This window comes from Bradyrhizobium sp., assembly GCF_035570375.1.
Lineage (GTDB): Bacteria > Pseudomonadota > Alphaproteobacteria > Rhizobiales > Xanthobacteraceae > Bradyrhizobium.
Map to the genome: position 1 here is coordinate 1 of NZ_DATMLW010000240.1, position 46,768 is coordinate 46,768.

Below are 46,768 nucleotides of genomic sequence, written 5' to 3' on the forward strand. Positions count from 1 at the left end.
GATGCACCGCGCAATCCCGCCTGAACACAAAGACCGACTGATCCAACTAGGATACATACTGGAATTGCCGGGCGAACTTCGACTAACGAACGCTGGCAGGCAAAGGATTGCGGAAGGCGAATGACAGAGGAGCACCCCAAATGCCCTAGGGAGTCCTGTCGCCGCGCGAACCGCAAAACAAGGCCTGACGAGCGGCGCAAAAACAAACCCCAGACGTGAGGGAACGCTGGGGTTTGTAGTTAGGTGGCTGTTCCGCACGGGAACGAATTCACGCTACCGCCTACCCGCGCTGCCCGTCTTGCAAGAATTTGCCATGTCTTGTCCTGTTCTGCCATCGCGAGTGTCCTACGAGCCCGAGGCGATGGACGCTACGGCCCGACAGACCTATGCCCCCCTTGCGGTGCTCGCACCGCATCACTAGAGAACTCCAGAACTAGCCCCGCCCTCGCCCACGGGGCTTTTTGTAATAGGGCCCGGTGTCCTAGTTTAAGGGTTAGCGGTGTCCTAAATTCATTTAGGGACCGGAGTGCATCCGCATGAAACGGGCCGAAGAATACCGGAAGAAGGCCGAAGAAGCCGAAGCTAGGGCGGAAGCTACACGCGATCCTAATGCGAAGCAGGCTTATCTTGAGATCGCCCAGCAGTGGCGACAGTTAGCTGAACATGCAGAGCATATGGAACGCTAAGGCCACCTCAGTTGGCGGCCTCTTTCCATTGAGCAGCGTCAGAACGGCACGGCGCTTGTCCTCGTTGGTAGTGCGAGGCACGCCGTGCGCCCCGTTGGCCAAAAGCTCCCCGGCTACGGTTCCGCGCGGCCTGGGAATGAGCGGTGTAAGCTATGGCGATGAGGGATCCTAGCCATCGTTTTTGCGGTCGCCGGTGCTGTCTGCTGGCTCTGGCCCGGCGCGATCGTCGGTTTGCTATTCCCTGCCCTGCCCGTCAGTGCCCGTGAAAGTGTGATTATCGGAGCACTGTTCTTCGTTGGAGCGGCCATCCTACTATTCGTCCGACCGTCAGACGACGAAAAGCCTTGAGACAACATGCACCAGCGCTGCCGGGAGATGACGCAGGCTAGACGCTAGGGCGCGACAGCCATCCCCTTGCGGTGCTCGCACCGCATCACGAGAGACTCCAAGAACTAGCCCCGCCTCTAGCGGGGCTTTTTGTTTGCGCAGTCATCGAGGCGATTACGGAATGTTGCTGGACATATTGGCGGCGATTGCCAGGAAGTACCACGAGGACCGCCGTCGCGTGTGCCTTTGCTCCCCTGCCGAGAGGTGGGGAGCATTTTTGTTCGTCTGCCGATTTGACCAAACAGAAACGGCGCCGTTGCCGACGCCGTTCTGTGGGTACTGCGCTTGGACCGGCCCACTTTGACTGGCGCTCTGACGCCTCTGGGCGTGGGACGCCTCATCACGATCCAGGCAGTTAATTTGTCCGAAAATCGCCCAAGGCGCTTTGATCTGCCGCAACCCAGCTTCATTTCCGTCCACCTGCTAGGCGCAACGGCCCTGCCAAGCTAAGAACATGACAGGGCCGCCGACCCGACGGAGGGGGGTATTTCGGGGGGACGAAAATCCGTCGAGCGAAATTAGCCGTACACCTCTCCCCGAAATTGCGCTTGCTTTAGCTTAGGACATCGTTAACGCGCCAGGGCTTCTAGGCCGGTAGGTGCGGGGTCGTATTCGGCTCCAGAGCCTCCTCTGCTTCGGCCCGTTCTGGCAGAACCTCGCCGTGGACCAGAAGGGGCTCGCCGATCCAGAGAGGGTCGGCGAGATGGTCCTGGCGCGGATTGGTCGTGTTGGGGTGAATCAATATGCTGAGGCCGCTATGATTGAGCATCAGCCAGGGTACCAGCGACGAGAACACCTCCTTGGCAAAGGAGACCTGAAACATCGCGCGATCGTGAGGACCGACCTTCGCGTCGTGCCAGCTGCCTAGCCGGACCACGAAGCGCTCGCCGATCCATTTGCGCAGCTTTTCCGCAACCTCTCGTGTGGCAACGGGGTCGTAGTAGATGTGGGCGTGATAGCTGGCGATCTCCGTGACGGATCGCGGTGCAGATACAGATTTGAACTCAGCCATTTCTCTTCATCCGGGGCGCAGGCAAATTACTATACGCCAGAAGTGCACCCCTCGGCATCGCCATCCTTGGCTCTATCACCCGGTTCATCGCTGGATGCTGCCGGTTCTTCACCTTCACCCAGTGCTTCGACCGTCCTAGGCTAATACGGGCGATCCCGACGTTTCGACACCAGCCCCTCTAATCCCATCACGGCACGCAGCGCGAAACAGGTCAGGTCCGATCTCGCCACACTCGAACGCATTCACGATTGTGCTTTTCGGCCTGTTTGGTCCCGTTCTTGCGCTTGTTCATGCAGCTTGTGCAGAGGCGCTGCTCCAGCTGGAACCTTACGGACTCGGACTGGACCTGAGCCTCGCCGCCGACCACTACTTGCACCGAGCATTCGATGCAGAAGAAGCGGTCCTTTGCTTCTGTAGGCATTGGTCATCTCGCGCCAACGTTTGGTGCAGGAGCGCACAGCCCTGTCATTTCAGGTAGGCTTATGATCTGGAGACGCCAGACGGCTTGCAGGTGAATTCGTCAGACCTGTTATGAAGTCCGGTAGGGTGTCTCGAATGACTCCATCACCGCGCCATCGCCGGATGCTTGTGGTTCTTCACCTTGACCCAGTGCTTGGCGGGGCCTCGTCGTCTTGTCCCAGAACTTTTCCGGTCTTTCGGTTGATCAAGTGCAACCGCGCGCAGGCCTTACACGTGACGGCTTCGTACTCGTTGTCAGGCGCGTCCTCGTCGTCTTCGTCCCGCGAATGCTGAACGTTTAAGTTTGTCGAGGGACAGGTGAAAAGAAAATTGCCCATCCCCCCACCTTAAAGGGGGATTGAAGATCATTGCTTGCGACTTCATGCCAAAGATTTGCTTCTTGCTGCCAAAACGTTTTTTGCAGCAGTTTTCGCCAAGTGCAGCAAGTTTGCGTTGCTGTTTTCCAAAAATGGATATCGGTTTTGGTCACAAGCACGCCGGATCGCTTAAGACCCATACGACATGCGGTAAAAAAAAATGGCTCCGGCCTGCGTCGCACCGGAGCCATTAGTCTGTCCCCCCACATGGGCAATGAAAAACTGAGGAGTGAGGGCAGCAAGGTTTAGTCAGGCAATGTTGTCCCTATTGCGGTTTGCTGAAGGGCAATGGTGTGGTCTAACTGCGCCGAAAGGCGGTCCTTCGAGAAGAACAGATTTTCCAAAAATGGATATCCTTTTTTTTCGCGGGTGCGTCCCCTGCGCATTAGTGCAGGAATGTGGGGTCCGGCATGGGCGGACGCTTGCGACGAGGTCCGGTACAGGCGCGAGACCCCGAGACCTGTAAGCCGGACCTCGTGACCTACATTGCGGCGGCATCAAAAATTGCTGGCTTAATTGCGCCCGCAGGAGCATGCTCAGGGCTGGGAGAAGTCCCATGGGCGAGCGGCAATCGCTTTTCGTCGGCATCAGCGGCAGTGTATTGCTCGCTGTCGCGCTCATGTCCGCCTCCCTCGCACAGAATGCGGGCGTAAGCGGCATTCCGCCGGGGCCGGCGAATGGGTGGAACTCCAGAAACCCTTCCTTCAACTTGCCGCAGATGCCGCCGCCGATCCCGCCGCCCACAATCAGGCCCGTAACACCGCCTACCGTCGCGCCGCTCACTTCGACGACGGTGGGTCAGGGATCAAACCGTGTCCCCACGGTGCGAGCGCAACCCTCGTCGTCGCGCGACACTGCCGTCGGGGAGAATGACCAGCTGCTCGATCACGGCGTCACAAGCATCTGCCGAGGATGCTGAGCGCGTCACGTCTTGTGATTTAGCGCCAATGTCTTGGGAATACGCGCCAACGAGGTAGCGGAGCTGGGCGTGGTAATCGTCCGACGAGAATTGATTGACTCGGGCGCGGCCCTGCCCTAACCCGGCGCGCATCCCAAATCCCAAACCCGAAGGAACTCGCCCCATGATCGGGGGACTGAATGTCGCGGCCATCGCATTCGCGCTGGCGGCGTGTGCCCTGACTATCGCGGTCGTCAAACTGGTTGACCGCGCGCTGCACTGGATCGAGGATCGGTGGGATGCGCGCGCCGCGCGCCCGCAGCCCGACGAGATGCAGCAGCTGCTCACGTTGCTTTGCGAGCATCTGCACGATCAGCTGCAGCAGGACGAAACGCCACCGCGCGCCGTCATCAACCTGACGGCGGGACAGTCTCACGAGGTTAGCAAACCATGACTGACGATATCGGACCGGGGTGGCTGGACGATCTACGCGAGCGAAGCTGGACGAACTATTGCGGGCGAATGGCGAAGCGCGAAATCACCTCACCCGCCTCAACGAAAAAAGAGCCTGAGCAAGTCGAGGCATTCCACAGCAAAGCCCATTGAACCTTTGTTGATGTGGCCTATCTTTGTGGATGGACCGCGCGAACTGGTTTTCCCACGCCAGCAGTGCCAGAGTGGGTCGCTCCCGCCAGTCGCCAGTCGAAGTGGGCCGGTCCACGCGTTAGTGCACTAGAGCGGCGCTGGTAACAGCGCCGTTTCTAATTGGACGCCTCGCCACTCAATCTCCTCCAATGGGCAATTTTCTTTCCTTCCAAGGATTTTTTGGCAGCTTGCCTTTCTTGGCCTTCTTTTCATTTGCTCTTGCGAGGCCGGGACTTCCATCGAGCCATTGCAGGACGTGCTTCATCAGATCTTTGCGCTCTGACTTTTTCTTTAGCGAGTAACGCTTGATGGTGATTTCCAAGCGATCCTTCTTCGCATGGTATTCATTTCGAACGGATGGCTTTTTCAACATTGATTACCGCCGCTGAGTGGCTTCCAAGAACTCAAGAACCGCCTCCGGCACTTCGTCGTATTCGACGTAACGTCTGCGCAGTTCGTCCGCGATAGCGACCGTCACGTCACGAGACCAGCGTTCGGCGGTGTTGAAGGCCACGATGCGGACCGGGTTTTTGTACTCCCCAGATAGCAGGTTGAGAATCAGCGTCTCGCGATCAGTGGCGTCCTCGTCAGTCTCGCGCCACGCCCTACCGAGACGGCCGAAATCCTCCAGCACGAGATAGATGTCTTTCTCAACTCCGTTGGGCGCGATTGATGGAGAGGTACGCACGACGACCTCCTCAAACCAAAATGCATCCACCGTTAATTAGTCTGACTGGTTGGCAAGAAGTTCGTTCCAGCGGAACGCGCGTTTCCTAACAACGTTAATTTGGATCGCGGGCAGGCTTCCCCACCAGCAAAGCCAGGGCGGGTTGCTCCCGTGGGTCGCTCACACCAGTCGAAGCGGTTGCTCCCGCTATGGCGGGTCGAAGTGGGCCGGTCTCCTCGCGTATAGTGCGCACTAGGAACGGCGCTGGTAACAGCGCCGTTTTAATTGGGTCCCAAAGCATCCAATCCTCTAGACCTAGAGGCTTGCATTCTGTTCATGTTCTGTTCTGATAGCAGGCCCTCCTCCGAGGGTCGTTCGGAAGTGTCTTCAGGACCCAATCCAGAGCAATCGGACACCGACCAGCTAGAGGCCGCAGCCGATCAGGCCATCGTAGCTTGCAACGGCGATGCGCGAGAGGCGGTCAAGGCGCTGATCGTCGCCAATCACTTTCTCGAAACCGACCTGAAAAAACTGCGGGCCTCGGTCTCGACGGGTTTTCGCGAGGCAAGCTGCTGCCGCGTGATCGGAAGGATTGGTACGATTAGGCGCGCAAGATTTCCTTGCTATCCCCGACGCGCATGTTGCGCAGACCTCAACCTGTGAGAAAATAGGCTGATCGGCGAGCAATAGCGATGGGGTGGGGAGATTTAAAATGGCGGCCAGACAGATAGTACCTGCACTCGGGCTGGATTCATTCTCATGCCCACACCTCGAGTGCGGAGCCATCGCTCATCAGACGTGGTACAAGCTTCATGTTCTCCGACACGAAAAGGAGAGCCGTCCATGGCTGCCAGGTGAAGAGGCCTTGAGGCAGCTCAAGGCCGACAAGAACACGCCGCCAAGTGTCATTACGCATTTAGAAAAAGTGATGCAGCGAAACGTGTTTTTTGAAACTCACAGCTATACGCAACTCAACACCCATCTGGTGAATATCCACGCAAGCAGATGCTATAGCTGTGACCGAATTGCGTTGTGGCGCGCCGACGAACTGATCTATCCGGTGAACCACATCTCGATTGCTCCCCCCACCGAGGACATGCCCGACGATGTGAAGGCCGATTTCCTCGAAGCAAATGAAATCTTGGACAAGTCGCCGCGGGGAGCGGCAGCGTTGCTCCGCCTGAGCATTCAAAAGCTGATGGTCCACCTCGGAGAGAAGGGAAAGAACATCAACGGCGACATAGCCAGTCTGGTACAGAAGGGTCTCGATAAGAGAATACAAAAGGCGCTCGACGTCGTCAGAGTGGTAGGCAACAACGCGGTCCATCCCGGTCAGATCGATCTCAACGACGATAAGACGATTGCAACAAGCCTGTTCAGGCTAGTGAACGTCATCGTGGAATCGCAGATCACGCAGGCGAAGCACATTGATGAGATGTTTAACAAGGTTGTGCCGGAACACCTTAAGGCGGAAATCGAGAAACGGGATGTGCCTAAGCAGATCGAGAACAAGCCGAGCGAGGGATGAGGCCGGGCGCTCGCGAGTTCTTCCTGAACAAGCCGCACAGCCAGGCTGGCGGCGCGAGACGGTGACGTGATGCTCTATCCTTTGGAGCTCGTCACTTCGATTGAAGCCCTCGGCCCATAAAACGCCTTGTATGGCTCCGCCTCCTCATAGAGAAAACGATCTTGGATCGCCTGTCCGTTCGTACTGACTAGTTCAGCTGCGATAGTAGGCAACTCGCTTTTCGCACGATCATAGTCATCAAGTGCGATCGGATTGTCGGGCATGGATGGAGCGTTCAGTCGCAGCAACTGGTCGTGCCCAATAAGCAGTCCGGCTTGTCCCATTGCATTTTGGCTTTGAAGATGCATCGCTGACGAAATGATCTCATACCAGTCAACCAATCCACCGTGAACGATCTGATTTTCAGTAAAGCGGATCTCGGTATCACCACACCCAAGCGACAAGATATGTACCTGACGGCGCTCAAGCCCATAGCAGACAAGGGCATCCACAAGACCTATCATGATAGGGTTGTTGGCCCAAACTCCGCCATCCGCGAAGAAGCGCCCGCCATCTTTGTAGATTGGAAAATATGCGGGCGCGGCTGCGGTTGCCATCGCGACCGTTAACATCCGCTCCTTCCAATCCATCTTGTAGTCAGCGTGATGTGGCGTTTTGAATACGTTTACTTCCGTGAATCCATCGAAGGACGGCACGCATAGACGTCGCTGTGCTTCGCCAAGAGTCTTCTCCGAGAAGGCCGATTTAAGGAGAGCTTCAAGCTTGTCCGCTTTGTATCGATGATGCTGCAAGGCTCGGAAACACCGCCAGCGTCTCCGGATGTTCCAAAGATCCCAGTGGATCGGCGGGAAGATTTCTTTTCCGTGGTTAATGTACAAATCCAAAATCGATTGGGCAGTCTTTCCGACGGAAAGTCCGAGCGCAATTATGCCACCCGTCGATGTCCCGGTGATCAGATCAAAATAGTCACCGGCGGATTTGCTGCCGAGATATCGACCTTCTAACTCTGCAAGTATGGCAGCAGGCAGGATGCCCCTTATGCCACCTCCATCAATCGAGAGGATGCGAAACGGTTTACCCTCAGGCCAAGGCAGTTGTTCTCTTAGGCCTTGAAGAGTCCCACTAGACCGTCGCAAGCTGCTTGGCTCCATCGACCGTGGGACTGGGATGGCGGCCCCCGCCGCGCCACTTCTTAGTGACCAGCCAACCCTCATAAAAATAGAGCCATTCGTTCGCCCAAAAAATCGTCGTGTTGGCAAGCAGGTCGTTGACGTCCCACTCCCACAGAGATGGGCTGAAAAGGCATAGGTACGGCAGGGAAGGATCGCGTTTGTTCTTGTAAACGTGCGGAATCGGTCCTTGGTCATAGTCAGGATGGCGCTCAAGCTTCGGGTGCATCACCTGAACCCTTGGCTGTGCATCTGCGACCGTGAAATTCTCCAAAACCATCGGGACACGGTAACGAACCCGGACAAGATGTTCGCGTTTGTCCGGGGCCAAAGTACCTTCCCACGTGGCGCTTTGATCAATCTGCTCGATAAGCCTGAAATCCGGCCATTGAAAAGCCATGGCCTCTATCTGTTGCTCGACAGACTTGCTCATTCCTTGAGAAAACCGCCCCCTTCACGCGTGGCAGCACGGACAGGCGTAGTTCTCGTGCCCGCGACCGCAGATACTGCCAGCGAGGCTCCGATTTTGCCCCGGCTTCCGGCCTTGAGGTGACCGGCCTCCATTTCATGCCGTCGAGCGTCGAGATTGCTGTCGATGGCGTAAGAGGCTGCTGTCTCGCCGAACAAGCGTTTCAGGATATCGCGCTTTTCGGACATGCCCAGGCCTTCATTCCGCAACCGATCTAATTCGACGACGAGCCGTCGAAGATCGATGTCGAAAAGATCCTGTGCTTGTTCATTTTCCGGCCAGCGATCTGTAAAAACGTCGGGTGGATAGGCGGGATTTCGAACCAGAATCGTTCGGCGGGGTCCTGTCTTTTCGCGAAGCTTCGCCCGAATTGCGTTGGCAACGTTGATCACCTCGTCAATCAGGTTCGACGCAACCGGTCCGGCTTCCATCGCAATCGCCGCCAGAACGACAGACGGCGGCTTGCGCATGTTACGCCGGGCGGTATCGCGGGAGGCGATATCGCGATTCCGCTTGATAAGCTGGAGGGCGACGATCCGGGGAGATTTTTCCTCGGCCGGGACGTGATCCGGCATCGGTTGAGTTTCGGCCTTTTCAAGCGCCCCATCAACGAGCAGTCGGCGGCCCATGAACGACTTGTAGAAGTCCAGATCGACTTCGACCCGTTCGTTGAATTCCTTGACGAACCCCCATGGATTCACGGGTTTATGGTAGGTCTCGCCACTCTCTTTCTTATGGTGAAACAGATTGCCTGCTCGCTCTGGCTGCCCTGGCAGTCTCGCGACGGGCATGAGGTCGACGGTCGTGCCATCCGTGTATTTTGCCGTGACGCAGCGGCTTTTCTGCGTGACCATGCCATGATAGCGGCTATCCGGATCGCCGTTGATGGCTTCGAATAGAAATTCCAGCATAACGTTCGGTGGCGAGTCCGGCGGCACGTTCAACTCGATCACCACGTCGACATCGTGTTGATCCTTCGCTACGCGCGACGCGATGGCCGTGCCCGTCGCGAAGCTTCCACTCGGGTAGCACTCGACAACCTTGCCCTGCAGCGGGCTGCCTTCTCTGTCAACGTGCTGACAAAGCGCCCGGAAGTTGGTCTCTGCAATTTCATGTTTGGTCTTGCTCAATTGGATGCGGCGGGCCACGTCCATCAGCAAGGCATCGGCTTCAGAGATTTGGCCCCACGGGCCAGGATAGGCGACGTTCATTCGGTGTCCCTCTTGGGTAACCCTGGTTCGGGGTTTGTTCCCAAGTAGGCGGCCGCGTTGCATCAAACAAGAATGACACTCTTTTCGAGGAGCTGTCTTGACTCTCGGCTACCTCAGAGTCCTCGCAGATTACCGATTCGCGGGGTCCACATTCGCAAAAAATCCGCAACCATTTTCGGTTATTTCGGCACTCAGCCAAATAACCACCATGCGGGATACGATTCCGATAAATGAATCGGTGCAATTACTTAAATGGCGCGCCCGGAGCGATTCGAACGTCCGCCCCCCAGATTCGTAGTTGATGCTATTGGCTGCGCGGCAGGGATTCGAAAGAGATGTTTTTAGCTGTGTACCCTCCGGCGGATTGTCTTGCCTCAAAGCAGGCATGTTCTTAGGCTCTGCGCTCCCTCCTGAGGGGGAGAGGCCCCTAAGCTGAGGTCAGCTTGCGGATGACCTCGTCGAGTTTCCTGACGACGCCGCAGAGATCGTGAGAGCCGCCCGCGTCCCGCTCGACCCGGATCAGATCGTCCCTCGCCTGTCTGATCTTGGAGAGGATCGCTTCCACCTCCGCCCTGCTCACCGCGTCCTCTGGGATCATGACACAACCTCCGCGAGTGTAAACTCTGATCTAAGGCCGGGGTTGCGAAAAGAAAAGAAAAAAACTCGCGGTGGTCGGAGGGACGAGGGGTGTGAACGGTACAAGAGGTCAGCTAACAGAACCCCGAATTAGGACACCGCTAACCTTAAAACTAGAAAACTAGGAAAGGGAGGGCCGACAACCCCTCCGGGTTCTCACTCCGGAGTCCAACCAGAGCGCTTGCAGCCTCCAGGCTCCCTTCCTAGGCCAAGATGCCAGAAGCCCGCTGGCGGCTCCAGAAGCGGATGGCGCCGGCGCCAAGACGGGATGGGGGTTGAGGACCTCGAAAGCGATGGGCCTCGTCGTGTACCCTAGGGTGTACCCTAGCCTGAAAATCCAGATCTCTGTAAGTTGAAATATCCAGCTAAGTCTTTGATTTCGTTGGTAGCGGAGGAGGGACTCGAACCCCCGACCCCAGGATTATGATTCCCGTGCTCTAACCAGCTGAGCTACCCCGCCACGGCGCCGGCAAACGCGGCTCTCGTCTCATGCCGCACGCGCGAACGCGCGGCATATAAGAAGCAGGCTCCAGCCCTGTCAAGCAAGGCCGTTTCGTCCGCCAAGCGCCTGCAATCTTTGGCTATTTCGGCCGCACGCCGGAATTGCCGCCGGGGCTGCCGGGGGGCGGGATCACCGAGGTGTCGCCGGTCGGAGGCGTCGGCGCATGAATTTCCGGATCGACGCCGGCCGGCGGACACAACACGCCATTGGATTTTGCGAGCTTGTCGCCGAGCGGTTCGCTCCCCTGCCCGGTCGTCGAACCCTCGGGCAAAATCGTGCCGCGCGGCGGCACCGGTTGGATCGGCGCGCAATTATCGGCTACAGGCGCCGGCGCGGTCGGGGGCGGCGGCGTGGCGGGCGCCGGCGGGCTTGCGCGTTTGCGGTTCCAACCGAGGCCATCAAAAACGAGAGAATGAGCGCGTGTTTCCTCATCGAAGGAAAACCCGCCGCGCGAAGCGGGGTTCCGGCGCGCCGCCATCACGGTTGGCAATTCTTCCGGTAACGGATCAGCGAAAAATGCCCCATCGGCGGCATCGGCCGGCGCTCGGTCAGGGTCACGCCGCCGTGTCTCGTGGCCCAGTCGGCCAGACGCGTCCACGGAAATTCGGGCCGCCAGCCGAGCCGGCGCGCGAGCGGCGCGAACGCCAGTTCAAAGGCGCGACGTGGTCCGCTCTCGGCGCCGATGTGGTTGACCAGGATGAGTTCGCCGCCCGGCTTCAACACGCGAATGAAGTCATCCAGCGTTGCTTCGGGATCCGGCACCGCCGTGATGACGTACTGCGCCACCACCGCGTCGAAGGAGCCATCGGCAAACGCCAGGTTCTTGGCGTCCATCACCGCGAGCGTCTCGACATTCTTCAGGCCCAGCGAGCGCACGCGGTTCTGCGCCTTGCGCAACATCGGCTCTGAAATATCGACGCCGCACAGTCTCGTGGTGGGTGCGTATTCCGACAGCGACAGTCCCGTGCCAACGCCGACATCGAGAACGCGCCCGCCGATCCCGTCGGCGATCGCGATCGTCGATTGGCGGCCATGGTCGAAGACCTTGCCAAACACCAGATCGTAGACCGGGGCCCAGCGCCCATAGGCCTTTGCGACCCCCTCGCGGTCGATATCCGTCGCCATGCCCCCGCCTTGAAATCTAGATCATGATGCGATCAAGTGGAATCGCATCATGATCTCATCTCTTTGTTTGAGCATGATCTTTTCGGAAAACCGGATTCCACTTTTCCGGACCATGCTCAGCCGCGCATCGCTTCCACGACGAGCGGAGCGCCGCCTGCCCGTGATGCGCCCGTTTCACTTGCGCCCTTGGCACTTTGGCTCTTGGCACTTGCGCTTTTGGCGCTCGCGCTCCGGATAAATCCGCCGCCGAGCACACGCGCGCGGCCCGAAGGTGCATCGTAGAACACGCAAGCCTGACCGGGAGACACGCCCTCTTCGCCGGCGACCAGTTCGATCTCGTAACCGGAATTCGCCGCGCGCAGCCAGCCGGGCTGCGGCGCGCGGGTCGACCGCACGCGCACGAAAATCTCTCGGCCCTCGCCGGCCGCGCGATCGAACGAACCATCGCCGATCCAGTTGATATCGCGCAGCGCGATGCGATCCATCCGCAGCGCCTGGCGCGGACCGACAACGACCCGCCGGCTCGCCGCATCCAGCCGCACCACGTAAAGCGGGGCGGTCGAAGCAATCCCCAGGCCTCGCCGCTGGCCGACGGTGAAATGAACGATACCCGGATGGGCTCCGATGACACGGCCATCGAGGTCGACGATGTCGCCCGGTTCCATTGCGTTCGGCCTCAGCCGGCCGATGACGTCGGTGTAGCGGCCGGTGGGCACGAAGCAGATATCCTGGCTGTCGTGCTTGTCGGCGACCTGAAGTCCGAAGCGCCGCGCAAGTTCGCGCGCCTGGGGCTTGGTCAAGTCGCCAAGCGGAAAACGAACGTACTCGAGTTGCTCGCGGGTAGTCGCGAACAGGAAATAGCTCTGGTCGCGATCGGCATCGGCGGCGCAAATCAGCGCACGCGACCCGTCGGCCATCCGGCGCGAGGCCACGTAGTGCCCGGTCGCGAGCGCCGCAGCCCCAAGCTCGCGCGCGGTTGTGAGCAGATCGCGAAACTTGATCGAGCGATTGCACTCGATGCAGGGCACCGGGGTCTCGCCCAACGCATAGCTTGCGGCGAAATTGTCGATCACCGATTCGCGAAAGCGGCTCTCGTAGTCGAGCACATAATGCGGAATGCCGATCCGCTCGGCGACGTTGCGCGCGTCGTGAATATCCTGCCCGGCGCAGCAGGCGCCCTTGCGGTGCGTGGCCGCACCATGATCGTAAAGCTGCAACGTGATGCCGACGACGTCATAACCTTCCGACTTCAACAGCGCGGCCGTCACCGAAGAATCGACCCCGCCGGACATGGCGACGACGACACGGGTGTCCTTCGGACGGCCTTCGAGATCCAGACTGTTGAGCATGCTACCAGTGCCCGCTTTTCGAAGTTCGTCTTCCATCGCAGCGTCCACCTTTCACGAACTTCGAAAAGTCATGGGCACTACTAAATTACAGATTCCAGTGCCGCTTTTCCATTTGAAGTTCCTGGAGCTGAATTTGCCGCTTGGGGTGCAGGAACTTCAAATGGGCGGCACTAGTCAATAATGCGATCGCGAGCGCCAGGCACGTCGCGACTTGCGGCTAAAAGCTTTCAGGGCGTTTCCTCATCGAAGCGGTTTTGCTCTTTGGGGCGGCCGAAAAGCCACCCTCTAATATAGGCGGTATTCCCCGCAGGCAATCACACGCGGCTGCGTTTACCCGCGTGAAAACGGCAAATCTTGCCGAGGGGCAGAAAAGCGCCGGTCCCGGCCGGGCCATCGCGGCACCGGCATCATCGTAACATTTTGAAATACATCGATTTTTTTGAACGTCACGAATGGCCCGGTCCTTGCTGATTACCCGCAAAGTTCCATTGCCGGAGGCCGTCCGTTGTTGAGCGTCAGTTCAGAAGCCACATCCAATCTCGCGTTCCAAAACGGACCGCAGCGAGCGGAACGGTCGCATCAATCCCCGGCAAACGATGTTTTCGACGTCCTGGTGGGCCAAAACACGGCGCCTAACCCGGCACCGGCACCGCCGCCAGCCCCCTCGCCCCGCCGCTCCGACGAGCCGCCGCCGGCCGAAGCCGCACCCGCCGCGAACAGCCCTCCCCCTCCGCCGCCCGGCAACGATGCCACGCGCGGGACAGACGCCGGCACGCCGCCGGCAAACAAAAACGCCAACGGTCCGGCCGATGGCGGCGCCGATCAGTCACAGGCGGCCAAGACCGCCGGCACGAAAGACGATTCCGCCAAGACGACCGACCAGCAGACGAGTGGAAATACGCCGGCCGTCGATCCGACGATTCTGGCCCAGCAGGCCACCGTGACGACACCGGTCCCGGCCGCACTTTCCGTCAACACCGCGCCGACCAACGTGGCGGCGGCGCCGACTTCCGGCGGCTCCACGCCGCCGCTGGCAATCGCGGCAGCCGCTATCGCCGCAACTTCGCAAACGCTCTCCGGACAAGTCACGACACCGCCCCCGGGAACGACCGATTCCGGTTCAGGCCCGACCGCGCCGACTTCGGGTCCGACAGCAGCGACCACCCCGGCGTTGTCCGCGCCGGGCATCAAGGTCGCCGCTTCGGTCGCCTCAAGCGCTGCGGATGCTTCACCTGTCATTTCGCAGGCTCGCCAGTTCGGCACAGCGCCGGCGAATACCGCCACATTGACCGGCGCGGTGGCCGCGTCCGCGCCGGTTGCGCCGAAATCGACGTCCGGCAAGACCTCCGCATCGCCAGTCGTAACCGACAGCCCGGACGATGCCGATCCGACCGCCACCAACGCGCCGGCAATCGTTCCTCAAAACAGTCAGCAGCAGCCGCCGGCGGCCACCGGCAAAGCGGACGCCGCGGCTACGCTGGCTACATCGGATGCAGCCGCTTCCCCGCCCTCGCCTTTGTCGGCCCACGAGCATGTGCCCTCGGCAAATGTGGGACATCCGCTCACCGAGACCGCCGACCCGGCTGCTCAGGCGCTCGGCGCGCTGCAGCCGCAAGCGAATTCCGCAACCGCGCCCGCAACCGGGGGAGCTTTGAACGTGACGACCGCAGCGAGCGGCCCGGTGCCGCTCAGCGGGCTTGCGCTCGAAATCGCGGCGTCAATAAAGAGCGGCAAGAGCCGTTTCGAGATCCGCCTCGATCCGGCGGATCTCGGCCGCATCGACGTTCGCATCGATATCGATCGCAACGGACAGGTGACTTCGCATCTGACGGTCGAAAAGCCGGAAACGCTTTCCATACTGCGCCAGGATGCGCCCCAGCTTCAGCGCGCGCTGGACGACGCGGGAGTAAAGACCGGCAGCGGCGGCCTGCAATTCAGCCTGCGCGACCAGTCCTCATCGGGCCAGAACAACGGCGGCGACTCCAGGCCCAACGCGCAGCGGCTGATCATCGCCGACGAAGACATCCTTCCCGCCTCCGTCGCCGGTCGAAGCTATGGACGTTCGCTCGCAGCAAGCGGCGGCGTGGACATCAGGGTTTGAGGAGGCCGGCATGACAACGACAGCGGCAACACCAAGCAGCCCCGTGGTTTCCGGGACGACGCCCCAGCCGACCGCGACCGCCTCCTCGGCCAAGGCCGCCAACACGTTGGCCTCAACGCAGATTGCCGGCAATTTCCAGAGCTTTCTCCTGCTCCTGACGACTCAATTGCAGAACCAGAATCCGCTCAGCCCGCTCGACACCAACCAGTTTACCCAGCAGCTTGTCGAGTTCGCCGGCGTCCAGCAGCAACTCAACACCAACGACTCGCTGGCAACATTGGTCTCGCTGCAACAGACCGCGCAATCGACCCAGGCTCTCGAGTTCGTCGGCAAGACGGCCGCGGTCAACGGCAGCACGGCGACGCTGACCAACGGGAGTGCGACCTGGCAGCTCGACGTTCCCTCCAGTTCGAACGTCGATATCACGATCACCTCAAGCACCGGTCAGACCGTGTTCACCGGCACCTTTCCTGCCCAAGCCGGCAACAACCAGCCATTCGTCTGGAACGGCAAGGACAATAACGGCGTGCAACAGGTCGACGGCAGCTACAAGCTCACGGCGACCGCCAAGGATTCCGCGGGCAACTCGGTCGCGGTCCCGACCAAGATCGAGGGCGTGGTCAGTTCGGTCGATCTCACCCAATCGCCGCCGCTGCTGTCGATCGGCGGCCAAACCTTCACGGTCAACCAGATCCAGAGCATCGTGAACTGACCACTTCCGCCGGCAGCCGCCGGTCAGGCCGCCGCCGATCCGGACCGTGAAAAGCGGCCGGCGGGCCGGCCATCAGGGCGTTTTCAAGGAGATTCGCATTGAAGCGATGGGCTTAGGCAAATTTTAAGCCGACCGGCGTAGTTTAACTCCTAATCAGTTCTGTGGTTGAGAGTTTGTGAGTACGCCATGACAGAGCCCCATCGCCCGAGGGTAAAATATGTCATCGGGCCTGACGGTAGTCCGCTGACGATTGCGGACCTGCCCGTACCCGGGACCAAGCGGTGGGTTATCCGTCGCAAGGCCGAAGTCGTTGCCGCAGTTCGCGGCGGCTTGCTGTCCCTCGAGGAAGCTTGCAGCCGCTACACGCTGACCGTCGACGAATTCCTGTCCTGGCAGTTTTCCATCGATCAGCACGGTCTTGCCGGCCTGCGCACCACACGAATCCAGCAATATCGCCAATAGGCGCTGTCGGCGAACAAAGACGCATTTGAACAAAATCGACTTCGTCCCGCGAAGTCGGTTTTTTCCGTTTTGGCGCTTTGCCGGTGGCCCTTAACCTTCGTTAACCATATCGAAACCATCCCATAGGCAATAATTGCCCAGTGGTCCGATTCCAGCATTCGCGTCGCGTTGCGGTGGGCCGTGAATGTCGGAATCGAGGGACCACCAGGAGTTCCCTGGAGCCGAATCTGAGGGGCGGTTGGTTTGCAGAGTCTCGTAAGCTTCCTGAGGGGGTTGGGTGCTTCGCGATTGACGGCGATGGTCGCGGTGACAGCCGCGCTGATCGGCTTCTTCGCGTTCGTGATCATGCGCGTCACCACCCCGCAGATGACCACCCTGTTTTCCGACCTCAGCCTCGAAGACTCTTCCGCCGTCATCAAGGACCTCGAACGCCAGGCGATCCCCTTCGAAATCCGCAACGACGGCGCCGTCATCATGGTGCCAAAGGACAAGGTCACGCGGCTGCGCATGAAGCTTGCCGAAGGCGGCCTGCCCAAGGGCGGCGGCGTCGGTTACGAGATCTTCGACAAATCCGACGCGCTCGGCACCACGAGCTTCGTCCAGAACATCAATCACCTGCGCGCGCTCGAGGGCGAACTGGCCCGCACCATCCGCGCCATCGACCGCGTCCAGGCGGCAAGGGTGCACCTGGTGCTGCCGGAACGCCCGCTGTTTTCGCGCGAGACGCCCGAACCGTCGGCCTCGATCGTGGTGCGGGTGCGCGGCGCGCTCGAGCCGCAGCAGATCAGGGCCATTCGCCATCTGGTCGCTTCCGCCGTCAATGGCCTGAAGCCGCAGCGGGTTTCCATCATCGACGAAGCCGGCCAGTTGCTCGCCGACGGGGCCGCGACCAACACCGACGCCGCCATCGGCGACGAGCGCCGCGCCGCCTTCGAGAAACGGATGCGCAACGAGATCGAGGCGATCGTCTCGTCGGTGGTGGGCGCCGGCCGCGCCCGCGTCCAGCTCACGGCCGATTTCGACTACAACAAGATCACCCAGACCTCGGATCACTTCGATCCGGAGGGTCGCGTGCTGCGCTCGAGCCAGACGCGTGAAGAATCCAGCGCCACCGCCGAGAACAACGGCCAGGTCACGGTCGGCAACGAACTGCCCGGCAATCAGCAGAACAACGGCGCGCCGGCCGCGCGCGACCAGAGCCGCAAGACCGAGGAAACCAACAATTACGAGATCTCGCGCACGACCAAGACCGAGGTGACCGAGGCCGGACGGGTCAACCGCATTTCGGTCGCCGTGCTGGTCGACGGCAGCTACAGCAAGAACGAAAAAGGCGAGATGGTCTATCAGGACCGCGGCAAGGAGCAGCTGGATCGCATCGCAGCGCTGGTGCGCTCGGCGATCGGCTTTGACCAGAAGCGCGGCGACCAGGTCGAGGTCGTGAACTTGCGTTTTGCCGAAGCGCCCGCCGTCGCCCCGCTCATCGAGCCGGCAGGACTGTTCGGCATGCTGCAATTCACCAAGGACGACGTGATGTACGTGATCGAGCTCGGCGTGATGATGCTGCTCGGCCTCGTCGTGCTGTTCATGGTGATCCGGCCGCTGGTCAAACGCATTCTCGCCGCCGAAGTAGTCGCCCCGCCGGCCAGCGACGTGCCAGCGCTGACCGACGCCAATCCGCAGGCGGCGAATCTCGTGCCCGGCCCCAACAATACGGCGCAGTTGATCGACGTCGCGCAGGTCCAGGGCCAGGTCCACGCCCAATCGGTCCATCGCGTTGGCGAACTGGCCGACCGCAATCCCAATGAAACCGCAGCCATCGTACGCCAGTGGCTCACCGAACAACCCGCGTGATGTGAAATGGCCCTGCCTCAGACCTCCAACCAAAACGACATCACCAGCGTCATTTCCTCGCTGGCGGCCCGTCAGAATAACCGGCCGCAAAGAGAGCAGATCAGCGGCCCGAAGCGCGCCGCAATGCTGATGCTTGCGCTCGGCGAACAATATGGCGGCAAGATCTGGTCGCTGCTCGACGACGACGAAGTGCGCGAGCTGTCGATCCACATGTCGACGCTCGGCACCGTCGAGGCCGAAGTCGTGGAAGACATGCTGCTCGAATTCGTGTCACGGATGTCGGCATCGGGCGCGCTGATGGGCAATTTCGACGCCACCGAGCGGCTCCTGCAGCAATACCTGCCGCCCGAGCGCGTCGTCGGGATCATGGACGAAATCCGCGGGCCTGCGGGGCGCAACATGTGGGAGAAGCTCTCCAACGTCCAGGAAGAGGTGCTCGCCAACTATCTCAAGAACGAATACCCGCAGACCATCGCCGTGGTGCTCTCGAAACTCAAGCCGGAGCACTCCGCGCGGGTGCTCGCGATCCTGCCCGAGGAAATGGCGCTCGACGTGGTCAACCGCATGCTGAGGATGGAAGCGGTGCAGAAGGAAGTGATCGAGCGCGTCGAGCAGACGCTGCGCGTCGAATTCATGTCGAACCTGTCGCAGACCCGCCGCCGCGACGCCCACGAGGTGATGGCCGAGATCTTCAACAACTTCGATCGTCAGACCGAAACCCGTTTCATCACCGCGCTCGAGGAGGAAAACCGCGAATCCGCCGAACGGATCAAGGCGCTGATGTTCACCTTCGACGACCTCATCAAGCTCGACTCCGCCTCGGCGCAGACGTTGATGCGCAATGTCGACAAGGACAAACTCGGCGTCGCACTCAAGAGCGCCAACGAGGAGGTGCGGGGCTTCTTCCTGGGCAATATGTCTTCGCGCGCCGGCAAGATGCTGCTCGACGACATGGCGGCAATGGGGCCGGTGCGATTGCGCGACGTCGACGAGGCGCAGGCGCTTCTCGTCAACCTCGCGAAGGACCTCGCGGCCAAGGGGGAAATCACCTTGACCAAGAACCGGGCCGATGAGGAGCTGGTGTACTGATGGCCACGCCAGCAAAATTCCTGTTCGACATGGACTTCTCGGCGCCCGACAAGCGCGAGCGCGCCGCGACGCCGTCGGAAATCGCCCAGAAGATCGCCGCGGCGGAGGCGCGCGCCTATCGCGACGGTTATGATGCCGCGCTCCGCGAAGCCAGGGTGCAGAGCGACCGCCGCTCCGCGCTCGCCCTGGAAGAGATCGGGATCGCGATGAAGGGCATCGCGGCCCGTTACACCACGATCGAGACGCGGATGGAAACGGAAGCGGTCGACGTCGCCATTGCCGTGGCGCGCAAGCTGTGCAGCGAATTGATCGCCCGCGAGCCGCTCGGCGAAATTACGGCGCTGGTGAGCGATTGTTTCGCGCAACTGGTCTCGACGCCGCATCTGGTGGTCCGCATCAACGATTCACTCTACGAGGCGGCGCACGAGCGGATCGACGGGCTGGCAAAGCAGAGCGGCTTCGCCGGCCGGCTCGTCATTCTGGCCGAACCGGAGATCGACACCGGGGATTGCAGGATCGAGTGGGCGGACGGCGGCGTCGTGCTGGAGCGCGCGGCGATCGAAGCAAAGATCAACGAACTTGTCGGGCGCTATGTGGCGTCGCGCAATCAGGCCTGAGCCAATGAGGAAGCAAGCGAGGAATGAACCATGAGTGACACCGACGCACAGGTTCCGCTCCCCGACCTCAACGCCGCCGACACGCCGGCGGCAAACGACGTCGCCTATCACGACGAGGAGCATGCCGCGCGCATCGCCGCCGACCTCGAGGCGGTTTTCGACGTGCCGGTCCAGGTCTCCGCGGTGCTCGGCCGTTCCAAGATGGATGTCGGCGAACTCCTGAAACTCGGACCCGGCACCGTCCTCGAGCTCGACCGCCGCGTCGGCGAAGCGATCGACATCTACGTCAACAACCGCCTGGTCGCACGCGGCGAGGTGGTTCTGGTGGAAGACAAGCTGGGCGTGACCATGACGGAAATCGTCAAGGCGGAACGCAACTGACGCATGAACGAAGAAGTGGACGCCGGTTTTTTGAAAGCACCATGCGGGAACGATCGAGAGTTTCTCTAACAATACGCGCCTGAACGGCGCGGGCAGACGAACAGGAGATTACCATGCGGCTTCTCATCGTTGGCACACTGAAAGGCCAGCTCACGACAGCCACCAAGATCGCCATGGAGAACGGCGCTTCCGTTACCCACGCCGAGGACCATGAGCAGGCGATGCGCGTGTTGCGCGGCGGCAAGGGCGCCGACTTGCTGCTGGTCGATGTCTCGCTCGACATCCGCGATCTGGTGATGCGGCTTGAGGCCGAACATATCCATGTCCCGATCGTCGCCTGCGGCATCTCCAACGACGCCCGCGCAGCGGTGGCCGCCATCCATGCCGGCGCCAAGGAATACATCCCGCTGCCGCCCGAACCTGAGCTGATCGCAGCCGTGCTGGCGGCGGTCGCCAATGATTCCCGCGATCTGATCTACCGCGACGACGCCATGGCCAAGGTGATCAAGCTTGCGCAGCAAATCGCCGGTTCCGACGCCTCCGTCATGATCACTGGCGAGTCTGGCACCGGCAAGGAGGTGCTGGCGCGCTACGTTCACACCCGTTCCAGCCGCGCCCGCAAGCCGTTCATCTCGATCAATTGCGCGGCCATCCCCGAGCATCTGCTCGAGTCCGAACTGTTCGGCCACGAGAAGGGCGCGTTCACCGGCGCGGTGGCGCGGCGTATCGGAAAGTTCGAAGAGGCGAACGGCGGCACCCTCCTGCTCGATGAAATCTCCGAGATGGATGTCCGTCTGCAATCCAAATTGCTCCGCGCGATCCAGGAGCGGGTCATCGATCGCGTCGGCGGCACGAGGCCGGTTCCGGTCGACATTCGCATCATCGCGACCTCGAACCGCAATCTGGCCGACGCGGTGCGCGAGGGAACCTTCCGCGAGGATCTTCTGTTCCGCCTCAATGTCGTGAACCTGAAGATCCCGGCCCTGCGCGAACGCCCCGCCGATATTCTCGAACTGGCGCAGCACTTCGCCAAGAAATATGCCGATGCCAACGGCGTGCCGGTGCGGCCGATCTCGGCTGACGCGCGGCGCGTGCTGACCACCAACCGCTGGCAGGGCAACGTGCGCGAGCTGGAGAACACCATCCATCGCGCGGTGCTGATGGCGCAGGGCGACGAAATCGGCGTCGACGCCATCCTGACGCCGGACGGCGACCGCCTCGACGGGCCGAAAACCGTACCGGCGGTGGCCCACGCTACCTTCGCCGCCGAACAGGTGACGCGTGCGCTGGTCGGACGGACGGTCGCCGACGTCGAACGCGATCTCATCCTTGAAACCCTGAAGCACTGCCTCGGCAACCGTACGCACGCGGCCAACATCCTCGGGATCTCGATCCGTACGCTGCGCAACAAGCTGAACGAATATGCCGATGGCGGCTTGCCGATCACGCCGGCGGGCGCCGGCGAGTTTCACCGCGCGACTGCGGGTGCGTGATCGCCGCCTCGCTCCGGCGTGGCGAGTGTCACGTCCACTCCATCGGGTTGGCGGAAGATGTGGATCGGATCACCCGGCAGGACCCCACGCCCGGTGACGGCCGCATAGGCGTAAAGCGCGAGATAGATAATCGCGAGCGCGCCGATGCCGTAGAAGCTCCAGGTGGCAATACGCTTCATTTCGGGCCTGCGACCTCCCCGGCAACGCGGAACAGAGGGGAGCTTTTAAGCCGCAAACGCGAAAAATTCCACCTCTTGAAGGCCTCACAAGGCGCGGGCGTGGACGCGCATCAGGGGCTGATCGGCACGAAATGATTGACCGCGATCAGAACGACAAGCAGCGCAACACCCAGACCGAGGCTCCAGCCGATCAGCTTTTTTTCGATCGGCAGCAGCGGCTCCACTTCTTCTGCGTCGATTTCGTCCCTGAGATCGTATTGCCGCGACATGTCGCTTTCCCTTCGAATTAGCTGGCGAGCGGCGGCTTGAAACCGCTGAAGAAGAGCCACGAGATCAAGAGCCCGACCCAGATCACAAATCCGAACAGGCTGATGAAATAGACCGCGGCCAACTTGCCGAAACCCTGCTGCCAGAGCTTGCGGAAATCCGACAGCACGCCGATCGAGAAAAAGGTCAGGACGAAAAAGATCACCCGGAACACATTCGCCTCGCCGGCCGCAGCCGGAAGCGCCTTGGCGACCTGCGCCGTCGAGCCGAGGGCGAGCCAGAGCGACACGGCGAACACCAGGATGAAACCCAGGATGAATTTCGGAAAGCGCTGCCAGATTTCCGACGGTTTCGCCCGGTCCGGCCCCTTGTCGATATGGTTGGTCCAGATGTAGCCGAGGATGAACGCCCAGATGCCGATGAAGATATCGATGAAGATCTTCACGGTGGTCGTGGTGGCGAGAATCCAGCCCGGCTGGTATTTGACGCCTTCGGCCGCGGCTTTTGCCATGATCAACGATTCTGTGATGCCGCCGCCGGCCACGGCCGCGCCGTCGGTCTTGATGGCAAGCCCGATCCAGGCGCCGGCCACCAGCGGCTCGTGCCAGAGGAAGGTCTGCGCCAGAAACGGCAGGATCAGGACTTCGACCACCGCGAATACCACGACCAGCGACGACACCAGGATCGGCACCGCCGGTCGCGCGCGGATAGCCCCGCCCGTTGCTATCGACGCCGCCACGCCGCAAATCGAAATGCCGGAGGCCAGCGGAACCGACCACTCGCGGCTGAAGCCGAACCATTTACGGGCAACGAAATAGACCACGGCCCAGTAGATCAGATAGGCCTCGATGATCGCAGCCGCGCCACGCAGCAACAGCGAGGAGGCGAGATTGAGACGCCCCGCGGCCGTCACCGCGACGGTGGCGCCGAGGATGACGATCGCGATCTTGATGTAGAGTTCCGGCCGTATCGCTTCCTTCAGCCAGGTAGCCAGGCGCGGAAAGAAATTGGCGATGACGATGCCCGCGAGCAGAGCGACGATAAATCCGCCCTCATTGGTAAGCTTGAGCGACCAGGCGATACCGAATTTCTGCTGCTCGGCCGGCGTAACCGCGGCGACATAGGCGTAAGAGCCGACAATCCAGCTTGCATAGGCGATGGCAAACACGACCGTGAAAGCAGCTGCGAATTTCCGGACATCGGCGCCAAGCGTGGCAACACCGGCGCTCAAAACCGCAAGCATTGCGACGTAAGTCGCGATCAGCGCCCCGCCTCCGCCAAGCCAGGCATAGGCCTTGGCGAACGGATTGAGCGCCTGGGTGATATCGGCGTAAACGGAGGTGGTGACCGCCCATCCGAGAAGATCGATGCCGCTGATGCTGACGAGCGCCGATCCGAACACCAAAAGACCGATGACGACCGCAAGCCAGTCCTCATTCAATCGCGCCTGCAGCGTTACGGGCCGCGAGACCTTGATCGCGATATCCGACATTCCAAATCCCCAAATGATCCTCGAACGAAGCGCTTCGCGTTCCGTTGCTTTAGCCCCAAGGATGATGGTGATGGCAGCGGGTGTCGAGGACCTGGGGAAAATAGCGATATTCGGCCTAAGCCGTCAGCGGCGGACGGTGCGTTTTTTCCAATGATCCGATCAATGGCAGTTCAATTCTTTTCCGCCAGACAGAAGCTCTGCCGGAAACGAAGCCTTGAGGGCCGCACTGTGCGCAAGGCGGTTTTTTGGCCGGCCGCGAGCTCGTGGAAGCCGCAACACCCTGTCCCTACACGGCGAGGCCTCTTGCAAGGTTGCTGTCGCGCGACCCGCGGTATTCGAGCTTCAACTCGGAAAAAAGGGCTAAACGAGCCAGTTTGGCCCGGCTATGCAGCACAATCTCGCGGTGACGCAGACCTTCGAAACTGAGGATTCGCTCGCGCTCGAGGATCGAAAAGACCCGTGAGACCGTTTCAATGGTCAAACCGAGATAATCGGCAATATCGCGGCGGCCCATCGGAAGGATCATGACGGCCGGTGAGTGCAGGCGTTGGTCCATTTCCGTCAAAAACGCCGCAACCTTCTCCAGGGACGTTTGCCGACCCAGAAGCAGAAGGTGGTTTTCCGCGTGCTGGAGACTTCTGGCGATCAGTTTCAGCACGTCCTTCGAGGCCGGGACATTCTCGTCCGCACATTCGCCGAATATTCGCCGGAGTTTGGCGATCCAGACCGTGGTGTCCTCGATTGCTTCGGCCGTAAACCGATAGACCTCGCCGCTTTCGACGCCGAAAATATCTCCCGGTAAATGGAAGGCTCCGATCTGACGACGGCCATCGGGAAGAAGTTTGAAGGTACGAACCGAACCCGACCTGATCTTGTAGACGTACTCGGCGGGTTCTGCCTCGCCGAAAATTTCCGCACCTCTCAGATATCTAAAATCACTCCAGAAGGCTCTTTCGCCAATCAAAAGGTCTAGCTCGCCGGTCTTGTTCGTTTGGAAATTGACTCTGTCGAGCATGGCACTCCCCAAAAAATACTGAACATATGTTTGAAAACAAAGGCAGCCTCTCTCACTCCTCTTCGTCGGATGAGCCTTTCATGTGGTCTGTGGAGCGCCGGTAAAGGTTCAATGCATGCGGAAAATCCGTCGAACCTGCAGCGTTGCAAATCGGGACAGAGCCGTGCCCTGCGAAGGCAAGGCCGACGATAGCGCTGTCGTCGTTTTGTCATCATTCGGCCGTTTGGCCCGTTTGCCCGTTCATCGGCGAGCTGGCGCAAAAACCCCGATCCCTCGCGGCAGCCCCTGCGATGGATGATGTGAACGTTCGGTCTGTCCGGCTATAACAGTCGTAACGAAGCGATGTGCCACGGCAGGTAGAGTTTCGAACCACAGCCAACCACGCAAGCGGTTCTCGAGCTTCGCGCTGCAACAACCTGCCTGCGCGACCTACTCGTTTTCGGGATTCATATCCGTCAACCGCGGACCGCGTGTTGCGGGCCTGTCGGTGCCTCGCCGCCGCTCGACCGGTATTATGGGATGCTGCGCTGTGGCGCGCGGCGTGGTAGGCGCTCGCCCGAGCTTTGCTTGGAGATCGGCAAGATCGATGAATTCGTCAGCCTGGCGACGAAGCTCGTCGGCGAGAATCGGCGGTTCGCTGGCGATCGTCGAAACGATGGTGACGCGGACGCCGCGACGCTGCAGCGCCGCGACCAGCGGGCGGAAATTGCCATCGCCCGAGAACAGGACGATCTCGTCCACGTGATCCGCAATGTCCATGGCACCGACCGCGAGATCGATGTCCATGTTGGCTTTGACCCGGCGCCGTCCGGCATCGTCGAGGAATTCCTTGATCGGCTTGGTCATTACCGTGAAACCGTTGTAGTCGAGCCAATCGACCAGGGGACGAACGGTGCAGTACTCCAGTTCGTCCATAACGGTAGTGTAGTAGAACGCCCGAAGCAGCGTTCCGCGCTCGCTGAACTCGTCAAGAAGTCTCTTGTAGTCGATTTCAAAACCGAGCGTCTTTGCGGTGGCATGGAATCTCACGCCGTCGATGAACAGCGCAAGCCTGCCCCTGTGATTTTGCATGATTTCTCCAAAAACATCGGCAGAGGCTGGAGCGTCCGCCCAAATGATTTTTTTACAAACTTCCCGTCGGAGCGACGGGCTTCGGCGCCGCGGCGGGTGGACTGTGATCGCTCGGCCTATACGAGCCTTTCAATCAACACACGGTCGCGTTAGCATTGAGCCGCGAAGGCTCGGCCAGCGCCAGCGAACCGCTCAGATCAAATATTTCCGCGCGGGAGGCGCGCCTTGTACCGAACGCCGAGGCGATATTCTTGTGATTGAGCGCCAATATTTTGTGTTTTGAAGCCGCAATTCAAGCGCGGTATGACATGGGCATTTTTCAGGGCTATTTCAGTATAATGAGTTCCGACCAGCCCCAAGGACTTCGTTCAATACCAAGTGCCACAGGCGGAATCGCGCGGCTGGCCTGCGCCAGGCTGCGCGAGCACGGCATGGACATCGCCCCGCTCTTGACCAAGGCGGGGTTGACGCTCGAGGAGGCCAACGATCCGGCGATCCGGCTGGAGGTACGTGCCCAGGTCAGGTTTCTGGAATTGGCTGCCGAAGCGCTCGAGGACGATCTGCTCGGCTTTCACCTTGCGCGCAACTTCGACCTGCGCGAGATCGGCCTGCTTTATTACGTGATCGCTTCCTCCGAGCAACTGGAAGAGGCGCTTCAGAACGCGGTCCGCTTCGGCCGGATCACCAATGAGGGCGTTCGTTTGCAGGTCGCGATGGAGCCAACCGTAATGATTGCGCTCGAATATATCAACGTCGACCGACTCGCGGACAAACACCAGGCTGAATTCCTGCTGATCGCGCTGGTCAGACTCTGTCGCCAGGTCACGGACAGTCGCCTGGCGCCGGTCGGCCTGAAAGCGCGGCATTTCCGCAACCACACACCAGCCGAGATCAGAAAGTTTCTGGGCTGTGATATCGAGTTCTCGTCCGATGCCGACGAGATCATATTTCCAAAGCAGTTTGCAGCGCTTCCGTTGACCGGCCACGATCCCTTTCTGAATACGCTGCTGCGTCGCTATGCGGAGGAAGCACTCCAGACCCAGACGTCTTCGCGGGAGAGCATCCGCGCGGATGTCGAGAAAGTTTTGACAGGCCTTCTTCCGCACGGCCGGGCCGGCGCTTCCGAAGTGGCGCGCAAGCTCGGAATGAGTCCGCGGACGCTCTCGCGAAAACTGCGCGATCAGGACGCGACCTATATCGAAATACTGGACCGCTTCAGGGCCGCTCTCGCCAGGCGTTACCTGACGGAGAGGGAATTGCCGGTTTCCGAAGTCGCCTGGCTGCTCGGCTACAACGAACTCAGCTCTTTCACCCACGCCTTCAAACGCTGGACCGGACTGACACCGCGGCAATTTCGAACGTCCAACGTGGCCTGAACGATCACGGCGTTGCGCCGGATGGCGCCTCGCCTCTGGAGACAGGCGCAAGCGTAATCCCCAGCTTGCCATAGCGATCGGTGAAGGCGCTGGTATCGATCTCCTCGAGCTCGATCGCGCCGCTCATCACGCCCGCCTTCCAGGCATCGTGTTCGGGGTCTTCACGGAATTCCGGCATCACCTCCGCAGCGAATAGTTCAAGCGACTCGCAGATGTGCTCGTGGCTGGTCTTGCCGGCCTGGTTGAGCAGGATGACCTGGTCGATGTGGGAGGTGCGGAAGCGCCGCAATTTCCTGCGCAGCGTCTGCGGCGAGCCGATCAGGCCGCCGCGCAGCGCGGCTTCCTGCGCCATCGGATTGTCGCGTTTCCATTTGTTATACTCGTCCCACATGTTGACCGTGCCAGGCGCCGGACGCTGGCGGCTTTGGGAAGCGCCGTAATATCGTAGCGCGAACTGGAAAAAGGTCGCGCCATCGGCGCGCGCGCGGGCCTCCTCGTCGGTTTTCGCACACATGAAGAATGACACCAGCGCCAAGTTCGGATTGATCTGGTAGTCCGCGAGCTTGTTCAGCCGCCTGGTGATGGCGTTGTAATAGGCGTGCACCCAGGCATGCGCGGCATCAGCGCTGACGAACTGGAATCCGAGCGCGCCGAATCCGTTCCTTCCCGCGCGCTCGATGGTCGGAAGCTGCGAGCACGCCATCCACAGCGGCGGATGCGGCTTCTGCACCGGCTTCGGTACGACGTTGCGGAGCGGAATGTCGAAATATTTGCCGTGGTGCTCGCAGCCGCCATCCCGAAACATCGGAAAGATCGCGCGCACCGCTTCCTCGAACACTTCTTTCTTGGTTTCCATGTCGCGACCGAAGGGCTCCAATTCGGTGATCGAGGCGCTCTCACCCATCCCGAATTCGCAACGGCCGCGGCTCAACAGATCAAGCACCGCGAATCGCTCGGCGACGCGTGCCGGATGATTGGTGGTGAGCTGGAAGATGCCGTGGCCGAGCCGGATTTTCCGGGTGCGTTGGCTGGCGGCGGCAAGGAAGGATTCCGGGGAGGGCGAGTGCGAATATTCTTCCAGGAAATGATGTTCCACGACCCAGGCGTAATCGTAGCCGAGCCGGTCGGCGGTCTCCAATTGCGTCAGCGCGCCCTGATAGAGCGCGAGCTCGTCACCGGCCTGCCACGGACGCGGCAATTGCAGCTCGTAGAAAATGCCAAATTTCACGACGTCCTCCCCGGGCCCCGCCGGTTTTTTTCGCAGTTTATTCTGAGGGAAGGCCCTGTCCAGCGCGGGCAAACCTGTTTTTGATCCATATCAAGGTCGCAAACGACTCGTTGCTTATTGTTTCATCAGGCAACGGCCCTGAAGCCGTCCAAATCCAGAAATCCGAAAAAAAGAGGCAATCACATGTCCGTCGCTGGAGACGACGACACGCAAGGACGGCTGCACCGCAGGCGCATGGAAATCTTTGCGTTCCTTTTCCTGACCGCGGTGTTGATGCCGGTGTTGGCCGTTGCGACCGTCGGCGGCTATGGGCTCGCAGTATGGATCTATCAGATGGCGGCCGGCCCGCCCGGCCCTCCCGCGCGCTGAGCGAAATTGGTGAAGGACAATCGCGATGACCACACCTCGCAAATCAGTCGATCGCCGGGCCTTCCTGCAAGGCCGCCTCGGCGCCGATCGCGTCATGGCGCCCGAAGGCGAAATCGCCAGCATTCTGGTGCAGGCGCGGCCGGAAAGGCTCGATGAAGTCGAAGCTGCCATCACCGCTTTGAGCGGATGCGAGATTTACGGCCGCGACACAAGAGGCAAGCTGGTCGTCGTGATCGATGCGGCAGATGCCGGTGCCTTGGGCAGCACACTCAACACCATCGCGCTTATTCCCGATGTCTATTCCGCCTCCCTTGTCTTTCACGCCATCGAGGCCGGCCTTGCAACAAGAACTTCCGCCGCGGAGAAACTCCGATGACCGCACCCAGGCTCGATCGCCGCCAGGTTCTCAAACTCGAAGCGGCCGCGATGGCGGCTCTGGCAGGCGGCATGCCTGCCGTGTCTGACGCCGCCAATCTCGTCACCGAGCGCGACGCCAGCGAATTGAAGTGGGACAAGGCGGCGTGCCGTTTCTGCGGCACCGGGTGCAGCGTCATGGTCGCGACCCGGGAAAACCGCGTCGTGGCCACCCATGGCGACATCAAGTCCGAAGTCAATCGCGGGCTCAACTGCGTGAAGGGCTATTTCCTTTCCAAGATCATGTACGGCCACGACCGCCTCACCCAGCCGCTGCTGCGCAAGGCGAACGGCAAATACGACAAGAACGGCGAGTTCACGCCCGTCAGCTGGGACGAAGCCTTCGACGTCATGGCGGAGAAGTTCAAGGCCGCGCTGAAGAAGCGCGGGCCAAGCGGCGTCGGCATGTTCGGTTCCGGCCAGTGGACGATATGGGAAGGGTACGCTGCGTCAAAACTTTTCAAGGCGGGTTTCCGCTCCAACAACATCGATCCGAATGCACGTCACTGCATGGCCTCGGCCGTGGCAGGCATGATGCGCACCTTCGGCATCGACGAGCCCGCGGGCTGCTATGACGACATCGAGGCGACAGACGCCTTCGTGCTGTGGGGCTCCAACATGGCGGAGATGCACCCGATCCTGTGGACGCGCGTGGCCGATCGCCGACTTTCTGCGCCGCATGTTCGGGTGGCCGTGCTCTCGACCTTCGAGCACCGCTCGTTCGACCTCGCCGATATCGGCATCGTCTTCAATCCTCACGCCGATCTCTTCATCCTCAACGCCATCGCCAACCACATCATCAAGACGAACCGGGTCAACAAGGACTTCGTGACGGCCCACGCGGTGTTCAAGCGCGGACAGACCGACATCGGCTATGGGCTCAGGCCCGACCACCCCCTGCAGAAGAAGGCGGCGGGCGCGGCCAAGGCCAACGACGCCACCGACATGAGTTTTGACGAATACGCCAAATTCGTCTCCGACTACACGTTGGAAAAGGCGGCGGAAATGTCGGGCGTGCCGCTGAACCGGCTTGAGGCGCTGGCCGAACTTTATGCCGACCCGAAGACCAAGGTCGTCAGCTTCTGGACCATGGGTTTCAACCAGCACGTCCGCGGCGTGTGGTGCAACAATCTTGTCTACAACATTCATCTCCTGACAGGAAAAATCGCCGAGCCCGGCAACAGTCCTTTCTCGCTTACGGGTCAGCCGTCAGCCTGCGGTACGGCGCGAGAGGTCGGCACCTTCTCGCATCGTTTGCCTGCCGACATGGTGGTGACCAACAAGGAGCATCGGGACAAGACGGAAGCGATCTGGAAGCTCCCGCAAGGCACCATCCCCGACAAGCCGGGCTACCACGCCGTGCTGCAGAGCAGGATGCTGAAGGACGGCCTGCTGAACGCCTACTGGGTTCAGGTCAACAACAATCTGCAGGCCGGCCCCAACATCAACGAGGAAACATATCCGGGCTTCCGCAATCCCGACAATTTCATCGTGGTCAGCGACGCCTACCCCACTGTCACCGCGCTTGCAGCCGATCTCGTGCTGCCAACTGCGATGTGGGTGGAGAAGGAAGGTGGATACGGCAACGCCGAGCGACGCACGCAATTCTGGCACCAGCTTGTCACCGCGCCCGGCGAATCGCGCTCCGATCTCTGGCAGCTGATGGAGTTCTCCAGGCGCTTCAGGATCGAGGAAGTCTGGCCGGAAGAGCTGATCGCCAGGAAGCCGGAGTACCGCGGCAAGACGCTGTTTGACGTGCTCTACAAGAACGGCGTGATCGACAAGTTCCCGCTATCCGACATCGAAGAGGGATACGCCAACGACGAGTCGAAGGCCTTCGGCTTTTATGTGCAGAAAGGCTTGTTCGAGGAATATGCCACCTTCGGCCGCGGGCACGGCCACGACCTCGCACCCTTCGATACTTACCACCGCGAGCGGGGCTTGCGTTGGCCCGTCGTCAACGGCCAGGAGACGAAATGGCGTTTCCGCGAAGGCAGCGACCCGTTTGTCAAGGCAGGCAGCGGTGTGCAGTTCTACGGTTACCCCGACGGCAAGGCGCGCATCTTCGCCTTGCCGTATGAGCCGCCGGCGGAATCGCCCGACAAGGAATATCCGTTCTGGCTTTCGACGGGACGCGTTCTCGAGCACTGGCATTCCGGAACCATGACGCGCCGCGTCCCGGAGCTCTACCGGGCTTTCCCCGAAGCGGTGTGCTTCATGCACCCTGACGATGCGCTAGCCGCGAACCTGCGGCGTGGCGACGAGGTCAAGGTGATTTCGCGACGCGGATTCATCCGGACGCGCCTGGAGACCCGCGGGCGCGACAAACCGCCGCGCGGCCTGGTGTTCGTGCCCTGGTTCGACGAGTCGCAACTCATCAACAAGGTCACGCTGGATGCCACTGATCCGATCTCGCTGCAGACCGATTTCAAGAAATGCGCCGTGCGCGTCGAGAAGGCATAGCCGCCATGATCAGGAAAGCAGGATTTTTACTTCTCGTCGGCGCGATCGCGGTCGGCACCGGTACGCTCGCCGCGCAAACACTCAGTTCCGGGCTCCGCGGTCCGACCCCGCTCAACGACGAGGGCCCGGCTGCGCCGATGACGCCGACACGCAACACCTCGGAGCGGGAGGTTCGCAACTACCCGGAACAGCCGCCGGTGATTCCGCACTCCATCGACGGCTACCAGATCGATCTGCGCAGCAACAAATGCCTGTCCTGCCACGCTCGCGCCCGCACGGCCGAATCGCAGGCGCCGATGATCTCGATCACCCATTTCATGGACCGTGATGGCCAGTTCCTCGCCTCGGTTTCGCCGCGCCGATATTTCTGCACGGAATGCCATGTACCCCAGAATGCATCGAAGCCGCCGATCAGCAACGATTTTGTCGATATCGATACCATGCTCAGCCGCGCGGCGCCGGGGTCTGGTCGATGAGCATGCCCGACAAACCGGCAGCGCCGCCGGGACTCTTCACGAAAGTCCGGCAATTCGCCGTCGAATTGTGGGACGTGCTTCGCCAGCCGAGTTCGGTGTTCGGGCTTGGCGCGCTGGTGCTTGCGGGTTTTGTTGCCGGCGTAATCTTCTGGGGCGCGTTCAACACCGCGCTGGAACTGACCAATACCGAAAAATTCTGCACCTCGTGTCACGAGATGCGCGACAACGTGTTCGCCGAACTGAAATCGACGATCCATTTCACCAACCGCTCCGGCGTCCGCGCCACCTGCCCGGATTGCCACGTTCCGCACAACTGGACCAACAAGATCGCGCGCAAGATGCAGGCCTCCAACGAGGTCTGGGGTCATCTGTTCGGCTTCATCGGCACCCGAGAAGAATTCATGGACAAGCGGCTCGAACTGGCGCTGCATGAATGGGCGCGATTCAAGGCCAACGATTCGCTGGAATGCCGCAATTGTCACAGCGCGCAGTCGATGGACATCACCAAGCAGTCGCCGCGCGCCACAGAGGCGCACCAGCGCTTCCTCTTTACCGGCGAGAAAACCTGCATCGACTGCCACAAGGGCATTGCCCATCAGCTGCCGGACATGCGCGGCATCCCCGGCTGGCAATAAAAAAGGAACCAAATCGGCAGCTTGCGCCGGGCATCTGAATGGTTAGTTTCGGCTCTCGACATCGAGTCGTCGCCCCTCCTCCCAGCCGAGACCTCATGACCTCCTTTACGCCGCACCAGGATTCCGCGCTCAATGCGGTGGCCGGCTGGCTCAAGCAAAAGCCGGGCAGGAACGGCACGCCTCAGGTGTTCCGCCTGTTCGGTTATGCCGGCACCGGAAAGACCACCCTTGCCCGCCACATCGCCGAGGGCGTCGATGGCGAAGTGAAATTCGCGGCCTTCACCGGCAAGGCGGCGCTGGTGATGCGCAACAAGGGTTGCGACAACGCTTCCACGATCCATTCTTTGATTTACCGCGCCCGTGAGAGCGGCGTCGAGCAGCCGAGCTTCGAACTGTGGGACGACGCGCCGGCCTCAAAGGCCAAGCTGATCGTGATCGACGAATGCTCGATGGTGGACGCCGAGCTCGGGCGCGACCTGATCTCGTTCGATTGCCCGGTCCTGGTGCTTGGCGATCCCGCGCAGCTGCCGCCGATCCAGGGCGGCGGTTTCTTCACCGATGGCGAGCCGGATGCGATGCTGACCGAAGTGCATCGCCAGGCGCAAAACGATCCGATCGTGCGGATGTCGATGGATATCCGCGAGGGCCGCGAGCTCGAGATCGGCCGTCATGGCGAGAGCGAAGTCGTGTCGCGTGCCGATCTCGATCCGGAGCGCGTGATGAGCGCCGACCAGGTGCTGGTCGGGCGCAACAACACCCGCCGCGCCTACAACATGCGGGTTCGGCAGAAGCAGGCAATCGAAGACCCGCTGCCGGTTGCCGGCGACAAGCTGGTCTGCCTGCGTAACAACCGCAAGAAGGGACTGTTCAACGGCGGCCTGTGGCGGGTGAAGTCGCGCGCACAATCGCGATCGAAATCGCGCATCATCACGATGCGGCTTTCGCCCGACGAAGAGTTCAGCCACAAGGTGACGAAAGTCTCCGCGCGCAGCGACTGTTTCGAGGGCGGCATCGAGGCGATCCCGTGGGAGCAGCGCAAGCCCTATGACGAGTTCGACTACGGCTATGTGCTCACCGTGCACAAGGCGCAGGGATCGCAATGGGACGACGTGGTGCTGTTCGATGAGAGCTTTGCGTTCACCGACAGCCGCGCCCGCTGGCTCTATACCGGCATCACCCGGGCGGCAAAACGGCTGAGCGTGGTGGTGTAGTCGTGAATATCTGCTAATCTATTGGATCTGCGGGCTTTTATTCACGAACTCGTGTGCATCGCGGGGTAACAAGACCGGTTTTGTTCCGTATCTCCGGGAGCAGGCGCGCTAGTGTGGCGGTTCGAGGTCCGCGGGCCGCCGCCGCCTGAACCAACGTTCCGAAAGCCGCCCATCCGCGCCATCCAAGAGGAAGCTTCCATGTCACGCAGCCCATTCAGCCGCATTTCGCTTTTCGCTGTCGCCGTCGGCGCATTGGCGGTTAGCGCCTTCACCATCACCCATTCGCGTGCTTCTGAGGAGGCAGTGATCATCCCCGCCCCCGCGATCGACGTTCAGGGAGCAAACGGCATCCAGACCGCGGTGCTCGCCGGCGGTTGCTTCTGGGGAGTGCAGGGTGTTTTCCAGCACACCGCAGGCGTCGTCAACGCCGTCTCCGGCTATGCCGGCGGCAACAGGTCGACCGCCGATTACAATATCGTCTCCACCGGAACCACCGGGCACGCAGAATCCGTCGAGATCAAATACGATCCGAAGAAGATCAGCTATGGCAGGATTTTGCAGATCTTTTTCTCGGTCGTGCACGACCCGACGCAATTGAATCGCCAGGGACCGGACAGCGGCACCCAATATCGCTCCGCCATCTTCACCACCAATGACGAGCAGAAGAACGTCGCCGACGCCTATATCGCGCAGCTCAACGGCGCGAAGGTCTACAGGAAGCCGATCGTGACCAAGGTGGGCCCATTGGAAGGCTTCTTTCCCGCCGAGGCCTATCATCAGGACTATCTCACGCTGCACCCGAACCAGCCCTATATCGTTTTCAACGACCTTCCGAAGGTCGAAAACCTGAAGAAGATCTTTGCCGAAAATTACATTGAGAAGCCGACTCTGGTGAGTGCGAGGGTCACCAACTAGTGGAAAGGAGTTTCCATGCCCGACGCCAAAACCAAGCCTAGAATCGAAAAGAGCGAGGCCGAGTGGCGTAAGGAACTGACGCCCATGCAATATGCCGTGCTGCGCGAGAAAGCGACCGAACGGCCGTTCTCGGGCGAATACGAGCATGAGCACCGGACAGGCACTTACGTCTGCGCCGGTTGCGGCCAAACGCTGTTCGAATCCGATGCCAAGTTCGATTCCGGCTGCGGCTGGCCAAGTTTCACCCAGCCCGCCGTGGACAGTCATGTCGATGAAGAACGCGATCTCAGCCACGGCATGATCCGCACCGAGGTGCTTTGCTCAAGCTGCAGCGGCCATCTCGGCCATGTGTTCGAGGACGGCCCCGGGCCAACCGGATTGCGCTATTGCATCAATTCGGCGGCGTTGAAGCTCAAGCCGAAATAGGAACCTCGTTCGTGGACGATGCCTCGCGGGCCCGCGCAAAGCCGCGGGCCCGCGAGCGCGCTGGCATCGCGCCCCAAATCCCTCGCATGGCCTGTCCCTTTGCAGGTTCCCTCGCTGGCAGCAACGTTGCGGATATGCTTTGTTTCGCCGGCGGGGCCGCGGGAATTTCGTCCGCAGGCCGCTTTCCCAGGGAGCATGCCATGTCTCTCGGAACGATCCTCATCATCCTTGTGCTCCTTTACCTGCTTGGCGGGTGGAGCGGCCGCTTTGGCGGCTATGGCTATGGCTTGGGCCATTCCGGCATGGGCCTTGGCACCGTGATTTTGATCATATTGCTCGTGCTGGTCTTGCTCGGCAAGCTCTAAGAGAATGTAAGTGATTGTAAGTAAATAATTTTATCTACAACCGGGCCCCGGAACTCCGGATTCATTATCTGGCCCGACGGGGTTAGCATTTCCCGCAAACGGGCCTATATTAATGTCTGTCCTGAAATGGCGTGTACCGGCGCAGCCCCGCGTGGATTTGTGCCGTCTGGCTTGTGCGCGATTTCAATCGCGTTCTCAAAGAAACTCGCGTCCCACGAAGATCAGAGGCCCCTGACCATGCGTTCCTTCAGCTTCAACACTGCTGCCGAATTGTTTCCTGCCGCGATCCGCAAGAAGAAGCGAGCGGGCTTCGCCTATCGGAGATTCGGCACTGCTGCCGAAGCAGTGCGCTTCGCCATCGAGGAATTGCCGGCGGATTCCCTGAATGGCGCCTATCTGCAGGTCGAGGAAGCTCGCTTTGACCAGAGCGGCATCCGCTCGCTCTATGAGAGCAAGGATTTTCCGTTGCCCCGCCGTCCCCGCGCACCCCAGCCGGCGCCCGCCGGCGACAAGGCGGACGACCAGGCCGCTTGAGTTCACTCACGTCGAACAACACATGTCCCCCGGATCGATCCGGGGGACAGCGATCCGCGCTTCCTCACAAAAGAACATTCGCCACCGGCGAGGGGTGAATCGAGTCTGCTGACAAAGCGATTCAAACAAAACTCATCCCGCTTTAGCGCGGCTGTTTATCGAGCCAGCGCCGCAACAATCGCACATTGCGCATGTTGGCGCGAAACAGGACGTCGAAAGCGTCGCCGGCCAGCGGCACCATTCCGACCACACCATCGACCGCGACATTGCCGAGCATCCGGGCCGTGATGTGCCAGGGCGCTCCAAGCGCACGCGCCTCGCGCACGAGCCACAGGGAGAAAGCGGTTGCGAAGAGATCACCGACCACCGGAACCAGGCGAATGATGCCGTCGATCCCGTAGCGGATCTTGGTGCCTGGCAGGATGAAGGCAATATCCAGCAATTTCGCCAGCGTCTCGAATCGCGCCAGCCGCTGCTCGCGACTGAGATCGCCGAAGGGGTTGACGTTGGAATGAGCAAAATCGAACCGGAAGCGCTGGAAGCCGTCGCGAAGCGATTCTTGCGGAATCTCGCGTCCATCCTGATCGATGATCCGAGCGCGCGCCCGCGCGGATCGAGACGGTCCGTCGGCGTTCCGCCGGAACCGCGTGTACTCGGGTGCAAGGATTTCTTCGTTCGACATCGCCATCAGATGGGTAACGTGGCAAGTCAGCGCAAGTTGCGTCATGCGGTCGCGCCGCATTTTCCTGTTGCCGGCAAGCAGCCGGCCAAAGGCTGCGCTTAGGCCACCGCCGGCTAGTGTAGTGGTTCAGAAGTTCTCTTCATTATCGCCGCGAGTCCTTCAAGAGAACTTCTGAACCGAAACCACACTGGAATTATAGGTTTCTAGTGTCCTTTCGAATCCGAAGTTCGCGAAAGAGGCCACCGCGAAATGTGGCGAACTTCGGATTCGGGACACTAGTCGATCATCTCATGCGCAAGCCACGAGGATGCCGTGCCGGGAATGAAGCCGACCAGGCCGTAAAGCCAGAACTGCAGCGCACCGCTGTCCGGCCCGCGCGAGCCATAAAGAAATTCTGCCGCAACGAAGCCGATCGCGCCGACGATCAACATGCGGATGACGGGGCCGATCCGTTTGACGTGGGACAGGATGTCATCGACCGCGCCGAGCATGAGCGCCGGCAGAATGCCGAACAGGTAGCTGTATTGCAGGGTCTTTACGAAAACGGCTAGCAGCTTTTCGGCTTCCGACAAGCTCGGCGGATGGCTCCAGTATCCGGACATCACGGTCGTCGTCAGCAGAAGCCAGAACCCGCCGAGCAGAGGTGCCACCGCCGCGAATATCGCGTAACGCTTCATTCCGAGAACCTCGATCCCAGACACGATTGGCGCGAGAGCGCAGGTTAAGCGCCGCCAAATTTTTTCCGCTCGGCAAAAAGCGGCCGATCTGGAAGCGTGGCTACTCGCCCCAGGCCGCGAAGGCGTCGTTGAAGGCGCGTTCGCCGGGGGCGCCCTTCTCGATCGCGATGATGGCGCGGCGCTGGTTCACATAGACCAGCGGCACGTCGAACCATGAGCGTTCCTTCAGGAGCTGCAGGTTGCGCACGCGATCGGCGTCGACATTCGACAGCCCAACCAGGAAGAAGCCGTCGGTGACCTTGACGGCGAGGCCCGCGAGCGGAGTTCCGCGCGCCTGCTCGTTGGACTTCATCAAAATGCCCGGCACGTTGCTGACGCCGCCTCCGGCAAAATCCGGCGGCAGGATGAAAGTCAATTCCGCGGTATGGCTCGCCGGCAGCGAGGTGTCGGTGTTGCGACGGAACGACATCGTCATCTTGAACTTGCGGTCGGGAATCTCGATGTCGGCGCGCACGGCGATATCCGCCTTCTGGTTGGCGGAGGCCTTGACCGGTTCGGTGCGCCAGATCACCGAGCCGACATATTGCTTGCCTTTGGGATCGCTCGGGTCCTCGTCGTACAGCACGACGCGCTGCGCCACCGGGGCGGCCTGGTCGCTCGACGACGGCTGGCCGACGCGGTCGGGAATCTTCGGCTTGGCTAGCGGCGCGCCGGCGTCCTTCGGCGCTTCGACCGAGGTCGGCGACGACTTGAACAGACCGCTCACGGTCGTGACCAGCGATTTGCCCCACAGGATCCCGGCGCCGACCAGGATCAGGACGATGCCGACCGCAATGGCGCTCTTGAACGGAAATACGGTGCCAGAGCGCGCCTGCTTCGGCTCGCGCTCCCCTGCCACACGCGGGCGCTGTGCCGAGGGCGCATAGCGTTCGGCTTCCTCGATGGATTCGTCATATGAATATGGCGCGTCAGGATCGCCGCCTCGCATCTCCATGCTCGGCTCGAGCCGGTCGAACTCCGGCGAAGGCGAGGGCACGTTGGCGTAGGTCTTTCGCGCGGCGCGGTTGGCCTGCGCCGCGGCGCGGCCGAGATCGTCGGCGTCGGCGGTGATGTCGCGGAAGCCGCGCACCCCCGGGGCCGGCGCATCGGGACCGCGGCGGGGTCCACGATTCGGTGGAAGCGACGGGTCCTGCATCGGAACCTGTGGCTGGCGCGCGCCCTCGGGTCGGCCGTTCCGCGGTCGCTGGTCCTGCAAATCCTCCTGGCCGAGCGGTGGCCGCTCATTGCGCGATTGCGGCGAGGATGGCGGCCGCGGACGCGGCGCCGTTCCGTCAGCCTGCCGGCCCGGAGGGCGGGAGTTGCCGCGGATCGCTTCGCCTGGCCGGGAACCGGCGCGCGAGCCCTCACCGGAGCGCGTAGCGTCGCGGGCGCGCTGGGCGGCTTCGGACTCCACCTTGCGAACGGCCTCTTCCAGCGACAGCCTCTCGCGGGTGATTTCGGATTCACTCAAGGGCGGATCGACGCTGCGCAGCTGCGCGATCAACGCCGCACGCGCCCGCTCATAAAGCGCACGGCGGCTTTCGCCGGGAGCACTGGGGTCCAGTCCGGCGATGGCGCGGGCAATCAGCGGGTAGTAATCAGCCATCTGTTTTCAGCAATGCAGGCGCCTCTCGTGGTCTGATTCTAGCATTCGCATACCGTTACAGCGAAATACCCTTGCGAATATGATACGAATGACAGAACCGGAACCGGGACACCAGAGCCCCGATTCGGAAGTTCGCAAGCTAATCGCGGCGACCCCTGATGCGTACTTCGGAATCAAAGGAGCTCCAGCAACTTGTTGATTCTAGTGCGGCTTTGAATTTGAAGTTCCTATCACGAACTTGTCGCGACACCGATAGTAACTTCGAATTAGCCGCACCAGTTACATCTGGTTAAGCCTCGAACGGATTCTGCACCAGGATAGTATCTTCGCGTTCGGGGCTCGTGGAAAGCAGGGCGATCGGACAACCCACCAGTTCTTCGACACGGCGCACATATTTGATGGCCTGCGCCGGCAAGTTCGCCCAGGAGCGCGCATGGGCGGTCGGCTCCTTCCAGCCCTCGATGGTCTCGTAGACCGGCACCACCCGGGCTTGGGCGCCCTCGCCCGCCGGCAGATGGTCGATTTCCTTACCGTCAAGCACGTAGCCGGTACAAACCTCGATCCTGTCGAAACCGTCGAGAATATCGAGCTTGGTCAGCGCCAGGCCATTGATGCCGCAGGTCCGCACGGTCTGGCGCACCAGCGCCGCATCGAACCAGCCGCAGCGCCGCTTGCGGCCGGTGTTGACACCGAATTCCTTGCCGCGCCGCCCGATCTCCTCGCCTATCTCGTCGTGCAGCTCGGTTGGAAACGGACCTTGACCTACCCGGGTCGTATAGGCCTTGCAGATCCCCAGCACATAACCGACCGCGCCCGGACCCAGCCCAGTGCCGGTGGCCGCCTGCGCCGCCACGGTGTTGGACGAGGTGACATAAGGATAGGTGCCGTGGTCGACGTCGAGCAGCGCGCCCTGCGCGCCCTCGAACAGGATTCGCTTGCCCTCGCGGCGCTTCAGATCGAGCAATCGCCACACCGTCTCCGCGTATGGCAGGAGCCTGGGCGCCATATCGGTGAGTTCCTTCAGGATGATGTCGCCGTCGATCTCGGCAAGGTCGAGACCCCGGCGCAGCGCATTGTGATGCGCCAGCAGCCGGTCGATCTTGTGCGGCAGCGTGTCGAGGTCGGCGAGGTCCATCAGACGAATGGCGCGGCGACCGACCTTGTCCTCATAGGCAGGTCCAATGCCGCGCCGTGTGGTGCCGATTGCCGCGTTGTTCGACGATTCGCGCAGCGCATCGAGATCGCGATGCAGCGGCAAGATTAGCGTGACATTCTCGGCGACGCGCAGATTGGCCGGGCTCACCGCGACACCTTGCGCCTTCAGCCTGGCCACCTCGTCGAGGAAGGCCTGGGGATCGAACACCACTCCATTTCCGATCACGGCAAGCTTGGAAGGCCGGAGCACGCCGGACGGCAGAAGCGCAAGCTTGTAGGTCTCGCCATTGATGACGAGTGTGTGGCCTGCGTTATGGCCGCCCTGGAATCGCACTACGATATCGGCCTGTTCCGACAACCAGTCGACGATCTTGCCCTTCCCCTCGTCTCCCCACTGGGCACCGACGACGACAACATTGGCCATTTCGCGAGTAGTCCCTCTGCAACTGTCTTTTTTTCGAGCATGATCTGCGAACAAACGCGTCATGCGTTTGCCGCGATCGAGTCGGGTCCCCACCCCAAGATTCAGGGGCATGCGTTTTTCGGATCGCACGCAGAGCCTAAGTCACCGGCCTGACCGGCTTTTTCGAAGTCCATGAGCCCGGTCGCATGCGAAGCAGACAATCGGATAAAGGATGCGGGCACCCGACGCAAGCAAGAAGGCGTCCAAAACCGGCTCCGGAGGCTGGTTCAACCCATTGATTTCCCCTTAAAATCCGTCCCGGGATGGCCATCCTTTGGGACAAAAATCAACCCCAGGCCATTTCTGAACCGGACCACGGAGCGCGCGCGGCCGGCTCGAACGCTTCGCGTTGCGTCAATCGTATCCGACGCAGGTCGCCACCTCCTGACCCGCGCCGGATCGCGCATGGTCGCGATGCATCCCGCGACGTTGATGAAAAGCGAAATTGAGTGTCTGTGAGGCAGCCGGGACATTGCCGGCCGGTGTCGCGCCGGCCGGTCCCGGCGCCATGAACCGCGCCGGGAATATTGGCCGCATGTCCGCTTCCGATCAGACCTCCGAGACCAACTCGCCGGGCCGCTGGCTCGCCAACCAGCCTTATCTGCTGCTGTCATGCACCGCGCTGTTCTGGGCGGGCAACGCCATCGTCGGGCGCCAAGCCGCCGGGCATATTCCACCCGTGACGTTGTCGTTCCTGCGCTGGGGACTGGCGTTCCTGATCATTCTTCCCATGGCCTGGAAGCACCTCAAGCGCGACTGGAACGCAATTCGCGCCAGGCTTGGCACGATGGTCTTTCTCTCGGTCACGGGGATTGCTGCCTTCAACACGATGCAGTACTGGGCGCTGGAGCATACCCAGGCGCTGAACACGCTGCTGTTGCAATCCGCCAGTCCGCTGTTTGTCGCGATCTGGTCGCTGATCCTGCTCGGCATCCGGCTGACGGCCGCGCAGGCGCTGGGAGTTGCGCTTTCGTTGACGGGCGTGCTCGTCATCCTGCTGCATGGCGACCTCACGGCGCTCGCTGCAATCGAGTTCAACGAGGGCGACATCATCTTCACGGTGGCGTTGGCGATCTTCGGAATTTACTCGGTGATGTCGCTCAAGCGCCCGAACATTCAAGGCCTGTCATTTGGCGCCTTCACCTTCGGCTGCGGCGCAGCCTGCCTCATTCCACTCTGGATATTCGAATTGCTGTCGCGTCCCGTTATGGAGTTCGATACAGCCAATCTGCTGTCGCTGTTCTACGTCGCGGTATTCCCCTCGACGCTGGCCTATCTGTGTTTCAATCGCGGCGTGCAGCTGATCGGCGCCAACCGCGCCGCCCCGTTCTTTCATCTCGTTCCGGCATTCGGAGCGGTGATGGCGATCGTCTTTCTCGGCGAACAGCCGCAGTTGTTCCATGTCATCGGATTCGCGCTGGTGCTTACCGGTGTTTTCGTGGCCTCACGGTCTCAGTCCGCCGGGTCCGGCTGAATGCCGGCTCAACAATAGTCAGCACATTGTAGCCTTGCAGGCGCGACACTTGTCGCATGGCTGATTTCCGGCACAAGCTTTCTACGCAAAACGATGACCAAGCCTGCGTCACCGCTGTCCGTCCGATGGCTCAACAACCGGCCCTATCTGCTGCTCAGCCTGACTTCGCTGTTCTGGGCCGGCAATATCGTGCTCGCGCGATATGTCGCCGGCCATGTGCCGCCGCTGACGCTCTCCTGCGTCAGGTGGATCGGCGCGTTTCTCATGCTGCTGCCGTTTGCGCGGCCGCATCTTGCAAAGGACTGGCCGGTGCTGCGTGCGCACTTGCCGCTGACGATCGCGCTCTCGGCGACCGGTTTTGCGGTCAACAACGCGCTTTCCTACTGGGCGCTGCAATATACCGAGGCGCTCAATGCCCTGCTGATCCAGTCCTCCGGTCCGCTGTTCGTGGCGCTGTGGGCTCTGATCCTGTTCGGGGTGCGGCTGACCTGGGCTCAGCTTGCCGGCATTACCCTTTCGCTTCTCGGCGTCCTCACCATCATCCTGCGCGGCGATTTCTCGGCACTTGCCCGCATTCATTTCAATCTCGGCGACATCATGTTCGTCGGCGCGTTGGTGTCGTTCGGACTCTATTCCGCCATGATGACGCGCCGGCCAGTGATGCATCAGCTGTCGCTGATCTCCTTTACGATGGCGATTGGCGCGATTCTGCTGCTGCCGCTTGCGGTGTGGGAATATTCGAGGGGCATCACGCTCAAGTTAGATCTGATGACGATGACGACTCTCATCTATGTCGTGGTCTTCGCATCGACGCTGGCCTATCTGTTCTTCAATCGCGGCATCGTCCTGATCGGGCCGAACCGGGTCGCGCCGTTCCTGCATCTGGTTCCTGTGTTCGGCTCGATCATGGCGATCCTGCTGCTCGGCGAAGAGCCGCGGCTGTTTCATCTCGTCGGATATGCCCTGGTACTCGCGGGCGTCGTGATTGCTTCACGAAGGGTATCGGCGGCCAAATGAAACCGTGGAGGCGGACGGCGGACCAGCACTGAGCCGCCGCCGCCCGCTCTGTCGCCCTATCCGGACGGCACCAGGACGACGCCCCTGTCCTTGGGCCAGCGTATGCGCCACGCGAAGGCGATGTCCCTGACCTCGCCGGGTCTCGCCTCGAAGGCCCATTCCAGGACGCCCCGCCTGTCGCGCAGGTTGGTCGCGCTCGGCGGCGTCGTCGAAGGCAGCATTTCGACCTGAATGTCTTCGTTCTCGCTGGTCGGCAATTGATCCTCGATGGCAACCCTGATCGGGAAATCATGGCCGTTGCGAATAACCGTCTTGAACGAACGCTCGTCGGTCTTCGACGTCGTCAGGATAAGTCCGGCCGAGCCTTCATTGCGCTTGACGATGGAACGGGTGACCTTGACCTTGTCGTCGGCACCGAAACCGAGCCGCACCTTCTCATCCTTGCTGGCGGCAGCCATGTGGCTGCGGCCGACGAACACGCCGTCGCGATAGATCGAGACGCGGCCCGGCAACAACAGCGCATCCTCGCTTTGCGTAAAACTCGCTTCGAGAAACGCGGTCGGATCAATCACCGGAGCCGAACGCACGGCTAGATCGGGCACGATGGTCGCGCTCGAGATAAGCAGGCTCCTGGCGCCTTCGCTCGCGCCGACACTGACACGGCCCGGAATCCTGAACAGGACCTGAAATCCGCTGATTTCGGCCTCGGCCTTTAGCTCATCGGCTTGTTTGGCATCTTGCTTGGCAACTAGATCGATCTCGTCTTTACGCCGCGATAACTCCCTTCTGTCCTGTAAGATTCCGCTCACGGGGGCCGCCGGTGGTGCCGGTTGCGGATACTGCACGACGAGCGGGTTTAGCTCCGGCGCCCTTCCGCCGAGCGCGCTGCGCACGGTTGAAACGCTGAGCGCGACATTCGGCCAGTCCTCGCCGGTGGCCTGGGTGATTTCGGCGCGGCGCACCAGTTCGAGCGCGGGCTTGCGATCCTTCGCGCCGCTATCGAGGCGGGCGTCATAGAGCGGCGTCCATCGCGCGCCCCGAACGGCATAGGTCAGGCGCAAGGTTGCCTTGGCCGCGGCAGCGGAGGCGAGATCGATCCTCACTTCGAGCTTGCTCGGCGGCTTGCTGGCGCGCTCCGATTCCAGTCGGGCGACCTCGCGATCGATGTCCCGCTGTTTGCGCTCGGCATCGCGGATCGCGGCGTCTGCCGTCGCAACTTCCTCCGCAACCGCGGCAAAGGCCGCGCGCCAATCGGCAATCGGACGCGCCTCGCCCTTTTCGCCAATCCCCGCAGGCGAGGCTTCGGCAAAGCGCTCGGCGAATTTGCGGCGCGCGGTGGCCGCCGCGATCGCGCCTTGCAGGTTGGCGCGATCATCCTTCAGCGCCTCGATGCGCTTGTCGAGTTCGGGCAGGTTGACCGGCGGTGCCGCACGCGGCGGCCTTGTGTCGATGGCGCCGATGGTAAGCCTGCTGTCCGCCTCGCCCTCCACACGCAGCGAGGATGGATCGAGCGTCAGCGGGAAATCCTTCAACACCACCGTATTGTCGCCACCGGGCAATTCGACTGCGACGGCGCGCGTGACGCTGGCGCCATCCGGATAAACAGTGACAGCTTCGACAACCGATGTCGCTTCGAGATTGGCTGCCTTCGCCGGCATCGCGGCAATCAAAGCAAGAACGACCAGGCCCGTCGTCAGCAGCAAGTTCGTATCAATGCGCATTTTTTCCTCCGGCAGGTCTGCGCCGTTGTCGGCGAGATCGGGGCTGGTTTGGACAAGGCGCATTAAAAACGTAGTGCCCCAGTGAGATACGTGATGTGAAAGAGACGGTTTCGATTGAGGTTACCGTGAGGCACAACTGAGGCGGGAGCGCGGCGAGCGGGCGCCGACAATAGAAAAGCGCCGGAAGACGCTCGCTTCCGGGCGGTCAATGCGCCCTCACCCGGATCGCGTTTAATGACGCGATCCGACCTCTCCCCGGCGGGGAGAGGTGAACGTCTGCTGACAAATCGGTCCGGCCAAAAATCGTCCTGCGTCAGAACGCCAGCGCCTTGGCCTGCTTCACCTGGGGCAGCGCCTGCACCTTGGCGAGCACCTCCGGCGGCACCGTGCCGTCGACCTCGACCAGCGCGATCGCGTCCCCACCCTGCCGGTTGCGGCCGAGATGGAAGGTGGCGATGTTGATTTTGGCATCGCCAAGCAGGCTCGCAAAATGGCCGATGAAACCAGGCTTGTCCTCGTTGGTGACGTAGATCATCGACTTGCCGAATTCGGCATCGACCCGGATACCCTTGATGTCGACAAGCCGCGGCTTGCCGTCGGCATAGACCGTACCCGACACCGAACGTTCCTGTCGCTCGGTGGTGACGGCGACGGTGATGAGACTTTCATAATCGTGCTGCGCGGCGCGCACGACCTCATCGACCACCATGCCCCGTTCCTTGGCAACGACTGGCGCCGAGACGACGTTGACGGCGCCGAGCATCGGACGCAACAGCCCGGAGAGCACCGCGGAGGTGAGCGCCTTGATTTTCATTTCGGCGACATGCCCCTCATAGGTGATCTGCACCTTGATGATGCCGGTCTCGGTGAGCTGGCCCGCAAACGAACCGAGCTTTTCCGCAAGTTCGACGAAGGGCCTCAGCTTCGGCGCCTCTTCGGCCGTGATCGAGGGGAAATTGACCGCGTTCGAGATCGCACCGGTCAACAGATAGTCCGACATCTGCTCGGCGACCTGGAGCGCGACGTTCTCCTGCGCCTCGGTGGTGGCTGCGCCAAGGTGCGGCGTGCAAATGACGTTGGGATGGCCGAACAGGACGTTGGACGTGGCCGGTTCCTCCACGAACACGTCGAAGGCCGCGCCCGCGACGTGTCCGGAATTCAGGGCTTCGACCAGCGCCTGCTCGTCGACCAGCCCGCCGCGCGCGCAGTTGATGAGGCGTACGCCCTTCTTCATCCTCGCAAGCGCGGCCGCGTCGATGATGTTCCTGGTCTTGTCCGTCAGCGGCGTATGCAGGGTGATGAAATCGGCGCGCCTGAACAGTTCCTCCAGTTCGACCTTGTCGACGCCGATGTCCTTGGCGCGTTCCGGCGACAGGAAGGGATCATACGCGATCACTTTCATGCGCAGCCCGAGTGCACGATCGGCGACGATCGATCCGATATTGCCGCATCCGATCACGCCCAGCGTCTTGCCGGTGATCTCGACCCCCATGAAGCGGTTCTTCTCCCACCTGCCGGCCTGCGTCGAGGCATCGGCTTGCGGAATTTCGCGCGCCAGCGCCAGCATCAGCGTGATCGCATGTTCCGCCGTCGTGATCGAGTTGCCGAACGGCGTATTCATCACGATGATGCCCTTGGCCGTGGCGGCAGGAATCTCGACATTGTCGACGCC

The 46,768-nt window shown here is 61.2% G+C and carries 48 protein-coding genes and 1 tRNA gene; 25 read left to right on the top strand and 24 right to left on the bottom strand.

Going from position 1 to position 46,768, the window contains the following annotated elements:
* Positions 1-536 precede the first annotated feature (536 nt).
* Entirely contained in the window at positions 537-686 is a 150-nt protein-coding gene (locus VNX23_RS26205; RefSeq protein ID WP_325634472.1) for a hypothetical protein, read from the top strand.
* Positions 687-1,659: 973 nt separating this feature from the next.
* Here the strand turns inward: VNX23_RS26205 and VNX23_RS26210 are convergent.
* Complete coding sequence (locus VNX23_RS26210) at positions 1,660-2,085, bottom strand: DOPA 4,5-dioxygenase family protein (RefSeq protein WP_325634473.1); 426 nt, start codon at positions 2,083-2,085, stop codon at positions 1,660-1,662.
* 1,918 nt (positions 2,086-4,003) lie between these two features.
* Between VNX23_RS26210 and VNX23_RS26220 the strand changes: the two genes are divergently transcribed.
* Positions 4,004-4,273: a hypothetical protein gene (locus tag VNX23_RS26220; RefSeq protein ID WP_325634474.1), complete on the top strand. Its 270-nt coding sequence runs from the start codon at positions 4,004-4,006 to the stop codon at positions 4,271-4,273.
* Positions 4,270-4,425: a hypothetical protein gene (locus VNX23_RS26225; RefSeq protein ID WP_325634475.1), complete on the top strand. Its 156-nt coding sequence runs from the start codon at positions 4,270-4,272 to the stop codon at positions 4,423-4,425. Before VNX23_RS26220 ends, VNX23_RS26225 begins: the two co-directional genes overlap by 4 nt.
* Positions 4,426-4,600: 175 nt before the next feature.
* On the opposite strand, the gene VNX23_RS26230 is transcribed toward VNX23_RS26225, so the two are convergent.
* Positions 4,601-4,837, bottom strand: a complete 237-nt coding sequence (locus VNX23_RS26230) for a hypothetical protein (RefSeq protein ID WP_325634476.1) — start codon at positions 4,835-4,837, stop codon at positions 4,601-4,603.
* Positions 4,838-4,840: 3 nt separating this feature from the next.
* Positions 4,841-5,152, bottom strand: a complete 312-nt coding sequence (locus VNX23_RS26235; protein WP_325634477.1) for a hypothetical protein — start codon at positions 5,150-5,152, stop codon at positions 4,841-4,843.
* 691 nt (positions 5,153-5,843) lie between these two features.
* Here VNX23_RS26235 and VNX23_RS26240 point away from each other — a divergent pair.
* Complete coding sequence (locus VNX23_RS26240) at positions 5,844-6,659, top strand: DUF4145 domain-containing protein (protein WP_325634478.1); 816 nt, start codon at positions 5,844-5,846, stop codon at positions 6,657-6,659.
* A 74-nt stretch (positions 6,660-6,733) separates the two neighbouring features.
* Here VNX23_RS26240 and VNX23_RS26245 read toward each other — a convergent pair whose 3' ends face one another.
* From VNX23_RS26245 to mnmA, 8 genes are all read right to left on the bottom strand, one after another.
* Positions 6,734-7,795: a CBASS cGAMP-activated phospholipase gene (locus VNX23_RS26245; RefSeq protein ID WP_325634479.1), complete on the bottom strand. Its 1,062-nt coding sequence runs from the start codon at positions 7,793-7,795 to the stop codon at positions 6,734-6,736.
* Positions 7,782-8,261: a hypothetical protein gene (locus VNX23_RS26250; protein WP_325634480.1), complete on the bottom strand. Its 480-nt coding sequence runs from the start codon at positions 8,259-8,261 to the stop codon at positions 7,782-7,784. The genes VNX23_RS26245 and VNX23_RS26250 overlap by 14 nt, the downstream gene beginning before the upstream one ends.
* The gene (locus VNX23_RS26255; protein ID WP_325634481.1) at positions 8,258-9,508 is read right to left on the bottom strand and encodes a nucleotidyltransferase; all 1,251 of its coding nucleotides are present in this window, start codon (positions 9,506-9,508) and stop codon (positions 8,258-8,260) included. The genes VNX23_RS26250 and VNX23_RS26255 overlap by 4 nt, the downstream gene beginning before the upstream one ends.
* Positions 9,509-9,935: 427 nt before the next feature.
* Entirely contained in the window at positions 9,936-10,106 is a 171-nt protein-coding gene (locus VNX23_RS26260; RefSeq protein ID WP_325634482.1) for a hypothetical protein, read from the bottom strand.
* A gap of 421 nt (positions 10,107-10,527) precedes the next feature.
* Positions 10,528-10,604, bottom strand: a tRNA-Met gene (locus VNX23_RS26265).
* A gap of 121 nt (positions 10,605-10,725) precedes the next feature.
* A complete protein-coding gene (locus VNX23_RS26270; protein WP_325634483.1) occupies positions 10,726-11,124 on the bottom strand; it encodes a hypothetical protein in 399 nt (132 codons plus the stop codon).
* Entirely contained in the window at positions 11,124-11,771 is a 648-nt protein-coding gene (locus VNX23_RS26275; protein WP_325634484.1) for a class I SAM-dependent methyltransferase, read from the bottom strand. The genes VNX23_RS26270 and VNX23_RS26275 overlap by 1 nt, the downstream gene beginning before the upstream one ends.
* A gap of 116 nt (positions 11,772-11,887) precedes the next feature.
* Positions 11,888-13,120, bottom strand: a complete 1,233-nt coding sequence (gene mnmA, locus VNX23_RS26280; protein WP_325634517.1) for a tRNA 2-thiouridine(34) synthase MnmA — start codon at positions 13,118-13,120, stop codon at positions 11,888-11,890.
* Between the two features lie 613 nt (positions 13,121-13,733).
* Between mnmA and VNX23_RS26285 the strand changes: the two genes are divergently transcribed.
* The 8 genes from VNX23_RS26285 (at position 13,734) to VNX23_RS26320 (ending at position 21,826) form a co-directional block, all read left to right on the top strand.
* A complete protein-coding gene (locus tag VNX23_RS26285) occupies positions 13,734-15,221 on the top strand; it encodes a flagellar hook-length control protein FliK (protein WP_325634485.1) in 1,488 nt (495 codons plus the stop codon).
* 10 nt (positions 15,222-15,231) lie between these two features.
* Positions 15,232-15,933, top strand: coding sequence for a flagellar hook capping FlgD N-terminal domain-containing protein (locus tag VNX23_RS26290; RefSeq protein ID WP_325634486.1), 702 nt, complete (start codon positions 15,232-15,234; stop codon positions 15,931-15,933).
* A gap of 186 nt (positions 15,934-16,119) precedes the next feature.
* Positions 16,120-16,395, top strand: a complete 276-nt coding sequence (locus VNX23_RS26295) for a DUF1153 domain-containing protein (protein ID WP_325634487.1) — start codon at positions 16,120-16,122, stop codon at positions 16,393-16,395.
* Between the two features lie 243 nt (positions 16,396-16,638).
* Complete coding sequence (gene fliF / locus VNX23_RS26300; protein WP_325634488.1) at positions 16,639-18,246, top strand: flagellar basal-body MS-ring/collar protein FliF; 1,608 nt, start codon at positions 16,639-16,641, stop codon at positions 18,244-18,246.
* A gap of 6 nt (positions 18,247-18,252) precedes the next feature.
* On the top strand, positions 18,253-19,335 hold the full coding sequence (gene fliG, locus VNX23_RS26305; protein ID WP_325634489.1) for a flagellar motor switch protein FliG: 1,083 nt from the start codon (positions 18,253-18,255) through the stop codon (positions 19,333-19,335).
* Positions 19,335-19,952, top strand: coding sequence for a FliH/SctL family protein (locus VNX23_RS26310; RefSeq protein ID WP_325634490.1), 618 nt, complete (start codon positions 19,335-19,337; stop codon positions 19,950-19,952). Before fliG ends, VNX23_RS26310 begins: the two co-directional genes overlap by 1 nt.
* A gap of 30 nt (positions 19,953-19,982) precedes the next feature.
* Positions 19,983-20,333 carry a flagellar motor switch protein FliN gene (gene fliN, locus VNX23_RS26315; RefSeq protein ID WP_325634491.1) on the top strand — a complete coding sequence of 117 codons (351 nt, stop codon included), beginning with the start codon at positions 19,983-19,985 and terminating at the stop codon, positions 20,331-20,333.
* Between the two features lie 113 nt (positions 20,334-20,446).
* Positions 20,447-21,826, top strand: a complete 1,380-nt coding sequence (locus VNX23_RS26320) for a sigma-54 dependent transcriptional regulator (protein ID WP_325634492.1) — start codon at positions 20,447-20,449, stop codon at positions 21,824-21,826.
* On the opposite strand, the gene VNX23_RS26325 is transcribed toward VNX23_RS26320, so the two are convergent.
* The 5 genes from VNX23_RS26325 to VNX23_RS26345 all read right to left on the bottom strand — a co-directional run bounded on the left by VNX23_RS26325 (position 21,802) and on the right by VNX23_RS26345 (position 25,850).
* On the bottom strand, positions 21,802-22,005 hold the full coding sequence (locus tag VNX23_RS26325; RefSeq protein ID WP_325634519.1) for a hypothetical protein: 204 nt from the start codon (positions 22,003-22,005) through the stop codon (positions 21,802-21,804). The two genes, VNX23_RS26320 and VNX23_RS26325, sit on opposite strands and share 25 nt — an antisense overlap.
* A 110-nt stretch (positions 22,006-22,115) precedes the next feature.
* Complete coding sequence (locus VNX23_RS26330) at positions 22,116-22,274, bottom strand: hypothetical protein (RefSeq protein ID WP_325634493.1); 159 nt, start codon at positions 22,272-22,274, stop codon at positions 22,116-22,118.
* A gap of 17 nt (positions 22,275-22,291) precedes the next feature.
* Complete coding sequence (locus VNX23_RS26335; RefSeq protein WP_325634494.1) at positions 22,292-23,764, bottom strand: putative sulfate exporter family transporter; 1,473 nt, start codon at positions 23,762-23,764, stop codon at positions 22,292-22,294.
* A 286-nt stretch (positions 23,765-24,050) separates the two neighbouring features.
* On the bottom strand, positions 24,051-24,791 hold the full coding sequence (locus VNX23_RS26340; RefSeq protein WP_325634495.1) for a helix-turn-helix domain-containing protein: 741 nt from the start codon (positions 24,789-24,791) through the stop codon (positions 24,051-24,053).
* Between the two features lie 417 nt (positions 24,792-25,208).
* Positions 25,209-25,850 carry an NYN domain-containing protein gene (locus VNX23_RS26345; protein ID WP_325634496.1) on the bottom strand — a complete coding sequence of 214 codons (642 nt, stop codon included), beginning with the start codon at positions 25,848-25,850 and terminating at the stop codon, positions 25,209-25,211.
* Between the two features lie 338 nt (positions 25,851-26,188).
* On the opposite strand from VNX23_RS26345, the gene VNX23_RS26350 reads away from it, so the two are divergent.
* Positions 26,189-27,226: an AraC family transcriptional regulator gene (locus VNX23_RS26350; protein ID WP_325634497.1), complete on the top strand. Its 1,038-nt coding sequence runs from the start codon at positions 26,189-26,191 to the stop codon at positions 27,224-27,226.
* A 4-nt stretch (positions 27,227-27,230) separates the two neighbouring features.
* Here the strand turns inward: VNX23_RS26350 and VNX23_RS26355 are convergent, their stop codons facing one another.
* Positions 27,231-28,454 (bottom strand): LLM class flavin-dependent oxidoreductase, encoded by a 1,224-nt coding sequence (locus tag VNX23_RS26355; RefSeq protein ID WP_325634498.1) that lies wholly within the window; start codon positions 28,452-28,454, stop codon positions 27,231-27,233.
* A 183-nt stretch (positions 28,455-28,637) separates the two neighbouring features.
* On the opposite strand from VNX23_RS26355, the gene napE reads away from it, so the two are divergent.
* The 10 genes from napE to VNX23_RS26405 all read left to right on the top strand — a co-directional run bounded on the left by napE (position 28,638) and on the right by VNX23_RS26405 (position 36,262).
* Positions 28,638-28,823: a periplasmic nitrate reductase, NapE protein gene (napE, locus tag VNX23_RS26360; protein ID WP_325634499.1), complete on the top strand. Its 186-nt coding sequence runs from the start codon at positions 28,638-28,640 to the stop codon at positions 28,821-28,823.
* Positions 28,824-28,848: 25 nt separating this feature from the next.
* Positions 28,849-29,199 (top strand): chaperone NapD, encoded by a 351-nt coding sequence (locus tag VNX23_RS26365; protein ID WP_325634500.1) that lies wholly within the window; start codon positions 28,849-28,851, stop codon positions 29,197-29,199.
* The gene (napA, locus tag VNX23_RS26370) at positions 29,196-31,700 is read left to right on the top strand and encodes a nitrate reductase catalytic subunit NapA (RefSeq protein ID WP_325634501.1); all 2,505 of its coding nucleotides are present in this window, start codon (positions 29,196-29,198) and stop codon (positions 31,698-31,700) included. Before VNX23_RS26365 ends, napA begins: the two co-directional genes overlap by 4 nt.
* Positions 31,673-32,176: a nitrate reductase cytochrome c-type subunit gene (locus VNX23_RS26375; RefSeq protein WP_414643084.1), complete on the top strand. Its 504-nt coding sequence runs from the start codon at positions 31,673-31,675 to the stop codon at positions 32,174-32,176. The genes napA and VNX23_RS26375 overlap by 28 nt, the downstream gene beginning before the upstream one ends.
* Positions 32,173-32,811: a NapC/NirT family cytochrome c gene (locus VNX23_RS26380; RefSeq protein ID WP_325634503.1), complete on the top strand. Its 639-nt coding sequence runs from the start codon at positions 32,173-32,175 to the stop codon at positions 32,809-32,811. The genes VNX23_RS26375 and VNX23_RS26380 overlap by 4 nt, the downstream gene beginning before the upstream one ends.
* A 95-nt stretch (positions 32,812-32,906) precedes the next feature.
* Positions 32,907-34,022: an ATP-dependent RecD-like DNA helicase gene (locus VNX23_RS26385; RefSeq protein WP_325634504.1), complete on the top strand. Its 1,116-nt coding sequence runs from the start codon at positions 32,907-32,909 to the stop codon at positions 34,020-34,022.
* A gap of 198 nt (positions 34,023-34,220) precedes the next feature.
* The gene (gene msrA, locus VNX23_RS26390) at positions 34,221-34,937 is read left to right on the top strand and encodes a peptide-methionine (S)-S-oxide reductase MsrA (protein ID WP_325634505.1); all 717 of its coding nucleotides are present in this window, start codon (positions 34,221-34,223) and stop codon (positions 34,935-34,937) included.
* 15 nt (positions 34,938-34,952) lie between these two features.
* The gene (gene msrB / locus VNX23_RS26395) at positions 34,953-35,363 is read left to right on the top strand and encodes a peptide-methionine (R)-S-oxide reductase MsrB (protein WP_325634506.1); all 411 of its coding nucleotides are present in this window, start codon (positions 34,953-34,955) and stop codon (positions 35,361-35,363) included.
* Positions 35,364-35,563: 200 nt separating this feature from the next.
* Positions 35,564-35,728 (top strand): DUF3309 family protein, encoded by a 165-nt coding sequence (locus VNX23_RS26400; RefSeq protein WP_325634507.1) that lies wholly within the window; start codon positions 35,564-35,566, stop codon positions 35,726-35,728.
* Positions 35,729-35,965: 237 nt separating this feature from the next.
* A complete protein-coding gene (locus VNX23_RS26405) occupies positions 35,966-36,262 on the top strand; it encodes a hypothetical protein (protein WP_325634508.1) in 297 nt (98 codons plus the stop codon).
* Positions 36,263-36,404: 142 nt separating this feature from the next.
* On the opposite strand, the gene VNX23_RS26410 is transcribed toward VNX23_RS26405, so the two are convergent.
* From VNX23_RS26410 to VNX23_RS26430, 5 genes are all read right to left on the bottom strand, one after another.
* Positions 36,405-36,950 (bottom strand): DUF4112 domain-containing protein, encoded by a 546-nt coding sequence (locus VNX23_RS26410; RefSeq protein ID WP_325634518.1) that lies wholly within the window; start codon positions 36,948-36,950, stop codon positions 36,405-36,407.
* A gap of 269 nt (positions 36,951-37,219) precedes the next feature.
* Positions 37,220-37,621 carry a DUF5413 family protein gene (locus VNX23_RS26415; RefSeq protein ID WP_325634509.1) on the bottom strand — a complete coding sequence of 134 codons (402 nt, stop codon included), beginning with the start codon at positions 37,619-37,621 and terminating at the stop codon, positions 37,220-37,222.
* A 100-nt stretch (positions 37,622-37,721) separates the two neighbouring features.
* Positions 37,722-39,266: a hypothetical protein gene (locus VNX23_RS26420; RefSeq protein WP_325634510.1), complete on the bottom strand. Its 1,545-nt coding sequence runs from the start codon at positions 39,264-39,266 to the stop codon at positions 37,722-37,724.
* A 289-nt stretch (positions 39,267-39,555) separates the two neighbouring features.
* The gene (locus VNX23_RS26425) at positions 39,556-40,845 is read right to left on the bottom strand and encodes an adenylosuccinate synthase (RefSeq protein WP_325634511.1); all 1,290 of its coding nucleotides are present in this window, start codon (positions 40,843-40,845) and stop codon (positions 39,556-39,558) included.
* A gap of 393 nt (positions 40,846-41,238) precedes the next feature.
* Positions 41,239-41,421: a hypothetical protein gene (locus tag VNX23_RS26430; RefSeq protein WP_325634512.1), complete on the bottom strand. Its 183-nt coding sequence runs from the start codon at positions 41,419-41,421 to the stop codon at positions 41,239-41,241.
* On the opposite strand from VNX23_RS26430, the gene VNX23_RS26435 reads away from it, so the two are divergent.
* Together VNX23_RS26435 and VNX23_RS26440 are read left to right on the top strand one after the other, a co-directional pair.
* Entirely contained in the window at positions 41,420-42,358 is a 939-nt protein-coding gene (locus tag VNX23_RS26435) for a DMT family transporter (protein ID WP_325634513.1), read from the top strand. The genes VNX23_RS26430 and VNX23_RS26435 overlap by 2 nt on opposite strands.
* Before the next feature lie 93 nt (positions 42,359-42,451).
* The gene (locus VNX23_RS26440) at positions 42,452-43,375 is read left to right on the top strand and encodes a DMT family transporter (RefSeq protein ID WP_325634514.1); all 924 of its coding nucleotides are present in this window, start codon (positions 42,452-42,454) and stop codon (positions 43,373-43,375) included.
* 56 nt (positions 43,376-43,431) lie between these two features.
* On the opposite strand, the gene VNX23_RS26445 is transcribed toward VNX23_RS26440, so the two are convergent.
* Together VNX23_RS26445 and serA are read right to left on the bottom strand one after the other, a co-directional pair.
* Positions 43,432-45,096 carry a mucoidy inhibitor MuiA family protein gene (locus VNX23_RS26445; protein ID WP_325634515.1) on the bottom strand — a complete coding sequence of 555 codons (1,665 nt, stop codon included), beginning with the start codon at positions 45,094-45,096 and terminating at the stop codon, positions 43,432-43,434.
* A 313-nt stretch (positions 45,097-45,409) separates the two neighbouring features.
* Positions 45,410-46,768, bottom strand: a 1,359-nt coding sequence (serA, locus tag VNX23_RS26450; RefSeq protein ID WP_325634516.1) for a phosphoglycerate dehydrogenase, incomplete at its 5' end; no start/stop codon positions are given.

What these genes read in the sequence shown, in the direction of transcription:
- VNX23_RS26205 (WP_325634472.1), top strand. Translation starts at nt 537, where the DNA reads ATGAAACGGGCCGAAGAATACCGGAAGAAGGCCGAAGAAGCCGAAGCT.
- VNX23_RS26210 (WP_325634473.1), bottom strand. Translation starts at nt 2,085, where the DNA reads ATGGCTGAGTTCAAATCTGTATCTGCACCGCGATCCGTCACGGAGATC.
- VNX23_RS26220 (WP_325634474.1), top strand. Translation starts at nt 4,004, where the DNA reads ATGATCGGGGGACTGAATGTCGCGGCCATCGCATTCGCGCTGGCGGCG.
- VNX23_RS26225 (WP_325634475.1), top strand. Translation starts at nt 4,270, where the DNA reads ATGACTGACGATATCGGACCGGGGTGGCTGGACGATCTACGCGAGCGA.
- VNX23_RS26230 (WP_325634476.1), bottom strand. Translation starts at nt 4,837, where the DNA reads ATGTTGAAAAAGCCATCCGTTCGAAATGAATACCATGCGAAGAAGGAT.
- VNX23_RS26240 (WP_325634478.1), top strand. Translation starts at nt 5,844, where the DNA reads ATGGCGGCCAGACAGATAGTACCTGCACTCGGGCTGGATTCATTCTCA.
- VNX23_RS26250 (WP_325634480.1), bottom strand. Translation starts at nt 8,261, where the DNA reads ATGAGCAAGTCTGTCGAGCAACAGATAGAGGCCATGGCTTTTCAATGG.
- VNX23_RS26255 (WP_325634481.1), bottom strand. Translation starts at nt 9,508, where the DNA reads ATGAACGTCGCCTATCCTGGCCCGTGGGGCCAAATCTCTGAAGCCGAT.
- VNX23_RS26260 (WP_325634482.1), bottom strand. Translation starts at nt 10,106, where the DNA reads ATGATCCCAGAGGACGCGGTGAGCAGGGCGGAGGTGGAAGCGATCCTC.
- VNX23_RS26270 (WP_325634483.1), bottom strand. Translation starts at nt 11,124, where the DNA reads ATGGCGGCGCGCCGGAACCCCGCTTCGCGCGGCGGGTTTTCCTTCGAT.
- VNX23_RS26275 (WP_325634484.1), bottom strand. Translation starts at nt 11,771, where the DNA reads ATGGCGACGGATATCGACCGCGAGGGGGTCGCAAAGGCCTATGGGCGC.
- mnmA (WP_325634517.1), bottom strand. Translation starts at nt 13,120, where the DNA reads ATGCTCAACAGTCTGGATCTCGAAGGCCGTCCGAAGGACACCCGTGTC.
- VNX23_RS26290 (WP_325634486.1), top strand. Translation starts at nt 15,232, where the DNA reads ATGACAACGACAGCGGCAACACCAAGCAGCCCCGTGGTTTCCGGGACG.
- VNX23_RS26295 (WP_325634487.1), top strand. Translation starts at nt 16,120, where the DNA reads ATGACAGAGCCCCATCGCCCGAGGGTAAAATATGTCATCGGGCCTGAC.
- fliG (WP_325634489.1), top strand. Translation starts at nt 18,253, where the DNA reads ATGGCCCTGCCTCAGACCTCCAACCAAAACGACATCACCAGCGTCATT.
- VNX23_RS26310 (WP_325634490.1), top strand. Translation starts at nt 19,335, where the DNA reads ATGGCCACGCCAGCAAAATTCCTGTTCGACATGGACTTCTCGGCGCCC.
- fliN (WP_325634491.1), top strand. Translation starts at nt 19,983, where the DNA reads ATGAGTGACACCGACGCACAGGTTCCGCTCCCCGACCTCAACGCCGCC.
- VNX23_RS26320 (WP_325634492.1), top strand. Translation starts at nt 20,447, where the DNA reads ATGCGGCTTCTCATCGTTGGCACACTGAAAGGCCAGCTCACGACAGCC.
- VNX23_RS26325 (WP_325634519.1), bottom strand. Translation starts at nt 22,005, where the DNA reads ATGAAGCGTATTGCCACCTGGAGCTTCTACGGCATCGGCGCGCTCGCG.
- VNX23_RS26330 (WP_325634493.1), bottom strand. Translation starts at nt 22,274, where the DNA reads ATGTCGCGGCAATACGATCTCAGGGACGAAATCGACGCAGAAGAAGTG.
- VNX23_RS26335 (WP_325634494.1), bottom strand. Translation starts at nt 23,764, where the DNA reads ATGTCGGATATCGCGATCAAGGTCTCGCGGCCCGTAACGCTGCAGGCG.
- VNX23_RS26345 (WP_325634496.1), bottom strand. Translation starts at nt 25,850, where the DNA reads ATGCAAAATCACAGGGGCAGGCTTGCGCTGTTCATCGACGGCGTGAGA.
- VNX23_RS26350 (WP_325634497.1), top strand. Translation starts at nt 26,189, where the DNA reads ATGAGTTCCGACCAGCCCCAAGGACTTCGTTCAATACCAAGTGCCACA.
- napE (WP_325634499.1), top strand. Translation starts at nt 28,638, where the DNA reads ATGTCCGTCGCTGGAGACGACGACACGCAAGGACGGCTGCACCGCAGG.
- VNX23_RS26365 (WP_325634500.1), top strand. Translation starts at nt 28,849, where the DNA reads ATGACCACACCTCGCAAATCAGTCGATCGCCGGGCCTTCCTGCAAGGC.
- napA (WP_325634501.1), top strand. Translation starts at nt 29,196, where the DNA reads ATGACCGCACCCAGGCTCGATCGCCGCCAGGTTCTCAAACTCGAAGCG.
- VNX23_RS26375 (WP_414643084.1), top strand. Translation starts at nt 31,673, where the DNA reads ATGCGCCGTGCGCGTCGAGAAGGCATAGCCGCCATGATCAGGAAAGCA.
- VNX23_RS26380 (WP_325634503.1), top strand. Translation starts at nt 32,173, where the DNA reads ATGAGCATGCCCGACAAACCGGCAGCGCCGCCGGGACTCTTCACGAAA.
- VNX23_RS26385 (WP_325634504.1), top strand. Translation starts at nt 32,907, where the DNA reads ATGACCTCCTTTACGCCGCACCAGGATTCCGCGCTCAATGCGGTGGCC.
- msrA (WP_325634505.1), top strand. Translation starts at nt 34,221, where the DNA reads ATGTCACGCAGCCCATTCAGCCGCATTTCGCTTTTCGCTGTCGCCGTC.
- msrB (WP_325634506.1), top strand. Translation starts at nt 34,953, where the DNA reads ATGCCCGACGCCAAAACCAAGCCTAGAATCGAAAAGAGCGAGGCCGAG.
- VNX23_RS26400 (WP_325634507.1), top strand. Translation starts at nt 35,564, where the DNA reads ATGTCTCTCGGAACGATCCTCATCATCCTTGTGCTCCTTTACCTGCTT.
- VNX23_RS26405 (WP_325634508.1), top strand. Translation starts at nt 35,966, where the DNA reads ATGCGTTCCTTCAGCTTCAACACTGCTGCCGAATTGTTTCCTGCCGCG.
- VNX23_RS26410 (WP_325634518.1), bottom strand. Translation starts at nt 36,950, where the DNA reads ATGGCGATGTCGAACGAAGAAATCCTTGCACCCGAGTACACGCGGTTC.
- VNX23_RS26415 (WP_325634509.1), bottom strand. Translation starts at nt 37,621, where the DNA reads ATGAAGCGTTACGCGATATTCGCGGCGGTGGCACCTCTGCTCGGCGGG.
- VNX23_RS26420 (WP_325634510.1), bottom strand. Translation starts at nt 39,266, where the DNA reads ATGGCTGATTACTACCCGCTGATTGCCCGCGCCATCGCCGGACTGGAC.
- VNX23_RS26425 (WP_325634511.1), bottom strand. Translation starts at nt 40,845, where the DNA reads ATGGCCAATGTTGTCGTCGTCGGTGCCCAGTGGGGAGACGAGGGGAAG.
- VNX23_RS26435 (WP_325634513.1), top strand. Translation starts at nt 41,420, where the DNA reads ATGTCCGCTTCCGATCAGACCTCCGAGACCAACTCGCCGGGCCGCTGG.
- VNX23_RS26430 (WP_325634512.1), bottom strand. Translation starts at nt 41,421, where the DNA reads ATGCGGCCAATATTCCCGGCGCGGTTCATGGCGCCGGGACCGGCCGGC.
- VNX23_RS26440 (WP_325634514.1), top strand. Translation starts at nt 42,452, where the DNA reads ATGACCAAGCCTGCGTCACCGCTGTCCGTCCGATGGCTCAACAACCGG.
- VNX23_RS26445 (WP_325634515.1), bottom strand. Translation starts at nt 45,096, where the DNA reads ATGCGCATTGATACGAACTTGCTGCTGACGACGGGCCTGGTCGTTCTT.